This window comes from Ferrovibrio sp., from assembly GCF_029255545.1.
In the GTDB taxonomy this organism is placed as follows: Bacteria; Pseudomonadota; Alphaproteobacteria; order Ferrovibrionales; family Ferrovibrionaceae; genus Ferrovibrio.
Map to the genome: position 1 here is coordinate 32,129 of NZ_JANLJJ010000022.1, position 43,669 is coordinate 75,797.

Consider the following 43,669-nt stretch of genomic DNA (forward strand, 5'->3'; position numbering starts at 1 on the left):
GGATCGCCGTGCTGAACAAGGTGGAATATCCGCTGCATGTCGCCAATGCCGATGGCGGCATTGATGTGAAGGTCGGCCAAAATAAGAAAGCCGGCGGCAAGACGCTCAAGGTCCGCAGCGACTGGAAGCCGGGCCAGCCCTTCTTCCGCGGCAGCGTGAGCGGCCAACCGGTGGTGGCGCGCGTTTCGGCGCGTCCCGATGGCGTGCGCGTGGTGCATGGTGGCGCCGAGCTGGATATCGCCGTGCGCACGCCGCGCGCGGCCGAACTGGCGCGGCTGATGCCCGAGAAGCTGCCGCCCGACATGTCGAAATTCCTGCTCTGCCCGATGCCGGGCCTGGTGGTTTCGATCAATGTGGCGGAAGGCGAGCCGGTGAAGGCTGGTCAGGCGCTCGCCGTGGTGGAAGCCATGAAGATGGAAAACGTGCTGCGCGCCGAACGTGACGGCACGGTGAAGAAGGTCAACGCCAAGAAGGGCGACAGCCTGGCCGTTGATCAGGTGATCCTCGAATTCGCCTGAGCGTTGTGATTCCAGCTTGTGGTCAAGGCCCGCCATATCAGGCGGGCCTTTTCTTTGTGTATATCTCGACAAATTTTGCAGATGTCACCGGGCTGTCATGATGCGCCGCTAAGGCTGGCGTAACGAAAACAGTATCCCCGGCTTATTCATGCGGATTTCCATCGGCCACCGAATTGGCGCGATTATTTTCGGGGCGGTTCTGGCCGTCGGCGTCGCGGTTGGAGCATATGTTATCGAGCGGATGGCTCTGGCTGAAGTGCAGCGCAGCCTCGACCGGGCCGCTGACATCAAGCTTGCTGCTCATAGTCTGAATAGGCGTTTTCTGGACTTTCGGGAAACGGTCAGCCGGACCGTGTTTGGCAATGACGCAAGTCTGACTGATCGCCTCAGGATCATGCAGGTCGAAATTGAGGGCGATCTGGCAGGTATGGCTGATCTGGTGGCCGGAACAGAGCTGGCCGAGCCGCTCAAGGGCGTCACCGACAAGGTGACCGCTGCATGGAATGCCAATGAGCGGCTTTTGCGGGCCAAGATTGCTATTGGATTCAACAATGCCAGTGGCCTGCGTGGTGATCTGGTCAGGGCCGGCGCCGTTTTCCAGCAGGCCATCCAGGCTCTACAGAAGGATTCGACGTTGGCGGGCCAACCGCCGATAGCCGATTTGGCCAGGATCGCTCTGCAATTGCGGGCAGTAGAATTCGAGTATTCACTGGCTGCCGATCTGTATGACCTTGAAGATGGCTTCGACGCGGCCGAGCAGGCTCTTGGAAAAAACCTGCTCACTTTACCGCTGTCGGCTGAGCGTCAGGCTGACCTAAAAAAACTGTTCGCAGCCTACAGCAATGCAGCAAAGAAATATGGCCAGACTGCGGAAGCCTTGACTGGTGCGCAAGGTACGGCTGGCGGGCAATGGACTGAGCTGATACCGATGGTCGGCGCACTCGGAGAGCAGGCCGAGCAGATGGAGCAGGCTGAGGTCGAGCATGCCGCTACTCTGCAGAAGCAGATTCTGGCATTCTCTGCGGCCACCGTGCTGGGTATTCTGGCCATCATCCTGATTGCCAGCGTGATGGTTGCGCGCAGCATCCTGCAGCCGATCCAGCGCATGACCCTGGCGATGAAGGCACTGGCGGATGGCAATCTTGATATTGCCAGCGTCGATGCGAAACGCGAGGACGAAATCGGAGCCATGGCATTGGCCTATGAAGTGTTCCGTGGCCATGAGAGCGAACGTCGGCAGATGGCACTGGCCGAGCAGCAGCGTGAACGCGCCCACCTAGCCGAACAACAGGCTCAACGTCAGCGCGAGGCGGCGATTGCTGCGGAAATAGCAGATTTGTCGAAAGCCGTATCGGAAGGCGACCTGGGGCGCCGGCTTGATCTGGCCGGCAAGGATGGGGATTTCCGCGAGGTCAGCCTCAGTATCAATCGCCTGACCGATACACTGGATGCCGTGATCAGTGAGTTGTCCGCCGTTCTGCAGGCTCTGGCCAATGGCGAGATTGGACGCAGCATGCAGGGTGAGTATCGTGGCGTATTCGCTGATCTGAAGCAGGCGGCAAATGTGCTGTCATCGCGGATCGGCGAGTTTGCTGGCCGCCTGGATTCCTCAACTCGGGCGGTGCGGGATGCCTCGGCGGAAATTACAGGCGGTGCTGAGGATCTGGCCCAGCGCACTGAGCGTCAGGCGGCTTCACTGGAAGAGACCGCAGCCGCCATGCATCAGGTGACGGCGACGGTGAAGCAGAATGCGGATAATGCCCGCGATGCCGATCGGCTGGCTGATGCAGCACGGCGTAATGCTGAGCGCGGAGGTGAGGTGGTGACCCAGGTGGTGGAAGCGATGGATCGCATCGCCAACGGGGCGCGCCGGATTACCGACATCATGGGGTTGATCGACGAGATAGCCTTCCAGACCAATCTGTTAGCGCTGAATGCCGCTGTCGAGGCGGCGCGGGCTGGCGAGGCTGGCAAGGGCTTTGCAGTGGTGGCTCAGGAGGTGCGTTCCCTGGCCCAGAGGTCGGCCAATGCCGCGAAGGAGACCGGTGCGTTGATTTCCATGTCGAATTCAGAGGTTAAGGCAGGTGCTGGCCTTGCCCATGAAGCTGGCGCAAGCCTGGGCGATATCGTCAGATCGATCCGTCAGGTTTCGACCATCGTGGCCGAAATCGCCAATGCCAGCGGCGAGCAAGCGCGCGGATTGGATCAGATCAACAATGCAATTGCCGGTATGGATGATCTGACCCAGCGCAACGCCGCGCTGGTGGAGGAAACCCACGCCGCCGCCCGCACGCTCAGCAGCCAAGCCCAGGAGTTGGCCGATCTGGTTGGCTTCTTCCGCCTGCGGATCGAGTATGCCGATCTGACTGATCTGCCAGAGGCAGCGGAATAACCATTCAGCCCGATTGCAGATACTGGATCGCCGCGTCGCGCTCGAACAGATATAGCAATTCCAGCAGGGCCCGACCGCGTGGGCTGGTCAGTTTGGGGTCGCGCTCCAGGATCAGCTTCGCATCGTCGCGTGCGGTGACCAGCAATTCCGCATGGGCGGCCAGGTCGGCCAGTCGGAATTCGGGCAGGCCGCTTTGTCGCGTGCCCAGCACTTCTCCGGCGCCGCGCAGCCGTAAATCTTCCTCGGCGATCTGGAAGCCATCGTCGGTCTCGCGGATGATTTTCAGCCGTGCGCGCGCCGTTTCGCCCAGCGGGCCGGAATAGATCAGCAGGCAGGCGCCGGGTTTGCCGCCGCGTCCGACCCGGCCGCGCAACTGGTGCAGCTGCGCCAAGCCAAAACGCTCGGCATGCTCGATCACGATCAGCGTCGCCTCGGGCACATCAACGCCCACCTCGATCACCGTCGTCGCGACCAGCAGTTTCGAACGGCCGTTAGCGAATGCCTCCATGGCGGCATCCTTCTCGGCGCCGCTCATCTGGCCATGCACCAGCCCGACGCTGCCTTCGCCCAGCTCAGGCTCCAGCGCCAGCTTCAGGGCGGAATGACGCTCGGCGGCGGCGGCCAGGTCGCTCTGCTCGCTTTCCTCCACCAGCGGGCAGACCCAGTAGATCCGTTCGCCGGCCTGGATCTTGCGCTTTACGGCCCCCACCACGTCGAGGAAGCGGTCGGACGCGATGGTGCGGGTATCGACCGGCGCGCGGCCGGGCGGCTTCTCGGTCAGCTTCGAGACATCCATGTCGCCATAGGCGGTGAGCGAGAGCGTGCGCGGGATCGGCGTGGCCGTCATCACCAGAACGTCGACGCCGCCTTTATCGTGCTGACCCTTGGCGGCGAGGCCCAGCCGCTGGCTGACGCCGAAACGATGCTGCTCGTCGATGACTGCTAATGCCAGATCCTTGAATACGACGTCATCCTGGAACAAGGCGTGAGTGCCGACCAGGATATCGATCTCGCCGGCGGCCAGACGCTGCAGCAAAGCCCCGCGTGCCTTGCCCTTGTCGCGGCCGGTCAGCAGGGCGAGTGTCACGCCCAACTTGCTGCAATAGGGTTCCAGCGTCTCGGCATGCTGGCGGGCGAGGATTTCGGTCGGCGCCATCAGAGCGGCCTGCGCGCCGGCCTCGACGCAGAGCAGCATGGCATTGAGCGCCACCATGGTCTTACCGCTGCCCACGTCGCCCTGCAGCAGCCGCAACATGCGCCTGTCAGACGCCATGTCGCCGGTGATCTCGGCATTGGCCTGCTTCTGGGCGTTGGTCAGCGGCCAGGGGAGGCGTTTCTCCAGCCCGTCGCGCAGCCGCCCGTCGCCCTGCAAAGGCCGGCCGCTCAGGCGTTTCAGCCGCCGGCGCACCAGCAGCAGCGCGAGCTGGTTAGCCAGCAGCTCGTCATAGGCCAGGCGTTGGCGCGGCAGGCTGTCCTTTTCCAGATCGATCTGGCTGTCGGGCCGATGGGCGGCAAACAAGGCTTCGCGCCAGCCGGGCCAGTTCTGGCGGCGGCGGTATTCCGGGTCGAGCCAGTCGGGCAGGGGTGGCGCCTTAGCCAGGGCGTGGTCGATGATCTTGGCCAGCGTTCGCGGGGCCACCCCGGCGGTGAGTGGGTAGACCGGTTCCACAGCGGCGAGTTGCTCGATTTCCTCCGGCGTGCCGAAACGGTCGGGATGGGTCATCTGCACCTGGCCGTCAAACAACTCGACCAGGCCACTGACCAGCCGGGTTTCGCCTTCCGGCAGGCTGCGTTTCAGAAAGTCTTCGCGACCGTTGAAAAAGACCAGCGTGATCCGCCCGCTGCCGTCATGGGCGGTGATCTTGTAGGGCATGCGCGGGTTGCGCGGCGGCAGGTGGCGGTCGATCGTGATTTCCAGCGTGGCGATGCGGCCCGGCTCAGCTTCGGCCACGGCCGGGCGGTAGCGCCGGTCGACCAGCCCGGAGGGCAGGTGCCACCACAGATCCAGTACCCGGGCGCCGCCGACCAGCTTTTCCACCAGCGGGGCAAGCTTGGGCCCACAGCCTTTCAGGCTGGTGATCGGGGCGAAGGCGGGAAACAGCGATTCCGGGCGCATAAAGGGCTGAAAATTCGAGGGAAACCTTGAGAATCCGTGGCTTGCCGTACTATATCGTGCCTTCACCCCGGAGGCACCCCATGGCTGAGGATATCGAGACCCGGCGCAAGCGCCTGCTGCACCGCAGCCGCTATACCGGCATGAAGGAAACCGACATCCTGCTCGGCAGCTTTGCCGCGCGCCATCTGCCCACGTTCACCGACCGCGAGCTCGACCAGTATGAGAGCCTGCTGGAGAATTATGATGATCCCCAAATCTATGCCTGGGCGATCGGCCGCGATCCGGTGCCCCAGCATCTCGATACCGGAGTGATGAAACTGCTCAGGGCCTACAGGCTGCCGATCTGATCCCATGACCTTCGTCCTGCCGGATATCCTGACCCGGCCGGGCCGCTGGGCATTGGCCGGCGCGCCCGAAGGCCAGGACATACGCCTGCTGATCGCGCTTTGCCTGCGCCAGCGGGGCGGTGGCGTGCTGCATGTCTGCCGCGACGATGCCCGCATGGCGACTGTCGAGGCGGCGCTGAAATTCTTTGCCCCCGACCTGCCGGTGCTGACCCTGCCGGCCTGGGACTGCCAGCCCTATGACCGCGTCTCGCCCAATGCCGAGATCGCTGCCCGGCGGATGGATACGCTGAACCGGCTGGCCAACCGGCAGGACGGCCAGCCCCTGCTGCTGCTCACCACGGTGAATGCGGCTTTGCAGCGCCTGCCGCAGCCGGATTATTTCGGCTCGACCGGCTTCCGCGCCGCCAAGGGTGGCCGCATCGCGCCGGAAAAGCTGATCGAATATCTCTCGCGCAACGGCTATACCCGCGTCTCGACCGTGAATGAGTCCGGCGAATATGCCGTGCGCGGTGGCCTGGTTGACCTGTTTCCACCGGGCAGCGAGGCGCCCTACCGGCTCGATTTCTTCGGCGACGAAGTGGAGAATATCCGCCGCTTCGATCCCGCCACCCAGCGCACCATCGGCGCCGCCGGCGAACTCTCGCTGACCGCGATGAGCGAGGTGCCGCTGGACGAGGATGCCATCGGACACTTCCGCAGCGGCTATCGTGAGCTGTTCGGCACCATCACCAAGGAAGACCCGCTTTACGAAGCCGTTTCGGCCGGCCGGCGCCAGATCGGCATGGAACACTGGCTGCCGCTGTTTTTCGACCGCCTGGCGACCACTTTCGACTACCTGCCGCAGGCGGTGGTGACGCTGGATCACCTGACCGGTGACGCAGCCGACGAACGGCTGAAAACCATCGCCGACCATTACGATGCCCGTCGCGCCGCGATGAAACGCGGATTGGAGGAGGGCGGTGCGCCCTACAAGCCGCTGCCGCCGGACCGGCTGTATCTGACAGCCGGCGAATGGGCGTCCCGGCTGGAGAAAAAGCCGCTTGGTCTGCTGTATCCCTTTGATGCGGTCGGCGGCGCTGATGTCACGGTGGTAGATCTGGGCGGCAGGCCGGGCCGCGACTTCGCGCCGGAACGCACCCAGGCCGTGCAGGCTGTCGAGCACAAAGTCGCCAGCCAGGTCAGTATCTATGATGCCCTTGGCGGCCATCTGGCGAAACAGGCACAGCAGGGGCGGCGTGTGCTGTTTGCCACCTTCTCCGTCGGTGCGCGGGATCGTCTCGGTCATATCCTGAAAGACCATGGCCTGGATGCGCCGCAGCCGGTGGAGACCGCTGCCGAGCTGGATGCCCTGCCCAAAAGCGTGGCAGCGATTGCCGTGCTGCCGATTGAGCATGGCTTCGAGGCCGCCGATCTGTGCGTGGTGGCGGAGCAGGACATTCTCGGCGACCGTCTGGTACGCCCGCGTCAGAAAAAGCGCCGGGCGGAGAATTTCATTGCCGAAGCCAGCGCATTACAGCCTGGCGATTACGTGGTGCATATCGATCACGGCATCGGCCAGTACAAGGACCTGGTGACGCTGGACATTGCCAGCGCGCCGCATGACTGCCTGCTGCTGCATTACGACGGCGGCGACCGGCTGTATCTGCCGGTCGAGAATATCGAGATGTTGTCGCGTTACGGCTCGCCGGAAGCGGACATAGCGCTCGACAAGCTTGGCGGCGTGGCCTGGCAGAACCGCAAGGCGCGCATGAAGCAGCGCCTGAAGGACATGGCCGGCGAACTGATGAAGATTGCCGCCCAGCGCGAACTGCGCCAGGGCGAGCGGGTGATGCCGCCGGATGGCGTGTACGAGGAATTCTGCGCCCGTTTCCCGTATGACGAAACCGAAGATCAGGCCCGCGCCATCGAAGACACCCTGGACGACCTGGCCAGCGGCAAGCCGATGGATCGCCTGATCTGCGGCGATGTGGGGTTCGGCAAGACGGAAGTCGCCCTGCGCGCGGCTTTTGCCGCCGCCATGGCGGGCCAGCAGGTGGCGCTGGTCTGCCCGACCACGCTGCTCTGCCGCCAGCATTTCCGCACCTTCGTGCAACGTTTCCGCGGCCTGCCGATACGGATCGAGCAACTGTCGCGCATGGTTCCGGCCAAGACAGCGACCGAGGCCAAGAAAGGCCTGAAGGACGGCACGGTCGATATCGTGATTGGCACCCATGCCGTGCTGTCGAAAAGCATCGAGTTCAAGCGCCTGGGCCTTTTGATCATCGATGAGGAGCAGCATTTCGGCGTCAAGCACAAGGAACGCCTGAAGCAGCTGCGCGCCGAGGTGCATGTGCTCACCATGTCGGCCACGCCGATCCCACGCACCCTGCAACTCGCGCTGTCGGGCGTACGTGAGCTCAGCCTGATTGCCACGCCGCCGGTTGACCGCCTGGCCGTGCGCACCTATGTGACGCCGTTTGATCCGGTGGTGATCCGCGAAGCCTTGATGCGCGAGCATTTTCGCGGCGGTCAGAGCTTTTTTGTCTGCCCGCGCATCGAATATCTCGATACAGCCATGGCCTTCATCCGAGAGCATGTTCCGGAACTGAAGGCCGTGGTGGCGCATGGCCAGATGGCGCCGACCGATCTCGACGACGTGATGAACGCCTTCTACGACCGGCGTTACGACGTTCTGGTCGCCACCAATATCGTCGAAAGCGGACTGGATATTCCATCGGCCAATACGCTGGTCGTCTATCGTGCCGACCTGTTTGGCCTGGCGCAAATGTATCAGCTGCGCGGCCGTGTCGGCCGCTCGAAGCTGCGGGCCTATGCCTATTTCACCTACCAGGCCGGACGGTTGCTGAATGCATCGGCCGACCAGCGTCTGCGCGTGCTGCAGAGTCTTGACAGCCTTGGGGCGGGCTTCACCCTGGCGTCGCACGATCTCGATTTGCGTGGTGCCGGCAACCTGCTGGGCGAGGAGCAGTCGGGTCATATCCGCGAGGTCGGTTTCGAGCTGTACCAGGAAATGCTGCAGGACGCGATTGCCGAAGCCCGCGCCACGGCGCGCGGCGAAGGCAGCCTGCATGGCGAAAAATGGTCGCCGCAGATCCAGATCGGCACCGCTGTGCTGATACCGGACAGCTATGTGGCGGATCTGAACCTGCGCATGCAGCTTTATCGCCGTGTTGCTGAACTGGAAAGCCGAGAAGAGATCGATGGTTTTGCCGCCGAGCTGATCGATCGTTTTGGGCCATTGCCGACAGAGGTGCAGCATCTGCTGGACATCGTGGCGATCAAGAAACATTGCCGCGATGCCAATATCCTGAAGATCGAGGCCGGGCCGAAGGGTGCGACGCTGACCTTCCGCGACAACAAATTCGCTGACCCGGCCGGGTTGGTTCTGTTCATCCAGTCGGAACGCGGCAGGGCCAAGCTGCGCCCGGATCACAAAGTGGTATTAATCCACGACTGGCCAGAGCCGGAAGATCGGCTCAAAGGCGTGCTGCATATAGCCTCACGTCTGGGCGAAGTCGCCCGGAAAGCGAATAAAGCCGCCTAGCTGGCTGGCAGATCCGAGAGGCGCTCGGCTTTTCCGGGCGGAAAACTCTGTCCTGCACCGATATAGGCGACTTTACCATCTGGGCCAAACAGCGGCACGGCCACCACTTCAAACTGCCAGTCCTCGCCCAGAACCCGCGCTTGACCATGGCCATAAACCGGCTTTGCGGCATGGTAGACCATGGTTACGCCTTTCAGGATGAAAGGGCGAATGGTTGGATCGGGGTGCTCGTCGAGCCATGTCCCGGTCAACTCATAGCCAAGCCGTTGCACGATATCGGTGCCAATCAGGCGATAACGGAAGCGCAGCGGCTCTGGCTGAACCTCCAGCAGTGACAGCGAGCCCAGCAGGAAGCGCAGCCGCAAAGGGTCGAGAAAGCTTTTATCCGGCCGCCGCCCATTTTCCCTGGCATCAAGCCATAGCTGCAGGAATTGCCGGACGTTTGAATCCCGGATAAGGCCAGGATCGGAAATGAATTCGAGGGCCGGCACGCCCTGCGGTATGGCAGTGGGGCCGGCCAGCTCCATGCTCAGCTCTCGCCTGGGTCCACCGGTTCGGCGGCGACCTTATCGATCACCTGCAGCAGCACGTCGGGGGTCTGCGCGCCGGGGACACCATAGCGGCGCTCGAAGATGAAGAATGGCACGCCGGTAATGCCCAGTTCACGGGCCATGCGGTCTTCCTCTTCGATGATCTCGGTATCGCGGCCTTCATCCAGCAGCTGCCTGACCAGATCGCCATCCATGCCCTCGGCGGCGGCGGCGGCAGCCAGAACCTGATGGTCCCCGATGTCCTTCCCCTCCAGGAAATAGAGTCGGAACAGGCGTTCCTTCAATTCGTTTTGCACGCCGGCGGTCAGCGCCCAGCGCAGCACACTATGGGCAGCAAGAGTGTTTGGCGTCCGTTTGATGCCATCGAAATTGAACGCGATATTCTCCTTGGCTCCTTCGGCTCCGACGCGCGCGTAGATTTCCTTCGCCCGGGTCGGACCACCGAACTTGGCCTCCAGATAGCTTTTCCGGTCGGCGCCTTCGCGGGGCATGTCAGGATTGAGCTGGAATGGCCGCCAGCCGATCTCGAAGTCGATATCGGGGCGCTGGGCCATGGCCTGTTCCAGTCGGCGCTTGCCAATGAAGCACCAGGGGCAAATGACGTCGGAAACAATTTCGATGCGCATGTCGTAAAGGTAGCGCAGTCTTTTCGGCCCGGCCAGCCCCCTTGACCCCATGGCGGGCAGGGTCAACCATTGCTGGATCAGAAACTGGAGGAATCGATGAGTCAGGGCGTGAATCTGAAGGGCAAGGTGGCGGTGGTGACCGGGGCAAGCAGCGGCCTGGGCGAGAGATTTGCCGAAATTCTCAGCCATGCCGGGGCGACCGTTGCCCTGGCCGCCCGCCGGACCGACCGTCTGGCGGATCTGGCCGGGAAGATTACGGCTGCCGGCGGCAGGGCCATCACGGTGAAGCTGGACGTCAATGACTATGGCAATATCCAGGATGCTTTCAGCGAGATCGAAAAACAGCTCGGCGGTGTGGATATCCTGATCAACAATTCCGGTGTGAACAAACAGGGCCGGATTGTCGATGTGACGCCCGAGGATTTCGATTTCGCCATGAACACCAACGCCAAGGGTGCGTTCTTTGTGGCCCAGGCGGCGGCCAGGGACATGATTGCGAAAAAGAAGGCTGGCCGGATCATCAATATCGCGTCTGTTGCCGGCCTGCGGGTGCTGAGCCAGCTTTCGGTCTACTGCATGTCAAAGGCTGCCGTGGTTCAGATGACCAAGGCCATGGCCCTGGAATGGGCGCGTTACGGCATCAACACCAATGCGATCTGCCCAGGCTATATCGAGACCGAGATCAATCGTGATTACTGGGCTACGCCGGGTGGGCAGAAGCTAGTCGAGATGCTGCCGCGCAAACGGGTTGGCGAACCCAAGGATCTGGATGGGCTTCTGTTGCTGCTGTCCTCTGACGAGGCGCGCTTCATCAATGGCGCGATCATCGCTGCCGATGATGGTCTGGCGATAACATAAATACGGGTCGAGGAGGGAGCGTGGCGGACATTCAGGCCGAGGACAAACCGAAAATCCTGGTGCTGTTCGCGCATCCCTATCCGCATCTGTCGCGGATCAACAAGGCGATGGCAGGCGCCATCCATGGGCTGCCACATGTTACTTTGCACGACCTGTACGAGGTCTATCCCGATTTTCATATTGATGTGAAACGGGAGCAGGCTTTGTTGGCTTCACACGATGTGATCGTCATGCAGCATCCGTTTTACTGGTATTCCTGCCCTTCGCTGCTGAAGGAATGGATGGATTCGGTTCTCGAATACGGCTGGGCCTACGGCACTGGAGGCACGGCGCTGCAGGGTAAGCAATTGGTCCAGGCAGTTTCCACTGGTGGGCCTGGCCATGCATATCAGCCGGATGGCTATAACGGCGTGACCATGGCGGATTTGCTGCGGCCATTCGAACGCTCGGCGATCTTGTGCGGGATGACGTATGGAAAACCATTCCTCTTCCAGGGTGCCCGTCTCAAGTCATCCGATGATATCGCCGCCCATGCCGCGGCTTACCGACAATGGTTGAACGACTACCCGCATCCCTGCCTGCAACCGGGCTGTGACCAGCCGGCGGTGCCGGCCAGCGACCGCTGAGAGGGCCTATGGACGGGTTGCTTCTCAATGCAGTGATCTACCTGGCGGCGGCCGTGATTGCCGTGCCGATCGCAAAGCGATTCGGCCTTGGCTCGGTGCTGGGCTACCTGATTGCGGGTGTCGTGGTCGGGCCATGGGGGCTGAAGCTGATCGTCGATGTGGAGGCGATCCTGCATTTCTCCGAATTCGGTGTTGTGCTTCTGCTGTTCGTGATCGGGCTGGAACTCAATCCGCGGCGGCTCTGGCAGATGCGCTGGCCCATCCTGGGGCTGGGCGGCGGGCAGGTGGCCGGCAGCACGCTGGGCCTGACGGCTCTGGGCATACTGCTTGGCTGGTCATGGCCGACGGCGCTGGCGGCCGGACTCGGCCTGTCGCTGTCTTCCACGGCCATCGCGCTGCAGCCCCTGACAGAGCGCAACCTGCTGGGAACACCGGGCGGGCGCTCGGCTTTTTCGATCCTGCTGTTCCAGGATATCGCGGTGATTCCCATGCTGGCGCTACTGCCGCTGCTGGCCGGAACCGCAGTGGCGGATGGCAGTGGCGAAGCCGGCTGGATCGGCGCGCTGAAAGCCGCCGCCGCGATTGCGATCATTGTGTTCGGTGGCCGTTTTTTGACCCGGCCTCTGTTCCGCATGATAGCAGGCACCGGACTGCGTGAGATTTTCACCGCCGTGGCCCTGCTTCTGGTGATGGGCATCGCCCTGCTGATGCAACTGGCGGGCCTGTCCATGGCGCTGGGCACGTTCCTGGCCGGAGTGCTGCTGGCGGAGTCGGAATACCGGCATGAGCTGGAAAGCGACATCGAGCCGTTCAAGGGGTTGCTGCTGGGGCTGTTCTTCACCGCAGTCGGCATGTCGGTCGATTTCGGCCTGCTGTTCAGCCGCCCCGGCACGGTACTGGGGCTGGTTGCCGCGTTGCTGCTGATCAAGGCTGTGGTTCTGCTGGCTGTATCGCGCTTTGCCAGGTTGCCCTGGAGCCAGACGGCGCTGTTTGCCTTTCTGCTTGCCCAGGGCGGCGAGTTTGCCTTCGTGCTGTTTGGCAGCGCAGCCGGGCTTGGCGTGATGGATGCCGATACGGTTGCGCTGCTGACCGTTGTTGTCGCGCTGTCGATGGCCACGGCGCCGCTGCTGGTGGTGATCAACGACCGCTGGATCGAACCCCGGTTTACCCAGATTGACGAACGGCCGCATGACGTGCCGGAAGACGAAGGCAATCCAGTGATCGTTGCCGGCTTCGGCCGCTTCGGTCAGATCGTTGCGCGCCTGCTCTATGCCAACCGGATCGGCGTTACGGTTCTGGACCATGATCCGGAGATCATCGATACCCTGCGCCGCTTCGGTTTCAAGGTGTTCTACGGGGATGCCACGCGGCTCGACCTGCTTGAGGCCGCCGGCGCCGCCAAGGCGAAGGTGCTGGTGATCGCGGTCGACAGCCAGGAAGCCTCGCTGGCCCTGGCCGACCTGGCGCAGCAGCATTTTCCGCAGCTCAGGATCATCGCCCGGGCGCGCGACCTGCCGCATGCCGTGGAACTGATGAACCGCAACATCCCGGTGATCGAACGTGAGACCTTCCATTCAGCCCTGCGGCTGGGGGAGGAAACCCTGAAGACCCTTGGCCAGCCGGCCTATGCCGCCCGCAAGAAGACGCTCACTTTCAGGCAGCATAACGAGGAGCTGCTGAAGCAGATTCATGCCCACTGGGACGAAGACATGGACAAGCGCATCACGTTGCAACAACAGGCCCGTGCCCGTTTGCAGCAGAATTTGGCGGCCGACGAGAAGGCGCAGGAAGAGGCGCGCGGGCTTGGTTGGGATTAACCGCTATCAGGCCAGGCCCATGCGACGCAGGATCTGCTGGCTTTCGCCGATGGTTCCGGCAGCACCGAAGGTCATGCGCCCACTGAACATGCTGGACATCCGCTCCATCAGGGTACTGTACCGGTTCCAGATCGCCTGCCGCTCCTCGTCATTGGCCGCAGTGCTCCATTCCTTCACATAGGCGGCGCCGGCCTGAAGGATGGCGAGATGGTCATTCTGCGCCGCGACATTGCGGTAGGCCTGGGCGAGGGCCGGATCTTCTTCGAACAGTTTGGCGATTTCGGCTGATTTCGGATGGGAGTTGTCGACTATGATGCGGCCATCAGCGCCGACGCTGAACTCGACCGGCTGGGTCGGATCGATGCCGGCGGCAGCCAGGCGGGTTTTAAGCTGCCCGGCAAATTCTGCCGTGCGCTTCTGTGCCTCGCCGGCAATTTTATCGAGCCGAACGCTCTTCGTATCTGGGTCATAGGCATTGCCGAATAACGATTTTGCAAGCAGCTCAGGGCTGGGGGCGATGCCAGTCCTGGCCACTGCCGCGGCCTTGATTGGCTGCTTTTCTGCCAGGAAATCCGCGAATTTTGCCGCAGTCGCCATGGCCGGGGTGTTAGCGGCGACGGTCTGGTGCGCAGTCATAACATCGCCGAAGGCAGCTCGGGCGGCAGCAGAAGTGGCGATACTCATGGTCGTCCCCATCGATTGATCTCAAGGGGACAGTTGCAAGCGGGATGCCAGCCAAGCGGCGGCCGGAGGATGTCAGCCCTGGGCCAGTTTTTTGCGCTGCACTTTGCCGTTGGCCGTACGCGGCAGGCCGGGAACGAAACGCCATTCGCGCGGGCACTTATAGCCGGCGAGCCGTTGCTCGGCAAAGATGGCCAGTTCGTCATGGCTCGGCATCTGGCCTTCGCGCAGAACGATGAAGGCACCGATCACGGAGACGTCACTGCGCACGCGCAACTCGGTAACCGCCACTTCTGCCACGGCGGGATGTTCGGCGATTGCCATCTCGACCTCGACTGGCGAGACGCGATAGCCCATGGCATTCATCACATCGTCGTTGCGGCCATGGTGCCAGACATAGCCATCAGCATCGAAGCTGGCCAGATCGCCGCCGCAGAACCATTCGCCACGATAGACCAGCGCCTCTTCCTCTGGCCGGTTCCAGTAGCCCAGCATCAATGAGGGCTCGGAGCGATGCACCGACAGAAGGCCGGTTTCACCTGCCGGCAGGGTGGCTCCGGTATCCGGATCCAGGATGGCGACGCGTCGGCCCGGTTGCGGCCTGCCGGGGCTGCCCGGTTTTATGGTCATGCCGGGGCCGGTGGATATGTAAGTCGAAATTTCCGACATGCCCAGCGCCTCATAGAGCGGCTTGCCGGTGCGGGTCTGCCATTCGGCCAGCAGGGCCGGCGGCAGGGCTTCGCCGGCGGTGACGCCATGGCGGAAGGCGGAAAGATCATGCGCCGAAAGATCGCAGTATTTCAGGATCTGGCGATACAAAGTCGGCACCGCGGCGAACATGGTAGCGCGATGCTTTTCCAGCAGGCGTGGCCAGACCTGGATATCGCGATGGCCGTTATAGAGCACCGTGGTGGCGCCAACCGCCCAGGGATCAACCAGGCCGACGCCGAGGGTGTAGGTCCAGTTGAAGGCGCCGGCATGCAGCATCACGTCGCTTTCGCTTAATCCCAGCCAGCCCTGATGCATGGGGCGGCGTCCCCAGGCGGCGCGATGGGCATGCAGCACGCCTTTCGGTTTGCCGGTGGTGCCGGAGGTGTACACGAGATAGGCGGGATCGTCGGCCGCCGTATCGGCATACTCGGCCAGCGGGGCGTTCTGTTTCAGTGCTGTCAGCCGGGCTGGATCCAGCAGGATCACATCTGGCGGCAATGTCAGGTCGCGGGCCAGCTCGGCGCTGGCCGCGACCACGGCGGCCCCGGAATTTTCCAGCAGATAGGCGGCTTCGGCCGGGGTGAGCTGGGCGCTGGAGGGTAGGGCGACGAAACCGGCGGCCATGGTGGCGAAATAGGTCAGGGCATAATCCGCATCATTGGCCATGCGGATCATCACCCGGCTACCGGCAGGGAGGCCCAGGCTCTGCAGGCCGGCGGCCAGCCGCCGCACCGCCAGATCGACCTCACCGAAGGTCATGCGGAATTCGCCATCTTCACCGACCAGGACCATGGCGGTTTTGTCGGGCCGCAGCCGGGCGTTCTCGGCCAGGCAATAGCGGGCGATATTGAAGCGGGGGGCAACAGGCTCGGTCATGGCAATCAGGCGGTTTGATGCGGTTTGGCGTCAGGGGTGCGCAGATAGAACAGCAACGCGGAAAGCAGCAATAAGGTCTGTACGCCGAACAGGATACGGTAATCCAGTTCAGTGGCCAATGCTCCCTTCGGTACCAGCCAGCCCATCAGGAACCCGGTCAGTATCTGCTGGAAAGCCCCGCCGCCCATGGTGCCGATATTCAGCGTGGTGATGCCGCGGCCGACCAGTTCGGCCGGAAAGACCGAACGGGCATGGGCGAAGATCATGACGATGCATCCATTCACCACACCCATGACGGTGAACAGGATGGTGATGGTTACGACGCCCAGACCGGGCACCAGAACAAGGGTGAGCAGGCACAGTAGCTGGGCGCCCAGGCCTGCCGCCAGCAACCATTTACGCGTGTTGAACACGCGATCCAGCGGTCCCCAGATGAAATACCCACCGGCGGCACCGGCTGCCATGAAGATCAGGACGTTGCCGCGCGCCGTCGCATCCATGCCATGCACGTCGTGCAGATACGGTCCGGCCCACAGGCCAAGGATGGTGATGAAGGTGGCGTAGGCCGTAAAGATGATGACGAAAAGATGTGGAAAGGCAGGATGGCGCATCACCGTCACAACACCGCGCAAGGTCTGCCCCAGGGTTTCACCCGCTCCGGGCCGGGCCTTGGTCGGGTCGGGATGGTCGTGGATGGCCCAGAAGGAGAGGGCTATCAGGGCCAGCGTCATGGCCGCCGTGACATAGAACGCCGCCCGCCAGCCGAAAGCGGCGGTGAACCAGGCCAGCGGCGCGGTGGATGCAATGACGCCAAGATTGCCGACAGCAATCAGGATTCCTGACATCTGGGCGAAACGTTCCGGACTGAACCAGCGCGAGAACAATACCATCGGGCCGGTCAGCAGCGCGGCGCAGCCGAAGCCGAGCACCACGCGGGCTAGGCTGAGTTCGGTCAGGTTGCGGCCATGGGCAAAAGCCAGTGCGCCAAAGAGGGCGATGACAAGAGTGACGATGATGGTGCGGCGCGGACCCCAGCGGTCGAGCGCGATGCCGACCGGTAGCTGGCTGACCGAGAAGGTCAGGAAAAAAGCGCCGGTCAGGATGCCAAGGTCTTCCGGGGTCAGACTCAGCTCAGTCATCAGGTCAGGGCCAATCACCGCATTGGCGGACCTATAGAACTGGCTGATGATATAGGTAAGACAGGCGCAGATCAGGATGCGCCAGGCGATTGGCATTACTGCACCATGGTTATTTGCTCATCATCGTGTCCGGCAGCCAGGTGGCGATGCTGGGGAACAGGCACAGCAAAATCATGGCCACGATCATGCACAGCATGAACGGCAGGGCGCCTTTGAGAATGGTCGGCAGCCGTACATCCGGAGCGATGCCGTTGATGACGAACAGGTTGAGTCCGACTGGTGGCGTGATCAGGCCCAGTTCCATGTTGATGGTCAGGATGACGCCAAACCAGACCGGATCAAAGCCGGCATTGGCGATGATGGGGGCCAGGATCGGCGTGGTCATCAGAATGATTGCCGCTGGCGGCAGGAAACAGCCTGCGACCAGCAGCATGAGATTGATGAACACCATGAGAACCCAGCGGTTCACCTCCAGGCCGGCGATCCACTGCGCGATCGACTGCGTCACGAACAGGCTGGACATCATGTAGCTGAACAGGATCGACGTGCCGATGATCATCAGCAGCATGCCGGATTCACGCATGCCGTCGCGCAGGATCTCCCACAGCTGGTGCAGGTTCCACACGCGATAGATCACGACCACCATCAGCAGGCACAGCATGGCGCCGACGCCAGCCGCCTCGGATGGCGTGGCAATGCCGCCATAGAGCGCGTAGACGACGCCGGCGATCACCAGCACAAAGGGAAGCACGCGCGGCAGCAGTTCCAGTTTTTCCGCCAGGGAATAGCGGCGGCCGAAATCAGCCAGTTTCTCGCCACGATACCAACTGATGAACAGCGCCCAGGCCATGAACAGGCCGGTCAGCAGCAGGCCGGGCAGGACACCGGCGAGGAACAGTTTGCCAATCGAAGTTTCCGAGGCGATGCCGTAGAGGATCATCGTCACGCTGGGGGGGATCAGGATGCCGAGCGTACCGCCTGCGGCAATGGCGCCAGTGGCCAAATCCGCGGAATAGCCGCGTTTACGCATCTCGGGAATGCCCATCTTGCCGATGGCGGCACAAGTGGCCGGCGAGGAGCCGGTTAAGGCGGCGAACAGGGCGCAGGCCCCGATATTGGAGATCACCAGGGACCCGGGCACCCGGTTGAGCCAGCGGTTCAGAACCTCATAGAGATCGGCGCCAGCCCGCGATGAAGCAACGGCGGCGCCCATGATCACGAACATCGGAATCGAAACGAGGGTGAAGTCGTCGAGGCCGGCAAAAATCGTATCGGCCAGAAAATCAATGCTGCCCCAGCCTTCCAGGGCAATCAGGAAGACGAGTGACACGATGCCGAGGCCGAAGGCAATGGGAATACCGGTGGCAAGAACGGCGAGGGCAACGACGCATATCAGTGCGCCGAGATGGAGTTCGCTCACAGGCGGTCCTCAGGCTTGAGGCCGAATGGCATATCGCGACCGGTGGCGATGGCCCATATATCGGCAATGTATTGCAGGCTGAGCAGCCCCATCCCGACCGGCAGGGAAAGATAGGGTATCCAGACCCTGGCACGCCACATCGAGCTGGTCAGGCGATTGGTCGCATAGGCTTCATGCCACCAGAAGATCGAACTCCAGAACAGGATGCCACAAAAAACCAATGCCATGGCTGAAGCGAACAAGGCCATGGCAACGCGCAGCCTGTGGCCGGCTAGCAATGGCAGCAGGTCGACGTTGACATGTCCGCGCGTCAGCAGCACGTAGGGTGCGCCAACAAAAGTCGCGGCAATCAGGGTGAAAATGACAAATTCGGTTTGCCAGATCGTGGATTGTCCCAGCACGGCGCGCTGAAAAATCATCTGGCAGACAATGACGATGCTGAGCAGGATCAGCAGGATGGCAACCACCCCGCTGATCCGCGACAGCCATCGCACCAAAGATACGAAGTGCTCCATGTGAGTTTGTTCAGCGTACCTGCAGGGCCTTGACGATCAGCGCCTTGCCGTTCGGAACCTTGTCGGCGAAGGTGCGATATGAACTGTTGTTGGCGACGTCACGCCATTTCCCAGCTTGTTCTTCGGTCATGGTGACGACCTTGACGTTGGCTTTCTTGAAGGCAGCCACCAACTCGTCGTCGAGTTTTTTCGACTCCGCAGCGAAATAATCCTCGGCCTTTTTAGAGGCATCCATGATCACTTTTTTCTGAGCGTCATTGAGTTTGTCGAAGCTGCGCTTGGACATCAGCACCGGCTCGTACATGAACCAAAGGGCATTGTCGCCCGGCGCGGTCAGGCAGGCAACCTGCTCATAAAGGCGGAAAGAGACGAAGCTGCCCGATGATGTGTCGGTGGCATCGGCTACGCCGGTTTGCAAGGCATTGTAGACTTCGTTTGAGGGGATCGAGACGATCGAGGCGCCGGCGCCAGCCCACATTTCAGCGAAGGTAGCGCCAGCCGAACGGACTTTCAGTCCCTTGGCATCGTTCGGTTCCAGGATGCAGTTTTTCTTGGAGCCAAAGGCGCCGGCCAGCCATGCATCGGCCAGAACCACCACGCCGGCATCATTGATGATCTTCTTGATGTCCTGCATGAAGGGCGAGGCATTAATGCGCTTGGCATGGTCGTGGCTCTTCACCAGGCCCGGCATCAGAGTGGCGCCGAACTGGGGGTGCTGCCCGGAGGCGTAATCGAGCGGGAATGACGTAATGTCAATCTGCCCCTTGAGCATGGCATTCCATTGTTCGGTTGCCTTTACCAGGCTGGCGCCGGGATAAACCTTGATATCAAGCCCGACATTGGCCTTGGCCGCTTCGCGGGCAATCATCTGCACCATTTCATCGCGCACATCGCCCTTGCCGCCGGGAAACTGGTGGGAGGCTTTCAGCGTGATGTCTGCCGCAACGGCCGTGCCGGCCGCGAATAACCCGGCTGCCGCCAGCAGGGCGGCGCCGGTAAGGCGATGCATCTGTCCAATCATGGTGTTTCCTCCGTTTTGTTATGTAATTGTTTGATGGTCATACTAATAAAACGGGCCAGACCCAACAAGAAATCTCAGGGCTGCTGGTTTTTTGCGATGCACCCAGCGGGTTTTTGTCACTTGGGCGGCTTGGGCTGGCTCTGGCGGGCCTAATCTGCGGCGTCAGGAAAGGGGCAATGCCACCACTGCATCGCCATGGCTGACCATGCCGGTTGCGGTGTCGAACTGCATCAGGTCTTCGCCGATCAGAACAGGCCCCTCGTAATCGGCACGGACCTCCGCCAGCAGGGCACCAGCATCGAAAGCAACCGGAACGAAATGATTGAGGATCAGGCAGCGGGCGCGCGCCTGCGCCGCCACCTTGCCAACCTCGGTGGACAGCGTGTGATAACTGGCCACATTCTCGATGGTCTCCAGTCCGCGCACGCCGGGCAGGGCCAGCATCTCGCGGTGGATGAAGCATTCATGCACCAGAGCATCAGCATCCTTGGCCGCCAGGATCAATTCGGGACAAAAGGCCGTATCGCCACTGAAGGCAACTTTCTGGCGGCCATCGGTGAAGACATAGCCATAGGCGGCTTTGACCGGCTGGTGCCGAACGGGCACGGCAATGACGGTCAGGTCGCCATCATGCAGAACGATGCCCGGTTCAACCTCGGTGATGTTCAATTCCAACGCCACCGTGGAAGGCCGTTTTTCATGAGCGATGCGCTGATCCAGTTCCGGCCGCCACAAGGCCATCAGGCCATGCAGATATTGTCGCGTGCCCGGCGGGCCGAAAATGCGTTGCGGCCGATCGCGCCCCTGGTGCCAGCTCGAGATGATCAGCTGGAACAGGTCGATGATATGGTCGGAATGCAGGTGCGTCAGGAACAGGGCATCAATGGCCTTGCCGGCACTGCCGGCTCCCAGCAACCGCTGGGTGACGCCGGAACCGCAATCGACCAGGAACTGGCGATCATTCCAGCGCAGCAGGCTGGATGGTCCGTAACGCCGGGTCGAGACCTGGGGACAGCCGGTTCCGAGCAATGTAACGCGCATGGCCTCAGCGTAGCCGCAGGATCGGCACGGCTTCGCCGGCCTTGAGCGCGGGAGCCAGCGGAGGACGCACAATCAGCACGTCGGCATCGCTCAGCAATCGCAACATCGAGCTGTCCTGTTTGCCGAATGCATCAGCCACCGGTTGGCCAGCGGCATTCAGGCTGATCCTGGCGCGCAGGTAATCCTCGCGCCTGTCATTCTCCGGCAGGTCATGGGCGGCCAGGGCCGTTTCGAACCGTACCTGCCACTCCAGCCCCAGCATGGCGCGCAGAGCCGGCACCAGGAAGTTATGGCCGCAGACCATCGCCGAAACCGGATTGCCGGGCAGGCCCAGCAAGGCAACTGACTGGCCGCCGCCCAGATCGGCCCGGCCGAACATCAGCGGTTTCCCCGGCCGCATGGCAATGCGCCAGAAATCAATGCCGATTCCGCCACCGCCCAGTATTTTGTGGATCAGGTCGTGTTCCCCGACGCTGGCGCCGCCGAGCGTCAGCAGCAGATCGCAGCCAGCCGCGGCGGAAGCTTTGGCGCGCAGATCGGCTTCAGTATCGCGGGCAATGCCCAGATCGATGGCGCAGCCGCCATGCATCTCGATCAGGGCACAGAGGCCGATATTGTTGGAACTGACGATCTGGTTCGGCCCGATCGGTTCGCCGGGGCGGGCTAACTCGTCGCCGGTGGCCAGCACCGCAATGCGTGGTTTGCGCCGTACCGCCAGCCAGGGCACGTTCATCGCCGCCGTCAGCGCCAGATCGGCCGGCCCCAGCAGGCGGCCGGTTTTCAGCAGCACCTGGCCCTCGCTGAAATCCAGCCCGGCTCGGCGAATCCACTGGCCCGGTTTCGGCGCTTCGCGCACATTCAACAGGCCGTCGACGGCCAAATCGGCATCTTCCTGAATCACGATGGCATCGGCACCGGGCGGCAGCGGGGCGCCGGTGAAAATGCGCACGCATTCACCCGGTCCGACCATGCCCTCATGGCGGCCGCCCGCGGCGGCGGCCCCAACGGGCTTCAGTCGGGCGGGAATGCTGGCTAGGTCGGCCTGACGGCAGGCCCAGCCATCCATGGCGCTCACGTCGAATGGCGGTTGCGTCCGGCGTGCCGCCACGTCCTCGGCCAGAACCCGACCAACAGCGGCGGACAGCGCCACGGTTTCGGCCGGCATCTGTGGCAGGCCGGCGACGATGCGGCCACGCGCCTCGGCGACGGGGATCATGGCGCGTCAAACACTCCGGATTTGCCGCCGGATTTATGCAGCAGTCTTATATCCGTGATCTGCATGCCGCGGTCGACTGCCTTGGCCATATCGTAGATGGTCAGGGCGGCCACGCTGGCTGCCGTCAGGGCTTCCATCTCTACGCCGGTACGGCCCTTCAGCTTGCAGGTGGCGACAATGTCGATGGCATTGCCTGTCTTGTCAGGGGTGAGTTCGACGGTCACCTGACTGAGCGCCAGCGGATGACAGAGCGGGATCAGGTCGGAGGTGCGCTTGGCCGCCATGATGCCGGCGATACGCGCGGTGGCCAGTACATCGCCCTTGGCGGCCTGGCCTGACAGGATCAGGTCCAGCGTGGCCTTCTGCATCAATATGCGGGCCCCAGCCCTGGCGACACGCTCGGTCTCGGTTTTGGCCGAGACATCGACCATATGGGCCTCGCCGGCTGCGTTCAGGTGCGTGAGCCTATCGCTCATGCGGCAAGATCCTTGCCAGTCAACAGCAGACGGGTGGCGGCCTCGACATCCGGCTGGCGCATCAGGCTTTCGCCGACCAGAAAGCAGCGTGCGCCGCATTTCGCCATGCGGTCCAGATCGGCCTTGGTGTGGAGGCCGGATTCCGCCACCAGCATGCGGTCGGCCGGCACGCGGGATGCCAGCGCCTCGGTGGTGGCCAGATCGACGACCAAGGTTTTCAGATTGCGGTTGTTGACCCCGAGCAGGGGTGACTTGAGTTTCAGCGCCCGGTCAAGTTCTGCGCCATCATGCACCTCAACCAGAACATCCAGGCCGTATTCGGTCGCCACGGATTCCAGTTCGGCGGCCTGCGCGTCGCTGAGGGCAGCCATGATCAGCAGGATGCAGTCGGCACCCAGGGCGCGGGCTTCGATCACCTGATAGGGATCGAGCATGAAATCCTTGCGGATGATCGGCAGGCCGACAGCAGCGCGTGCCTGCCGCAGATAGTCATCCTTGCCCTGGAAATAGGGCTCGTCGGTCAGAACCGACAGGCAGGTGGCGCCACCTGCGGCATAGGCACGCGCCAGAGCCGGCGGATCGAAATCGGCGCGGATCAGGCCTTTGGAGGGCGAAGCTTTCTTGATCTCGGCAATCAGGCCATAGCCACCAGCCGTCACCGTCGCTTTAAGGGCGCGGATGAAGCCGCGCGGCGCAACGGTCGCTTTGGCCTCACGCTCCAGATCTGCCTGCGGCAGGCGTGTTTTGCTGGCAGCGATATGCTCTAGCTTGTCGGCGCAGATCTTGGCGAGAACGTCGCTCATGATTTCTTGTCTTCCTCCGCCGGATCGGCTGGCGGTGGTTCATGGGTGATTTCGATCAGGCGGGCCAGTGCGGCGCGGGCCTTGCCACTGTCGATGGATTGCGCCGCCATGGCGGCACCCTCGCGGAGATCTTTTGCCTTGCCGGCGATCACCAGCGCGGCAGCGGAATTGAACAGTACAATATCCCGGAACGCGCCGGGGGCACCATTCAGCACGGCCCGCAGGGCAACCGCATTGGCCGTCGGCTCGTCGCCTTTCAGTTCTTCCAGTCTGGCGCGCGGCAGGCCGGCATCTTCCGGCGTGATTTCGAAATGGCGCAGCTTGCCACCGTCCATTTCCGATACATAGGTCGGACCCGTCGTGGTGATTTCGTCCAGGCCATCGGAACCATGCACGACCCAGACTTTTTCAGCGCCCAGCTTGCCCATCACCTCGGCCAGCGGCTGCACCCACTGCCGGTCGAACACACCGATCAGCTGCCGCTTGACCAGCGCCGGATTGCTCAGGGGGCCGAGCAGGTTGAAGATCGTGCGCGTACCAAGTTCGACGCGGGTCGGGCCGACATGGCGCATGGCGCCATGATGCCGCGGTGCCATCAGAAAGCCGACGCCGGCCTCAGAGATGGCTTTTTCAATCAGGCGGAAATCGCAGTCGATGTTGACGCCCAGGGCGGTCAGCACGTCGGCGGCGCCGGTCTTCGATGACACGGCGCGATTGCCGTGCTTGGCTACGGGTATGCCACAGCCAGCCAGAACGAAGGCCGAGCAGGTCGAGACATTCCAAGTGCCCTTGACGTCGCCGCCGGTACCGACGATGTCGATGGCACCGGCTGGCGCGGTCACGCCATGCACCTTTGCCCGCATCGTCATGGCGCCACCGGTAATCTCGTCCACGGTTTCGCCACGCACGCGAAGCGCCATCAGGAAGGCGCCCATCTGCGACGGCGTCGCGTTGCCTGACATCATCACGTCGAACGCCGTGCATGCATCGCCGATATTCAGCGTCGCGCCGCCGGCCACCAGTGCCAGCAGCCGTTTGAATTCCGTTACGTCCGCACTCATGCTGCCTGTCCGCGTACCGCCGTTTCATTCACCGGAAGGCCGCAATACCGCACGAAATTGGCCAGCATCGCAAGGCCATGCTCCGAGGCGATGCTTTCCGGATGGAATTGCACGCCATGGATCGGCAGGTCGCGATGGGCCAAGCCCATGATCACCCCATCTTCCGACCGGGCCGTGACAGTCAGGCTGTTGGGCAGGCTGGCCGGATCGACCGTCAGGGAATGATACCGCGTGGCGAGGAAATCCTGCGGCAGGCCGGCAAACACGCTTTCGCCCGTATGATGAATGCGGCTCAGTTTGCCGTGCAGCGGCAGAGGGGCGCGAACGACCTTGCCGCCGAAGGCCTGGCCGATGGCCTGATGGCCCAGACAGACGCCAAACAGCGGCAGGCGTGCTTCGGCGGCTTTGTCGATCATGGGCAGGCAGATGCCGGCCCGGTCCGGATCGCAGGGGCCCGGCGACAGCACGATTCCAGCCGGCTTGAGCGCCAGAATAGCCTCTGGTGTGGTTTCATCGTTGCGGAAAACCTTCATCTCGGCGCCAAGCTGCCCGAAATAATGCACCAGATTCCACGTGAAGCTGTCGTAATTATCAATCAAAACCAGCATGTTTCGGCGTCCTTTAAATATCAGACTAACATAACCTGACACCTCGGCTACAGCTATGGCCGACACCCGCACGGCGAGTATAAAAAGCTATTTTTTCTTTTTAAATCATAGCATTGCGGGAAAGTTTAAAATACTGAACAATCTTTGTAGAGAGAATCGAGAGGGGAATGCCGGATGTCCGATACGGGGCAGGTTACAACGCGCCGTGGCGGTATCCGCCAGCGGTTGTTCATCGCAGTCGGAGCAATCGCGTCTTTCGCACTGATTTCGGCCGCTGCGGGCTGGTTCGCCCTGTCACGGCTTGATCGGGCCATTACGACGGTCACGGATGAGGGGGTCAACTCGGTGGTTGCCGCCCTGGCGCTGGCTGAACGGGTCGCCGATATGGCGGGTGCTGCTCCGGACCTGGTTTCGGCTTCAACGGAAAATGAGGTCAAAACCGTAGCCGATGCCAACAAGACCCGGGAAAAGGAAATCCGTTCGGTTCTGGAACTGGTGGCTCAGCGCGTGCCGGCCGAAAAGATGGCCGAGATTCAGAAAGAAGCGGACGGCCTTCTGGCCAATATCGGCCGGCTCGAACAGTTGGTGATTGCGCGGATTCGCACAACGGAGCAGCGCGAGGCGGAAACCCAGAACCTGAGCAAGGCGCACGGGGTATTCCTGCAATATGCCAATCCCCAGATCGACGACGCGGTCGTTGACCTGACCGGCAGCCTGACGTCTGTCACGCGCAGCGGCGATCTGGGCCGGATCGAACGCACTCTCAACCGGCTTGCCGGCAACGACCTGGTCCTGGTGCAGGCGACTGCGTCTCTGATCGGCGAAATCAACAATGCCGTCGGTTTGCTTGCCGTCGGTGCTCAGGCCGGCAGCCGAGAAGAACTTGCATCTGTCGCCCAGCGCTTCTCCACCGCAGCCGACAAGGCGAGGCGCGCGCTGGCCATCGTCGAAAAAGTCAATCCCCATCCGGAGTTGTCGAAAGCGACAAAGACCGTGCTGGAATTTGGCGATGAGGGTACCGGACTTTTGGGTTTCCGCGAGCAGGAGCTGGATTCATTCGAATATTCCAAATCAACCCTGAAAACGAGCCGGGATGCCGCCGGCCGCCTGGGGCTCCTCAGCCAGGCCGTGGTCGACGATGCCAATCTTGGCGTCGCGACAGCCACCAGCGACGCTAAAGATGTCAGCATGGGCGGCAAGACGATCCTGATCATCGTGGCGGTCGCCAGCTTGATGGCGGCTACCCTGGTCGGCTGGCTTTATATTGGTCGCCGCATCGCCGATCCGCTGACTTTGCTCACTATGGCAATGGGCAAACTTGCAAACCGCGAATGGGCGACTGATGTGCCTGACCAGCAACGCGGCGACGAGATCGGCGATATGGCCCGCGCGGTTCAGATCTTCAAGGAAAATGGCCTGCAGAATGAACAGTTGCAGCAGGAAGTCGAGCGCAACCGGCAGACTGCCGAAGAACAACGCAAGGCGCAGGAACAGCTGCTTGATCGCGCCGTCGGCGAAGTGGTCGGCGCCGCGGCGGGTGGCGATCTTTCCGCCCGTATCGATACTGAAAAGCTAGACGGCATGATGGCGCGCCTGGGCGAGCGGATGAATGGCCTGCTCAAGACAGTAGAGGATGTTTTCGCCAGTCTGGGCGATGCGCTGGGCGCCATGGCGCGCGGTGATTTCACGCATCGTATCAACGCCGAATATGCGGGCGTGTATGACCGTCTCAAACAGGATGCCAATCGCACCGCGCAGCAACTGGCGGAAACTGTTGGCCAGGTGACATCGGCGGCCACCACCGTGCGTGATGCCGCCGCAGAAATCTCGACGGGCAGCAATGACCTTGCTCAGCGGACCGAACAGCAGGCGGCCAGCCTGGAGCAGACAGCGGCGTCGATGCATCAGATCACTGCCACGGTAAAGCAGAATGCCGACAATGCCGAAGCGGCCAATCAGCTGGCAGCTACGGCCCGCGATACTGCCGAAAAGGGCGGCAGCGTGGTTCAAAACGCCGTGACAGCCGTGACGCAGATCGAGGAAAGCGCGCGCAAGATTTCCGACATCGTCGGCCTGATTGACGAGATTGCTTTCCAGACAAACCTGCTGGCACTGAATGCCTCGGTCGAGGCGGCGCGGGCCGGCGAGGCCGGCAAGGGCTTTGCCGTGGTGGCGCAGGAAGTGCGCGCGCTGGCCCAGCGTTCGGCCGATGCCTCGAAGGATATCAAGGCCCTAATCCAGGACTCCAATGCCCAGGTCAAGACGGGCGCCAGCCTTGTGAACCAAACCGGGGCCAGCCTAGTCGAAATCGTCAGTGCCGTGAAAAAAGTGGCTGATATCGTGGGCGAGATTTCCTCGGCCAGCCGCGAGCAGGCTGTTGGCCTCGACGAGGTGAATACGGCCGTGGCCAATATGGACGAGATGACCCAGCGCAACGGCGCCCTGGTGGAACAGACCACGGCCTCGGCCCAGGCGATGGCCCGCCAGGCCCAGGAACTGGCGGATTTGGTAGGACAATTCCGCATCTGAGGGTGACAATTTAGCGTTTGACCCGCCCGTCCGGCGCGTTATACCCATCCGGCATTGTTTCCACAGGAGGTCGGTATGGCCACGGACGCCATCAGGGTCGCGATTTTGGGTGCCAGCGGTTACACGGGCGCGGAGCTGCTTCGCGTCCTGCTGCGTCATCCGCGCGTCCGCGTGGTGGCCCTGACTGCCGACCGGAAAGCCGGTGAGGGGATCGAGACGGTCTTCCCGCAATTCCTCGGTCTGGGCCTGCCCAGACTGGTGACCATACAGGAAGTGGACTGGAGCGGTGTCGATGCCGTGTTCTGCGCCCTGCCGCATGGCACCACCCAGGAAGTCATCGCCGGCCTGCCGACGCATCTGAAGATCGTCGACCTGTCGGCCGATTTCCGGCTGCGGGACCCGGCTGAGTATGCCAAGTGGTATGGCCATGAACACCGGGCGCCGAAGCTGCAGGAAGAGGCGGTTTACGGCCTGACTGAGATGTACCGGTCCGGGGTTGCCACGGCGCGGCTGGTGGCCAATCCGGGTTGCTATCCCACCTCGGCCCAGTTGCCGCTGCTGCCGCTGCTGGCCGCCGACCAGATCGATCCCGATGATATCGTGATTGATGCCAAGTCAGGCGTGTCTGGGGCCGGTCGCGCGGCCAAGGAAGGCTCGCTGTATTGCGAGGTGGGCGAGGGTACCCATGCCTATGGCGTTGGTTCTCACCGGCATGGCCCGGAGATCGAGCAGATCCTGTCCGAGACCGTTGGCCGCCCGATCGTGGTGAATTTCACGCCGCATCTGATGCCGATGAACCGCGGCATGCTGTCGAGCATTTACGTGAAGCTGAAGCCGGGCGTGAGTGCCGACGACCTGCGGGCCACGCTGTTGCAGCGTTATGCCGACGAGCCCTTCGTGCAGATTACGTCTCAGGGCGTGGCGCCGCAGACGCGGCATGTGCGCGGCACCAATGCCTGCCATATCGGCGTGTTTCCCGACCGGGTGAAGGGCCGTGCCATGCTGTTCTCCGTCATCGATAATCTGATGAAGGGGGCCAGCGGCCAGGCCGTGCAGAATTTCAACGTGATGTACGGCCTGCCGGAGACCACCGGCCTGGATCAGATCGCCCTGTTCCCGTGAGTCTGGTGCTGTCTTTTGGCGACCGGCATCCGGCCATCGCGCCGGATGCCTTCGTCGCGCCGAATGCCACCGTGATCGGCGATACCGATATTGGTGCCCGCAGCTCGATCTGGTTCGGCTGTGTCCTGCGTGGTGATGTCAACAGCATCCGCGTTGGTTCCGATACCAATATCCAGGACGGCACTGTGGTTCATGTCACGCGGGCCAAATTCGGCACCGTGATCGGCTCAGGCGTTACCATCGGCCATCTGGCCCTGGTTCATGGCTGCACCCTGGAAAACCATTCCTTCGTCGGTATGCAGGCCACGGTGATGGATGGCTGCGTGATCGAAAGCGAGGGCATGCTGGCGGCGGGCGCCTTGCTCACCCCTGGCAAGCGTATCGCCAGCGGTGAACTCTGGGCCGGTCGCCCAGCCAGGTTGATGCGTCGTCTTGATACGGATGAATTGCGGAATATCCATGAGACGGCGGCCCATTATGCCCGCCTGGCGGCCAGTTACCGGGCCCAGCTGGCAACGACTCGTTAAGACTTTCTTGAATTCCGGCCGCTAGCCTCACACATTCACTGCAAGGATTCACACGGCCGCAGCGATCATGCCGGGCCGTGCAGCGGATGGAAACATGAGCGTCGGCGCCACCCATTCCCCCTGGCCGGATGATCTGTACGATCAGATCAAAGCGCATGGGGAATTTCTGTCCGGGAAACTGGGCAAGCTGACGCGGGGCAAGCAGCTCACCCTGGTTGGCGCCGACCTTACCGGCATCAAACTGGTCGGCATGAACCTGCAGCGCACCGTGTTCCGCAGCTGCCGCTTTTACTGCGCCGATCTGCGCAATTCTGATTTCAGCCAGGCGGTGCTCACCGGCTGCGACTTTTCCGGCGCCGACCTCACCAATGCGCGTTTCGTATGGGCCAACCTGCGTGGCGCCGACCTGTCGCGGGCGATCCTCAAAGGAACCCGCTTCGAGAATGCCGACATGCGGCCGATGACCGATCCGCCAGTGCCGCCGCATGGCAAGGGTGGTGTGGTGTCGCTGAAGGACACGACGCTGCATAACACCAATCTGACGCAGGCCAAGCTGCTGGGCGCCTCTTTCGTGGGCGCCATTCTGGATGGCGCCATCCTCGACAATGCCGACCTGGAAGGCGCCGATTTTTCCTATTCGACGCTGAGCAAGGTGCAGTTCAGGAACGCCAAGCTGCATGATGCGAATTTCAACCTTGCCGACTTTCCGCCGGAAATGCTGCGTGAATTGCAGGGCACAGGCGCCAGGTTGCCAAAGGAAGTTGCGTCGGAAGTGATCGAACAGGTGCTGCGCGACCATCAGAGCTGGATCGAGTCTGAAGGCCAAACCGGCAGGCGGGCGATCATGTCGGGCTGGTATCTGTCGCGGGCGCATCTGGCGCAGGCCAACCTGAATGGCGCCGATTTGCGGGCCGCCAATCTGTCGAATGCCAACCTGCATGGCGCCAAGCTGATCTGTACGGATTTGCGCGAAGCCAATCTGATGTACAGCAATATGACCGATGCGGATTTCCGTGGCGCCCTGATCGAAGGATCGCGCGGACTTCCGGTGGTGCTGAACGACAAGAAGAACTAGGTCAGCGACGGCGTTGGGTCGGGCTGGCAGCGGGTTTGGGGCCGTTCGCGTTGAGGCCCTTCACCGCGCGCAGGATGCGTCGCCATACCAGCGTGCCGGCGAAATCACCGCCCAGCGTCATTTCAGCCAGAACCTTGGTCGCATGGCTTTCCGCACGGCGGGGGCCATGGTCGGCGATCAGGTCGCGGGCGGCGCGCCAGATTTCGGCATCGGTGCTCATTGGCGGCAGACTGGCGGCAAAAGGTTAGCGAAAGGTAACAGAAGCAGCCTGAGACAGTCAGTCAGGCCATATCCTTCACTTTGTCCACCGCGACCCGCAGGCTTTCCAGCAAATCCTTTTCCATTTTTTCGGATGGTTTATGGATGCCCTGGGCCAGAACCACGTACATGGCATCGATATGGATGCTGATCACCTCAAGCTGGGCCTCGTTCGGAATGCCGAGTTTGCCGATGAAATCTTTCAGGGATTTGGCCAACTGGCTGAGCAGGGGATAACCGAAGGTGCCGCCCATGCCTTTGATGTCGAAAGCCAGCTCGGCAATCGTTTCCATGATGAAAATGCGGGACAGCGGATCGTCTTCCGCCGCTTTCACCTGAACTCGCATTTCGCGCAGGTTATTGAGGATTTCGTTGGCAAACTCGTCGGCGGAAGCCGCGATCACGGACTCGATCTTGGCGCGCACCTCGTCGGTCAGCGTCAGGTCGAGGCCGGTGGTGAAATTCACCGCCCGCTGGCGTAAATCCTGCGGCGCCTTGATAAAGCGCGGTTTGCTGATCCCCTTGGCCATCGCTCCACGACCTGACCGCCTTTTGACATACGGGATATTCCCGTCTGGCGGGTTATAGACGGCCAAGCTGTGTCTGTATATGGGGAGTGGTCCGCCAGCCCGGCGGCTGGACGGACCACTCATGCGTCAGGATCCCAGAATCCGGCCGTCTTTCTTGGTAATTACGACCACCGAGGGGCGTGGCGGCATGCCGGGCTGGAAATCGGGCCAGCGGGTGGCCGGATCCTCAAAGGTCGAACCCTTGCCACTCTTGGTGAACTTCTCGCCGCCATCGGCGGCCGGGTGCTGAACGGCCACAAACAGGGTTTTATCATCGGGCGTAAAGCAGGGGCCGCATATTTCGGCGCCCACCGGATTGCGGAAAAACTGCTTTGACAGGCCGCGATTGGGACCCTCGGTTTCCACCGCCCAGATGCCATCCGCGGTGCCACTGGCTTTCTGCCAGGCCTCGCCCTGATCGGTGCCGACCCAGAAGCGGCCCTGGCTGTCGAAGGCTGCGTTGTCGGGGCAGGCGAACCAGCCATTGGCACTGGTCTGCGTATGATATTTGCCGGCGACTTTCGGGTCGGCCGGATTGCCGGCCTGGAGCAGAATATTCCAGGCGAAGGTGTTGGCCGTATGATCGTTATCGGGCTGGATCATTTCGATGATCTGGCCCCACTGGTTCCCGGCGCGCGGATTGGCGGCATCGACCTGTTCGGGCTTGCGGCGGCTGTTGTTGGTCATGATCGCATAGACCTTGCCATTCACCGGATTGACCTCGATCTCCTCCGGCCGATCCATCTTGGTGGCACCAAGCAGATCGGCAGCGCGACGGGCCTCGATCAACACGTCGGCCTGGCTGCTGAAGCCATTGGCCGGGGTGAGCGGGCCCTGGCCATAAACCAGCGGCAGCCACTCGCCACGACCATTGGCGTCGTATCTGGCGACAAACAGCGTACCGTCATCGAGCAGGTTCATGTTGGCCTGGCGATTGCCCGGGTTATAGCGGCCGCGCGTGATGAACTTGTATACGTATTCAAAACGCTCATCGTCGCCGGAATAAACCGCCACCCGACCATCCTTGTTCACCACGACCGTGGCGCCTTCATGTTTGGTGCGACCCAGCGCTGTGCGCTTCTTCGGGGTGGATTTCGGGTCATATGGGTCGATCTCCACGACCCAGCCATAGCGGTTGGCTTCGTTCGGTTCCTTGGTGACATCGAAACGGTCATGGAACTTCGCCCAGGCATACCAGTTGCCGGGGACGCCATAACGTTTGTGATTTCCTTCCTCGGGATGTCCGGCTTCCAGCTTGCCGCCGAAATAGCCATGGAAATTCTCCTCACCGCTGAGCATTGTGCCCCAGGGCGTGACGCCGCCGGCACAATTGTTCAGGGTGCCGATCACGTGCCGACCGCTGGGGTCTGTCTTGGTTTTGACCCGGGCATGCCCAGCAACCGGGCCGCTCAGTTCGCAGAGTGAGGCCAGGCCATCGACGCGGCGGCCAAACAGGCTGCCGCTGACCAGCGACCATTTGCCATCTGCGTTCTTTTGTATCTCGACAACCGACATGCCATGGGCAGCCATTTCGATATCGACCAGATTCTGGGTCATATCGCGGAACAGAACTTCCTTGCTGTCCTGTCGCGCCATGCCCGGGAACATCAATTCCTCGTTCGTGTACTCATGATTTATGACGAGCATGCCACGGTTGGGGTTGCCGCTGCCCAGCGGCAGGGGCATGTAGGCGATGTAATCGTTGTTGTAGCCGAACTGCTTCTGCTGTGCGGCGGCTGTTTGCCGGTGGGGATCGAAAGGCGGTGCATCAGGCGTGACCGGATCGCCCCAGCGGATCAGTACATCAGCATCATAACCTTCCGCGATATGGTGGGTGCGGTCGACGCCATGAGGCACTTCCTTGAAATTGAAGCTGTGGCGGGTGCCGTTGGCCTGGGCGTCTGCCTTGCCAATCGGCAATCCGGCGCTCAGGGCGATGCCAGCGGCACTGCCGGCCAGCAGGCCTTTCAGGACGTCGCGGCGGCCGTAGCGCTGCTGTACCACGTCGCCGATAGCCGGGTTGACGCTATGGTTAATGCCAACATTCTGGGAGTCTTCATAGGCTTCGCTCCGGCTGCGGCCGTCGAAGGTAGGGCGGGTCATGCTGTTCTCCTGGTCTCGGCTCTGATTCGTCCGGTACAGGATGGGTAGCGCCGGTATGTGACGGGATGATGAAGTAAATTTCTCAACTTGTGGTGCATTTTACGGGGGTGCCTTCGACTAAAGTCGGGTGTAATCATTCGGATACCCCCCGGGCGTTCACTTCCACAAGTACCCCCGGTTTGCGCTAATCTTCACGAGGCGCGGCATGATCGAAAAGACGACAAAACAAATCGCGCAGAACATGGATGGGGTGAAGCAGCCCATCGGGGAGGAAGTATGCGGGTTCTGACCAATCTGCCACTGGGGCTGCGGCTGGGATTGGCGATGTTGGCGTTGCTCGTCGCTGCTGCCGGGTGGATGTGGAGCGCCGGCCAGGCCGGGACGCAGTATGCGGTGGCGGCAGGCATTCTGGCCCTCGTGATCGGCACCATTTTTATCGCTTCGCTCACGGCCGGCCAATCGCGCCTTCACGCGGCGTTGCAGGACTGGCCGAAATCGGCTCCGGTCGGTGAGGGGGCCGAACCCCTGCAGCGGCTGGCCCGGCTCTGGCGTGAAGGAGAAGCGCGCCAGCAGGCCCTGCAGGGCCGCATCGATGAACTCGAGGCTGAACTTGTACGGATCCGTCAGGCCGATACGGCTGTGCTCGACGAAATGGCGGAGCTCTGCCGTTCGATTGGGGGTGGCGTGCTGCACCAGCGGGTTTCCGATCATGATGGCGAGGAAGCCGCCCACCGGTTGGCTGAGCGTTTCAACCACATGGCGGAAACGCTGGATTCGGTGGTTGGCGACCTGAAGGCCCTGTTCGGCCGTATGGCCGAGGGCGATTTGTCGGATGGCATTCCCAATCATCGCGGCGGTGACTTCGCCGTTATGCGTGAAGGCGTGGTGCAGGCGATTGATCGGCTGGGCAATGTGATCGGCACCATCGTGCAGGCGGCCAACACCATTTCTGCCGCCACGGTGCAACTGACCCGTGAAGCGAAGGGGCTGGCAGAGAGTGCCGAGGCGCAATCCACCAGTCTTGACCGCACGGCTGCCGACGCCGCGTCGCTGAGCGAGGCGGCGCGGGCCAATGAGGCCGCAGCCAAACGCGCCAACCAGCGGGCCGGAGAGGCGAGGGCGGCGGCCCAGAATGGTGTCCAGGTGGTGCGCCGTTCGATTGATGCGATGAATGAAATGGCCGATATGTCGCACCGCATCTCGGAGATCACCTCGCTGATCAACGAGATTGCCTTCCAGACCAATCTTCTGGCCCTGAACGCGTCGGTCGAGGCCGCGCGCGCTGGCGAAGCCGGCAAGGGTTTTGCCGTGGTGGCGCAGGAAGTGCGCGCCCTGGCGCAACGCTCTGCCAACGCCTCAAAAGATATTGGCGCCATCATCAAGCAATCCGACGACAAGGTGAAATCCGGCGTCACCCTGGTCAGTGAAACCGGAACGGTGCTGAACCGCATCGTCGAGGCGATTGATTCGATGGGCCAGCAACTCGGCGAGATCGAGCATGCGAGCACCGACCAGTCGAGCCGCGTGAACGGCGTGACCCATGCGATCACGGACATGAACGCGGCGACGCGCGGTTACCTGTCCGTGGTGCAACGGACCGGCGCTGCGATTCAGGATATCGACCAGCAGGTCGCCAACCTCGCCACCCAGATCGGGTTCGTCACGACTACGGCGGACCGGCCATTCCTGGTCGCGGCCAAGCAGGCTGCCGCCGAGATCAGTGGCCTGTTTGAAGAGGCGATCCGGCGCGGCGAGATGAGCATGGAAGATTTCTTTGACGAGAATTATGCCCCGATCAAAGGAACCAATCCGCAGCAGTTCATGACCCGCTTCGTCAAGTTCACGGATGCTCACCTGCCGAAAATTCAGGAGCCGTTGCTGGAATCGAACTCGTCGATTGCCTTCTGCGCCGCCATCGACCGCAACGGCTTCCTGCCGACGCATAACCTGAAATACTCTCAGCCTCAGGGCAAGGATCCGGTCTGGAACGCGGCTAATTCACGCAACCGCCGCATGTTCAACGACCCGGTTGGCCTGGCCTGCGGCCGGAATGAAAAGTCGTATCTGCTGCAATGCTATCGCCGGGATATGGGCGGCGGCGTTTACGTGCTGATGAAGGATATGTCCGCGCCGGTGATTATCCAGGGCCGGCACTGGGGCGGCTTCCGCATCGGCTATAAGATCTGAGGCAAAAGAAAGAGCGGGCAATTTCTTGCCCGCTCTGGGTCGTCAGGAAAATCCGCGGATCAGACCCGCTCAATCACCATGGCAATACCCTGGCCGACGCCGATGCACATGGTGCAGAGGCCATAGCGGCCGCCGGTGCGCTCCAGATGGTTCAGCGCCGTGGTGATCAGGCGCGCGCCGCTCATGCCCAGCGGATGGCCAATGGCAATTGCGCCGCCATTGGGATTTACATAAGTGGCATCGTCGGGAACTTTCAGTTCGCGCAGGACGGCGAGGGCCTGCGCCGCGAAAGCCTCGTTCAGCTCGATCACATCCATGTCGCGGATGCTCAGGCCCGCCTTGGCCAGAACCTTCTCGGTGGCGGGAACCGGCCCAATGCCCATGATGCGGGGCGGCACGCCGGCTGCGGCGGTGGCAATAATGCGACCGCGCGGCGTCAGGCCATGCTTCTTGGCGGCGGCCTCGGCGGCCAGAATCAGGGCTGCGGCGCCGTCATTCACCCCGGAGGCATTGCCGGCTGTCACCGTGCCGCCCTGGCGGAATGGCGTTGGCAGTTTGGCCAGCGCTTCGATCGAGGTGTCGCGCGGATGTTCGTCGCGGTCCACCACGACAGGATCGCCCTTGCGGCTGGGGATGGTAACCGATGTGATCTCCGCCTCGAACAGGCCAAGCTTGATCGCGTTGAGCGCGCGCTGCTGGCTGCGCAGGGCAAAGGCATCCTGATCGGCGCGGCTGATCTGGAACTGCTCGGCCACGTTCTCGGCGGTTTCCGGCATGGAATCGACGCCGTATTTCTGCTTCATCAGCTTGTTGACGAAACGCCAGCCAATGGTGGTGTCATGGATTTCAACGGTGCGCGAGAATGCGCTTTCCGCCTTGGCCATTACGAAGGGCGCGCGGCTCATGCTCTCCACGCCGCCAGCGATAACCAGATCGAGTTCACCGGTCTTGATGCCGCGGGCGGCGCTGCCCGCTGCCTCAAGGCCGGAACCGCACAGGCGATTCACGGTGGCGCCAGGAACCTTCTCGGGCAGGCCAGCCAGCAGCAGGGCCATGCGGGCGACGTTGCGGTTGTCTTCGCCGGCCTGGTTGGCGCAACCGAAAATTACGTCGTCGATGGCGTCCCAGTCGACGGCCGGGTTGCGTTGCATCAGTGCCTTGATTGGCACGGCGCCCAGATCGTCGGCGCGGATGCTGGACAGGGCGCCGCCATAGCGGCCAACGGGCGTACGAATGGCGTCGCAGATGAATGCCTCGGTCATGTGTCTCTCCCTAGGGTCTTTCGGCCGAGTGGAACGATACCGCAGAATGGCCTGAGTCTGATCAGACCGGCGGGGTGCGGCTGATGATGGCCGAGTAAAGCGCCGAGTCAACATTCCCACCCGAGGCAACGGCAATCACCGTGCGGTTAGCGCACGGCACTTTGCCATTCAGGACGCTGGCCAGCGCGGCGGCGCCGCCGGGTTCGACGACGAGTTTGAAGTAATGAAACGCGGTGGCAATGGCGGTCTCCACCTCGGCATCAGTCGCTGAAACGGCGCCGGCCAGATTGGCGCTCATCACGCCAAAGGTGATGTCGCCCGGATGCGGGGCCATCAGGGCATCGCAGAACGTATTACCCTTGCCGGCATGGCTGACGATCCTGCCTGCCTTCAGGGAAAGGTCGATATCGTCGAACTGGTCCGGCTCGGCGCAGTAAACCTCGGTGCCGGGCAGGCGATCCTTGATCGCCAGCGCAACGCCCGAGATCAGGCCGCCGCCGGAAGCGGGCGCCAGAACCGCATCGGGAACAATATCGCGTTCGGCACATTGCGCGGCGATTTCCAGGCCGATGGTACCCTGGCCCGAGATGATGAAGGGATCGTTGAAAGGCGGGACCAGCGTCATGCCGCGTTCGTCGCAATAACGCCGCCCGATCGCCTCGCGATCTTCCTTGTAACGATCGTAGAGCACCACCTCGGCGCCATAGGCACGCGTGTTGGCGATCTTGATCGCCGGCGCGTCGCTCGGCATCACGATCACCGCCGGCGCGCCGCACAGGCGTGCGGCCCAGGCGGCGGCCTGGGCGTGGTTGCCCGACGAGAAGGCGACGATGCCGCGTTTGCGCTCTTCGGCATCCAGCCGGCTGATTCGGTTATAGGCGCCACGGAACTTGAACGAGCCGGTTACCTGCAAAGGCTCGGCCTTGATCAGCAGACGCCCACCGAGCTTCTCGTTCAGGAAACGGTTTTCCAGCAGCGGCGTCTGCACGGCGATGCCGCGCAGGCATTTGGCGGCATTTTCCACATCGGCAACGGTCGGCAGCGGTGGCCGTTTGGCTGGAGCGTTCATGAAGCGGTTCTCCGAAATCGTATTTGGCTCAACATTGCCGGACCCCGAACCCGGCAGGGCTGGTTTATATCATGCGGTCGCGCAGGCTCTACAGTCTGGCCAGAAAGGCGTCGATAGCAGCCACGGCTTCAGGTTCGTCCAGTTGCGGTACGTGGCCGACATCTGGCACGGTCACCGCAACCATGCCGGCATGTTCGCGTTTCATCCGCACCAGGGTCTCGGCCGTCAGGATGTCTGACAGTGTACCACGCAGGGCCAGCAGCGGGACATGGCGCAAGCCGCGAAATAGCGGCCAGAGATCAGGCAGGGGCTGCCTGGCCTGTTCGCGCATGGCCTGGGCGATGTTCAGGTCGTAATCCAGTCGCAGGCCACCACGAGAGGTATCTTCGGTGAAGGTGGCGCGGGCGATGCGCATCCAGCTGTCGCTGCCAAGCTTTGGATAGGCTGGGGCATATGTGCGCTGCAGGATGGCCATGGCCGTTTCGTAATCCGGTGCGAAAATCGGATTGCCGATATACCCCGCAATCCGCTGGCGGCCTGACTCGCTGACATCAGGGCCGACATCATTGAGGATCACGCCGGCCAGCGCGGTTGGCATGGCGGTGGCCATCGCCATGGCCATGATGCCGCCCATCGAAGTCCCGAGCACGACCACGCGATGCAGATGGGTGACGGCCAGCAGATGTTGCAGGTCGCTGAGATAAACGGATGGCTGGTAGTTGGATGAATCTGGATCGTAGGCCGAGCGGCCGCGGCCACGGAAATCGAAGCAGATCACGCGCCGTTCAGCCGCATGCCGCAGGGCGAAATCGTGAAAGTCCCTGGCGTTGCGGGTCAGGCCGGGCAGGCAGAGCAGGGGAAGGCGCGTTGCGTGGCGTTGGCCGTAATCGCGGTAATACAGACGCAGATCATCCTGGGCGTGGAAGTAATGCTCGGTGAATTCTCCGGCTGCCATGTGGTTCAGCAGTCTTCGCCGCTGCAGGCCTGCCGCACCGTGCCGCGCATATCGACGTAGAGGCGTTCAAGATTCGTCTGCCTGTTGCCCAGCAGGACGCGGTAAATCTGCACGCCTTCCAAAACCCGCTGCACATAGTTCCGCGTTTCCGAGAAGGGAATCAATTCGATCCAGTCGATCACATCGACATGCGGCTGACGCGGATCACCCCAATCGCGGATCCAGCGCCGAACCCGGCCTTCGCCGGCATTATAGGCGGCCAGAGCCAGCACGTAATTGTTGCTCCAGTTCTGCAGCAGGCCATTCAGGTAATAGGCGCCGAGGCGAACATTGTAACTGGCATCGTTGGTCAGGCTGGCCTGCTGGTATGCGGTTTTTATCTCTTTGGCGACGCCCTTTGCGGTTGCCGGCATCAACTGCATCAGACCACGCGCGCCGGCTGGCGAAACCGCGAACTGGTTGAACTCGCTTTCCTGTCGCGACAGGGCCAGGACCAGGGCGGTCTCCGGCGCGCTGGTATGCAGCATCGGCTCGACCAGCGGGAAACTCTCCCGGACCAGGATGATGTTCTGCCGTGCCGATCGTTTGGTCGCGGTCACGGCAAGATCGACCCGGCGCAGATTGCGGGCCAGTTGCGCCACCAGTTTGTGTTCTTCCGGGTTATCCGCGGTATGCACCAGTCGCAGGATGAATGGGCGTAGGCGGTCTTCCTGATCCAGTTCGACCAGGATACGGGCAACCCGCACCACCTCCCGTCGTTCGAAATGCCGCGTCGTCTCGGCGCTCACCTGGGTTGACTCGGGAAGTTCGAGCGGACTTCCGGGGTTGATGGCATGGGCAGCAAGCTGGCCGTAGAACGTGGTGCTGTGCCGGGCTGCCTCGGCATAGGATAGCCGGGCCTGTTCGGCGTTGCCGAATGCGTCATGGGTACGGCCGAGCCAGTAGCCGGCGCGGGACAGGCTGACCGGATAGCGCACGCTGTCCTGCAGCTTCGTGAAATGCTTCAGCGCCGTCTGCGGTTCCTGCAGCAGGCGCAATGCTATCCAGCCGGCCAGCCATTCGGCTTCCGCCAGGGCGCTGCCGCCTTTCAGGCCATGGCCGGCCGCCAGCCGATAGGCTTCCGAGATACGGCCCTCGGCCATCGCCTTGCGGGCGCGGTGATGCCGCTCAACCCACCATTTCTCGGCCCGGCCAAGATCGTCAGGCGCGTTGTAAAGCAGGGCTTCCACGCCGTCGTCCATGCCGCGTTTGCGCTGCCAGCGCAGGCGGTCATAGGCCAGGCCGCCATCCTCGCGCAGCTGCGCCGGCAGGCCGGCGACCAGTTTCTCCGCCCCGGCGACGTTACTGGCAAGCGCGATGCGGGTTTCCGCCAGCCGGCGGGCATCGGTGTCCAGACGTGGCAGCATGCGCCGGGCGGCCTCGATATTGGCATCCCACAACAGCCGGTCGGTGCGGGCGGCATTGTCGGCATTGGAAAAACGCTGACCGAATTCCGCCCACAGGATTTTCTCGTCGCGCAGCGCCAGATTGCCGTCCACCCAGGCGCGCCGCATCACCGGGAAGGCCTCTGCCTCGCGGCCCAGCCGCAGCAGGGCCTCTCCCAGCCGCAGCAGGCCGAGGCCGGTTTCCGGCGGGTGGGCATCGAACCAGGCAATGATGCGCCCATCGCCGGTTGCGCCGTTCATGGCCTCCTCGGCGCGACGCAGCAGGGCTTCGCGGGCCGGCCAGTCCGGCTTGGTTTCGATGAAGCTGGCGATATCCTCGAAAGAAGCGCCGCTATTGGCGGCCTGAAGCCAGAGCCAGCGGATCAGCTGCGGGATCAGCGGGTCGCGGGCGGCGGCTGCGATCCGGCGGGCGGCATCGAAACGCCTCGCTTCGGCCTCCTGCAGCGCCTTGCGGCCGATCTCGCGGTCGGCGGCGCTGAGCAGGGTATGCTTGGCAGGCAGCTGGGTCTGTTCGGGGCGGGCCGGCGGCGTGCCGCGGCGCGGCTTGCTGGCCGGCAGCGGAGCGGTGGCGGATGCCGAGGCCAGCTCGGCGGCCGGCTTGGTTTCCGGCGTCGGCTGGCGGGCGGTGGCCGATGCGGTCCAGGGGGCGAACCAGCCCAGGACAAGCCCACCCAGCAGGGCCAGGCTGAGAGGCCGGCGCCAGCGGCGGGAGGGACAATCGATACAATGCTGCGACACGGCGAATCTTTCGCAAATCCAAATACATGATAACAGGCCGCGGAGCTTGGCAAAAGCGCGGCTTGCCCTTGATGGAGGCTGCCGGCACGGGTAAGGTCGCAGCTTATCCGTTTGTAACGCGCAAAGGTAAAGGAACCACCATGTTCAAGGGCTCGTTCGTCGCACTGATCACCCCGTTCAGGAAGGGGAAGGTGGACGAGAAAGCGTTCGGCGATTTCGTCGAATGGCAGATTGCCCAGGGCACGCATGGCTTGGTGCCGGTCGGCACCACCGGCGAGTCCCCGACCCTGAGCCATGACGAGCACAAGCGCGTGGTTGAGATCTGCATCGAGGCCTCCCATGGCCGCGTGCCGGTGATGGCCGGCACAGGCTCGAACTCGACCGATGAGGCGATCGAGCTGACCCGCCATGCCCAGGAAGCCGGCGCCGATGCCGCGTTGATCGTGACGCCGTATTACAACAAGCCGACCCAGGCCGGCCTGTATGCCCATTACAAGGCGATCCACGACGCGACGAAGATCCCGATCTTCATCTACAATATCCCGCCGCGCTGCGTGATCGACATGTCGGTGGAGACCATGGCGGCGTTGTCCAAGCTGCCGCGCATCCGCGGCGTCAAGGATGCTACCGGCAATATCGAGCGCCCGCTGCTGCAGCGTATCGCCTCGGGCCCGAAATTCTGCCAGCTCGATGGCGATGATACCACCGCGCTGGCCTTCAACGCGCATGGCGGCACCGGCTGCATCTCGGTGACCGGCAATATCGCGCCCAGGCTGGTGGCGCAGATGCAGGAAGCCAGCCTGTCGGGCGATCATGCCAAGGCGTTGGCGATCCAGGAAAAGCTGATGCCGCTGCACAAGTCGCTGTTCGCCGAGACCAGCCCAGGCCCGGTGAAATATGCCGCCGAGCTGCTGGGTATCTGCTCGGCCGAACTGCGCCTGCCGATGGTGCCGCCCAGCAAGGCAACCACCGACCGCGTGAAGGCATTGGTCAAGGCGCTCGGCCTGACCGGTCCCAAGCAGAAGTCGGGGAGCAAGAGCGCCCCCGGCAAGGCCTCGGCGAAGAAAAAGAAGAAGTAATCATTCATGGCATTCGAACCGCGCACGGTGGCTGATAACCGCCGCGCGCGCTACGACTATCATCTGGACGACACCTTCGATGCCGGCATCGTATTGGTCGGCTCCGAAGTCAAAAGCCTGCGCGGCGGCCGCGCCAGCATCCAGGACGCCTATGCGGCCGAGCAGGATGGCGAGATCTGGCTGATCAACTGCCATATCCCGGAATATCATGGCGCCAACCGCTTCAATCACGAGCCGCGCCGGCAGCGCAAATTGCTGCTCAAGCATAAAGAGATCGACAAGCTGATCGGCGCCCTGAAGCGCGGCGGCGTGACTTTGGTGCCCCTGAGCATATATTTCAACGAGCGTGGTCGGGCCAAGGTCAAGATCGCGCTCGCGCGCGGCAAGAAGCTGCACGACAAGCGCGAGACGGAGAAGGCGCGCGACTGGGATCGCGAGAAGCACCGGCTGCTGCGCACCAAAAGCAGGGAATGACCGCAGTATCCTTATGGAGGCGGCGATGAGTGACGAGGAGTACAAGCCGGGCCTGATTGGCCAGATCAGGGACAAGTTGATTGCCTCGAAGCAGCAATGGGCGAAAGACGGCCGCCTGCTGACGGGGGAAACCGCGACGCCGAACCAGCGGCGCCTGCCGCCGGGCCAGCGCCTGGTGCGCGACTGGCCGGTGCTCGATCTCGGCGTGCAGCCCAACATCCTGCTCGACCGCTGGCAGCTCAGCGTTGGCGGCCTGGTGCAGAATCCGGTCAAGCTGACCTGGAACGATTTCCTCGACCTGCCGCAGATGGATACCGTATCCGACATCCATTGCGTTACCGCCTGGTCGCGCTACGACAACCGCTGGAGCGGTGTGCTGGCCAGCGATTTCCTCAGGCTGGTGAAGCCACATGCCGATGCCCGTCATATCGTGTTCCAGTCCTATGATGGCTATGCCACCAACGTGACGCTGGAGATGTTTTCAGCCGCTGACGTGCTGCTGGCGCATTCCTGGGATGGCGCGCCGCTGACGCGCGAACATGGCGGACCCGTGCGTATCGTGATGCCGAAATTCTATTTCTGGAAATCGGCGAAATGGATCAAACATATCGCCTTCCTCGACCGCGATGCACCGGGCTACTGGGAAGTGCGCGGCTATCACAATACCGGCAACCCGTGGAAGGAAGAGCGTTACGGCTAAGCCGGCGGGGGCCATTGCATGTCGGGGTCCAGCGGATAGATCGGTCGCGGTACCTGCCGCCAGGGCACGTTCTGCAGCACCGGGGTGGTCAGGCCGGGCACATCGACCTCGACGATACGGTCATCGGGGAAAAACTCGTCGAAGGCGGCCCGGAAATGGCCGCGTGATTTCACCACCAGGCTTCGTTGCCTGGCGATGTCGATGCCGAAGGTTTCGAAATACATCGGATCCAGCGCCTGGTGCCGGATCGCGGTTACCACAACCTGGATGCCGCCAACGGCAATCACGGCCGAAGGCCCGATATCGAGCGTGCGGCCCGCCGCCATGCCGCGACGGCCGACGAAGATGCCGTTGCTGAGCGCGACGACCTTGCCTGGTGCCGTGAAAGGCTCGGAGAAGGTGGTGGTTTCGCTGCGATTGAAGCGCGCCTTGAATTCTGCGCCGAGGCCCAGCCGATGTGCCTCGGCAGCCAGCTCCGGGTCGAAAACCGGCCCGATGGCGCAGCCGGTTACCCCCGCCTTGTGGAAGGCGGCGAGGATGTAGGACGTGTTGCCACGACCGCCGCCGCCGGGATTGTCGGCCACGTCGGCGAACAGTAGCGCGGGCCGGGCCGC

General features: G+C 62.5%; 39 protein-coding genes. 15 read left to right on the forward strand and 24 right to left on the reverse strand.

All coding sequences use genetic code 11. From position 1 onward, the window contains the following. Together Q1J79_RS03675 and Q1J79_RS03680 are read left to right on the forward strand one after the other, a co-directional pair. Positions 1-518: biotin/lipoyl-containing protein (locus Q1J79_RS03675; protein WP_300296646.1), on the forward strand; the 518-nt coding region annotated here is incomplete at its 5' end. A gap of 148 nt (positions 519-666) precedes the next feature. Further along, on the forward strand, positions 667-2,910 hold the full coding sequence (locus Q1J79_RS03680) for a methyl-accepting chemotaxis protein (protein WP_300296649.1): 2,244 nt from the start codon (positions 667-669) through the stop codon (positions 2,908-2,910). Between the two features lie 4 nt (positions 2,911-2,914). Here the strand turns inward: Q1J79_RS03680 and recG are convergent, their stop codons facing one another. Beyond that, a complete protein-coding gene (recG, locus tag Q1J79_RS03685; protein WP_300296652.1) occupies positions 2,915-5,026 on the reverse strand; it encodes an ATP-dependent DNA helicase RecG in 2,112 nt (703 codons plus the stop codon). Between the two features lie 80 nt (positions 5,027-5,106). On the opposite strand from recG, the gene Q1J79_RS03690 reads away from it, so the two are divergent. After that, entirely contained in the window at positions 5,107-5,373 is a 267-nt protein-coding gene (locus tag Q1J79_RS03690; protein WP_300296654.1) for a succinate dehydrogenase assembly factor 2, read from the forward strand. 4 nt (positions 5,374-5,377) lie between these two features. Next, a complete protein-coding gene (gene mfd / locus Q1J79_RS03695; protein WP_300296657.1) occupies positions 5,378-8,917 on the forward strand; it encodes a transcription-repair coupling factor in 3,540 nt (1,179 codons plus the stop codon). Here mfd and Q1J79_RS03700 read toward each other — a convergent pair. Next, entirely contained in the window at positions 8,914-9,444 is a 531-nt protein-coding gene (locus tag Q1J79_RS03700; RefSeq protein WP_300296660.1) for a PAS domain-containing protein, read from the reverse strand. The genes mfd and Q1J79_RS03700 overlap by 4 nt on opposite strands. A gap of 2 nt (positions 9,445-9,446) precedes the next feature. Further along, the gene (locus Q1J79_RS03705; protein ID WP_300296663.1) at positions 9,447-10,283 is read right to left on the reverse strand and encodes a DsbA family oxidoreductase; all 837 of its coding nucleotides are present in this window, start codon (positions 10,281-10,283) and stop codon (positions 9,447-9,449) included. Between Q1J79_RS03705 and Q1J79_RS03710 the strand changes: the two genes are divergently transcribed. The 3 genes from Q1J79_RS03710 to kefC are packed head-to-tail and all read left to right on the forward strand — an operon-like array spanning position 10,230 to position 13,395. Beyond that, positions 10,230-10,952 carry an SDR family oxidoreductase gene (locus Q1J79_RS03710; protein WP_300296665.1) on the forward strand — a complete coding sequence of 241 codons (723 nt, stop codon included), beginning with the start codon at positions 10,230-10,232 and terminating at the stop codon, positions 10,950-10,952. The genes Q1J79_RS03705 and Q1J79_RS03710 overlap by 54 nt on opposite strands. Before the next feature lie 20 nt (positions 10,953-10,972). After that, positions 10,973-11,578, forward strand: coding sequence for an NAD(P)H-dependent oxidoreductase (locus Q1J79_RS03715; protein WP_300296668.1), 606 nt, complete (start codon positions 10,973-10,975; stop codon positions 11,576-11,578). Positions 11,579-11,586: 8 nt separating this feature from the next. Further along, positions 11,587-13,395 (forward strand): glutathione-regulated potassium-efflux system protein KefC, encoded by a 1,809-nt coding sequence (kefC, locus tag Q1J79_RS03720; protein WP_300296670.1) that lies wholly within the window; start codon positions 11,587-11,589, stop codon positions 13,393-13,395. A 6-nt stretch (positions 13,396-13,401) separates the two neighbouring features. Here the strand turns inward: kefC and Q1J79_RS03725 are convergent, their stop codons facing one another. From Q1J79_RS03725 to Q1J79_RS03780, 12 genes are all read right to left on the reverse strand, one after another. Further along, positions 13,402-14,079: a hypothetical protein gene (locus Q1J79_RS03725; RefSeq protein ID WP_300296673.1), complete on the reverse strand. Its 678-nt coding sequence runs from the start codon at positions 14,077-14,079 to the stop codon at positions 13,402-13,404. A gap of 72 nt (positions 14,080-14,151) precedes the next feature. After that, a complete protein-coding gene (locus Q1J79_RS03730) occupies positions 14,152-15,663 on the reverse strand; it encodes an acyl-CoA synthetase (RefSeq protein ID WP_300296676.1) in 1,512 nt (503 codons plus the stop codon). A gap of 5 nt (positions 15,664-15,668) precedes the next feature. After that, the gene (locus tag Q1J79_RS03735; protein WP_300296678.1) at positions 15,669-16,898 is read right to left on the reverse strand and encodes an MFS transporter; all 1,230 of its coding nucleotides are present in this window, start codon (positions 16,896-16,898) and stop codon (positions 15,669-15,671) included. A gap of 13 nt (positions 16,899-16,911) precedes the next feature. Next, positions 16,912-18,222 (reverse strand): TRAP transporter large permease, encoded by a 1,311-nt coding sequence (locus tag Q1J79_RS03740; RefSeq protein ID WP_300296680.1) that lies wholly within the window; start codon positions 18,220-18,222, stop codon positions 16,912-16,914. Beyond that, complete coding sequence (locus Q1J79_RS03745; RefSeq protein ID WP_300296683.1) at positions 18,219-18,689, reverse strand: TRAP transporter small permease; 471 nt, start codon at positions 18,687-18,689, stop codon at positions 18,219-18,221. The genes Q1J79_RS03740 and Q1J79_RS03745 overlap by 4 nt, the downstream gene beginning before the upstream one ends. 58 nt (positions 18,690-18,747) lie before the next feature. Further along, positions 18,748-19,758, reverse strand: a complete 1,011-nt coding sequence (dctP, locus tag Q1J79_RS03750; protein ID WP_300296686.1) for a TRAP transporter substrate-binding protein DctP — start codon at positions 19,756-19,758, stop codon at positions 18,748-18,750. Positions 19,759-19,920: 162 nt separating this feature from the next. Beyond that, positions 19,921-20,799, reverse strand: coding sequence for an MBL fold metallo-hydrolase (locus Q1J79_RS03755; RefSeq protein ID WP_300296688.1), 879 nt, complete (start codon positions 20,797-20,799; stop codon positions 19,921-19,923). Between the two features lie 4 nt (positions 20,800-20,803). Next, a complete protein-coding gene (gene glp, locus Q1J79_RS03760; protein WP_300296691.1) occupies positions 20,804-22,015 on the reverse strand; it encodes a gephyrin-like molybdotransferase Glp in 1,212 nt (403 codons plus the stop codon). Beyond that, entirely contained in the window at positions 22,012-22,491 is a 480-nt protein-coding gene (gene moaC / locus Q1J79_RS03765; RefSeq protein WP_300296694.1) for a cyclic pyranopterin monophosphate synthase MoaC, read from the reverse strand. Before moaC ends, glp begins: the two co-directional genes overlap by 4 nt. Further along, a complete protein-coding gene (gene trpC, locus Q1J79_RS03770; RefSeq protein ID WP_300296696.1) occupies positions 22,488-23,294 on the reverse strand; it encodes an indole-3-glycerol phosphate synthase TrpC in 807 nt (268 codons plus the stop codon). The genes moaC and trpC overlap by 4 nt, the downstream gene beginning before the upstream one ends. Next, the gene (trpD, locus tag Q1J79_RS03775) at positions 23,291-24,355 is read right to left on the reverse strand and encodes an anthranilate phosphoribosyltransferase (RefSeq protein WP_300296699.1); all 1,065 of its coding nucleotides are present in this window, start codon (positions 24,353-24,355) and stop codon (positions 23,291-23,293) included. Before trpD ends, trpC begins: the two co-directional genes overlap by 4 nt. Continuing rightward, positions 24,352-24,963 (reverse strand): aminodeoxychorismate/anthranilate synthase component II, encoded by a 612-nt coding sequence (locus Q1J79_RS03780; protein WP_300296702.1) that lies wholly within the window; start codon positions 24,961-24,963, stop codon positions 24,352-24,354. The genes trpD and Q1J79_RS03780 overlap by 4 nt, the downstream gene beginning before the upstream one ends. Before the next feature lie 174 nt (positions 24,964-25,137). On the opposite strand from Q1J79_RS03780, the gene Q1J79_RS03785 reads away from it, so the two are divergent. The 4 genes from Q1J79_RS03785 to Q1J79_RS03800 all read left to right on the forward strand — a co-directional run bounded on the left by Q1J79_RS03785 (position 25,138) and on the right by Q1J79_RS03800 (position 30,216). After that, on the forward strand, positions 25,138-27,492 hold the full coding sequence (locus Q1J79_RS03785) for a methyl-accepting chemotaxis protein (protein ID WP_300296705.1): 2,355 nt from the start codon (positions 25,138-25,140) through the stop codon (positions 27,490-27,492). A gap of 75 nt (positions 27,493-27,567) precedes the next feature. After that, on the forward strand, positions 27,568-28,614 hold the full coding sequence (gene argC / locus Q1J79_RS03790) for an N-acetyl-gamma-glutamyl-phosphate reductase (protein ID WP_300296708.1): 1,047 nt from the start codon (positions 27,568-27,570) through the stop codon (positions 28,612-28,614). Further along, the gene (locus Q1J79_RS03795; RefSeq protein WP_300296711.1) at positions 28,611-29,141 is read left to right on the forward strand and encodes a gamma carbonic anhydrase family protein; all 531 of its coding nucleotides are present in this window, start codon (positions 28,611-28,613) and stop codon (positions 29,139-29,141) included. Before argC ends, Q1J79_RS03795 begins: the two co-directional genes overlap by 4 nt. 94 nt (positions 29,142-29,235) lie before the next feature. Continuing rightward, positions 29,236-30,216 (forward strand): pentapeptide repeat-containing protein, encoded by a 981-nt coding sequence (locus tag Q1J79_RS03800; RefSeq protein ID WP_300296714.1) that lies wholly within the window; start codon positions 29,236-29,238, stop codon positions 30,214-30,216. Between the two features lies 1 nt (position 30,217). Here the strand turns inward: Q1J79_RS03800 and Q1J79_RS03805 are convergent, their stop codons facing one another. From Q1J79_RS03805 to Q1J79_RS03820, 4 genes are all read right to left on the reverse strand, one after another. Beyond that, positions 30,218-30,436, reverse strand: a complete 219-nt coding sequence (locus Q1J79_RS03805) for a hypothetical protein (protein WP_300296717.1) — start codon at positions 30,434-30,436, stop codon at positions 30,218-30,220. A 61-nt stretch (positions 30,437-30,497) separates the two neighbouring features. Continuing rightward, positions 30,498-31,004: a hypothetical protein gene (locus Q1J79_RS03810; protein ID WP_300296720.1), complete on the reverse strand. Its 507-nt coding sequence runs from the start codon at positions 31,002-31,004 to the stop codon at positions 30,498-30,500. Between the two features lie 126 nt (positions 31,005-31,130). Then, positions 31,131-33,146, reverse strand: coding sequence for a PhoX family phosphatase (locus Q1J79_RS03815; protein WP_300296722.1), 2,016 nt, complete (start codon positions 33,144-33,146; stop codon positions 31,131-31,133). Positions 33,147-33,302: 156 nt separating this feature from the next. Then, positions 33,303-33,902 (reverse strand): hypothetical protein, encoded by a 600-nt coding sequence (locus tag Q1J79_RS03820; protein WP_300296725.1) that lies wholly within the window; start codon positions 33,900-33,902, stop codon positions 33,303-33,305. Here Q1J79_RS03820 and Q1J79_RS03825 point away from each other — a divergent pair. Further along, entirely contained in the window at positions 33,882-35,333 is a 1,452-nt protein-coding gene (locus Q1J79_RS03825; RefSeq protein ID WP_300296727.1) for a methyl-accepting chemotaxis protein, read from the forward strand. The two genes, Q1J79_RS03820 and Q1J79_RS03825, sit on opposite strands and share 21 nt — an antisense overlap. 59 nt (positions 35,334-35,392) lie before the next feature. Here the strand turns inward: Q1J79_RS03825 and pcaF are convergent, their stop codons facing one another. The 4 genes from pcaF to Q1J79_RS03845 all read right to left on the reverse strand — a co-directional run bounded on the left by pcaF (position 35,393) and on the right by Q1J79_RS03845 (position 40,802). Beyond that, positions 35,393-36,595, reverse strand: coding sequence for a 3-oxoadipyl-CoA thiolase (gene pcaF, locus Q1J79_RS03830; RefSeq protein WP_300296730.1), 1,203 nt, complete (start codon positions 36,593-36,595; stop codon positions 35,393-35,395). 61 nt (positions 36,596-36,656) lie between these two features. Next, positions 36,657-37,664, reverse strand: coding sequence for a threonine/serine dehydratase (locus Q1J79_RS03835; protein ID WP_300296733.1), 1,008 nt, complete (start codon positions 37,662-37,664; stop codon positions 36,657-36,659). 88 nt (positions 37,665-37,752) lie between these two features. Next, a complete protein-coding gene (locus Q1J79_RS03840) occupies positions 37,753-38,619 on the reverse strand; it encodes an alpha/beta hydrolase (RefSeq protein ID WP_300296736.1) in 867 nt (288 codons plus the stop codon). Between the two features lie 5 nt (positions 38,620-38,624). After that, complete coding sequence (locus Q1J79_RS03845) at positions 38,625-40,802, reverse strand: lytic transglycosylase domain-containing protein (RefSeq protein ID WP_300296739.1); 2,178 nt, start codon at positions 40,800-40,802, stop codon at positions 38,625-38,627. A gap of 140 nt (positions 40,803-40,942) precedes the next feature. Between Q1J79_RS03845 and dapA the strand changes: the two genes are divergently transcribed. Genes dapA through Q1J79_RS03860 form a run of 3 tightly spaced genes read left to right on the forward strand, consistent with a single transcriptional unit; the run spans position 40,943 to position 43,055 of the window. After that, positions 40,943-41,881 (forward strand): 4-hydroxy-tetrahydrodipicolinate synthase, encoded by a 939-nt coding sequence (dapA, locus tag Q1J79_RS03850; RefSeq protein ID WP_300296742.1) that lies wholly within the window; start codon positions 40,943-40,945, stop codon positions 41,879-41,881. 6 nt (positions 41,882-41,887) lie between these two features. Next, on the forward strand, positions 41,888-42,355 hold the full coding sequence (smpB, locus tag Q1J79_RS03855) for an SsrA-binding protein SmpB (protein ID WP_300296744.1): 468 nt from the start codon (positions 41,888-41,890) through the stop codon (positions 42,353-42,355). A gap of 25 nt (positions 42,356-42,380) precedes the next feature. Then, positions 42,381-43,055 carry a sulfite oxidase-like oxidoreductase gene (locus Q1J79_RS03860; protein ID WP_300296747.1) on the forward strand — a complete coding sequence of 225 codons (675 nt, stop codon included), beginning with the start codon at positions 42,381-42,383 and terminating at the stop codon, positions 43,053-43,055. On the opposite strand, the gene Q1J79_RS03865 is transcribed toward Q1J79_RS03860, so the two are convergent. Next, the coding region (locus Q1J79_RS03865; RefSeq protein WP_300296750.1) for an MlrC C-terminal domain-containing protein at positions 43,052-43,669 on the reverse strand (618 nt) is incomplete at its 5' end. The genes Q1J79_RS03860 and Q1J79_RS03865 overlap by 4 nt on opposite strands.

Coding starts and splice junctions, on each gene's coding strand:
- Q1J79_RS03680 (WP_300296649.1), top strand. CDS start 667: ATGCGGATTTCCATCGGCCACCGAATTGGCGCGATTATTTTCGGGGCG.
- recG (WP_300296652.1), bottom strand. CDS start 5,026: ATGCGCCCGGAATCGCTGTTTCCCGCCTTCGCCCCGATCACCAGCCTG.
- Q1J79_RS03690 (WP_300296654.1), top strand. CDS start 5,107: ATGGCTGAGGATATCGAGACCCGGCGCAAGCGCCTGCTGCACCGCAGC.
- mfd (WP_300296657.1), top strand. CDS start 5,378: ATGACCTTCGTCCTGCCGGATATCCTGACCCGGCCGGGCCGCTGGGCA.
- Q1J79_RS03700 (WP_300296660.1), bottom strand. CDS start 9,444: ATGGAGCTGGCCGGCCCCACTGCCATACCGCAGGGCGTGCCGGCCCTC.
- Q1J79_RS03705 (WP_300296663.1), bottom strand. CDS start 10,283: ATGGCTGAGAATTTCGGCAAATCTCTCGCCCAGGCCGCTGCTTGCCCC.
- kefC (WP_300296670.1), top strand. CDS start 11,587: ATGGACGGGTTGCTTCTCAATGCAGTGATCTACCTGGCGGCGGCCGTG.
- Q1J79_RS03725 (WP_300296673.1), bottom strand. CDS start 14,079: ATGAGTATCGCCACTTCTGCTGCCGCCCGAGCTGCCTTCGGCGATGTT.
- Q1J79_RS03730 (WP_300296676.1), bottom strand. CDS start 15,663: ATGACCGAGCCTGTTGCCCCCCGCTTCAATATCGCCCGCTATTGCCTG.
- Q1J79_RS03735 (WP_300296678.1), bottom strand. CDS start 16,898: ATGCCAATCGCCTGGCGCATCCTGATCTGCGCCTGTCTTACCTATATC.
- dctP (WP_300296686.1), bottom strand. CDS start 19,758: ATGATTGGACAGATGCATCGCCTTACCGGCGCCGCCCTGCTGGCGGCA.
- Q1J79_RS03755 (WP_300296688.1), bottom strand. CDS start 20,799: ATGCGCGTTACATTGCTCGGAACCGGCTGTCCCCAGGTCTCGACCCGG.
- glp (WP_300296691.1), bottom strand. CDS start 22,015: ATGATCCCCGTCGCCGAGGCGCGTGGCCGCATCGTCGCCGGCCTGCCA.
- moaC (WP_300296694.1), bottom strand. CDS start 22,491: ATGAGCGATAGGCTCACGCACCTGAACGCAGCCGGCGAGGCCCATATG.
- trpC (WP_300296696.1), bottom strand. CDS start 23,294: ATGAGCGACGTTCTCGCCAAGATCTGCGCCGACAAGCTAGAGCATATC.
- trpD (WP_300296699.1), bottom strand. CDS start 24,355: ATGAGTGCGGACGTAACGGAATTCAAACGGCTGCTGGCACTGGTGGCC.
- Q1J79_RS03780 (WP_300296702.1), bottom strand. CDS start 24,963: ATGCTGGTTTTGATTGATAATTACGACAGCTTCACGTGGAATCTGGTG.
- Q1J79_RS03785 (WP_300296705.1), top strand. CDS start 25,138: ATGTCCGATACGGGGCAGGTTACAACGCGCCGTGGCGGTATCCGCCAG.
- argC (WP_300296708.1), top strand. CDS start 27,568: ATGGCCACGGACGCCATCAGGGTCGCGATTTTGGGTGCCAGCGGTTAC.
- Q1J79_RS03800 (WP_300296714.1), top strand. CDS start 29,236: ATGAGCGTCGGCGCCACCCATTCCCCCTGGCCGGATGATCTGTACGAT.
- Q1J79_RS03805 (WP_300296717.1), bottom strand. CDS start 30,436: ATGAGCACCGATGCCGAAATCTGGCGCGCCGCCCGCGACCTGATCGCC.
- Q1J79_RS03810 (WP_300296720.1), bottom strand. CDS start 31,004: ATGGCCAAGGGGATCAGCAAACCGCGCTTTATCAAGGCGCCGCAGGAT.
- Q1J79_RS03815 (WP_300296722.1), bottom strand. CDS start 33,146: ATGACCCGCCCTACCTTCGACGGCCGCAGCCGGAGCGAAGCCTATGAA.
- pcaF (WP_300296730.1), bottom strand. CDS start 36,595: ATGACCGAGGCATTCATCTGCGACGCCATTCGTACGCCCGTTGGCCGC.
- Q1J79_RS03835 (WP_300296733.1), bottom strand. CDS start 37,664: ATGAACGCTCCAGCCAAACGGCCACCGCTGCCGACCGTTGCCGATGTG.
- Q1J79_RS03840 (WP_300296736.1), bottom strand. CDS start 38,619: ATGGCAGCCGGAGAATTCACCGAGCATTACTTCCACGCCCAGGATGAT.
- dapA (WP_300296742.1), top strand. CDS start 40,943: ATGTTCAAGGGCTCGTTCGTCGCACTGATCACCCCGTTCAGGAAGGGG.
- smpB (WP_300296744.1), top strand. CDS start 41,888: ATGGCATTCGAACCGCGCACGGTGGCTGATAACCGCCGCGCGCGCTAC.
- Q1J79_RS03860 (WP_300296747.1), top strand. CDS start 42,381: ATGAGTGACGAGGAGTACAAGCCGGGCCTGATTGGCCAGATCAGGGAC.